The organism is Paenibacillus sp. 7516 (assembly GCF_002272715.1).
GTDB lineage: Bacteria > Bacillota > Bacilli > Paenibacillales > Paenibacillaceae > Paenibacillus > Paenibacillus illinoisensis_A.
Map to the genome: position 1 here is coordinate 1 of NZ_NPBI01000036.1, position 57,671 is coordinate 57,671.

Below are 57,671 nucleotides of genomic sequence, written 5' to 3' on the forward strand. Positions count from 1 at the left end.
TATGATTTTAGAAGCAGCCTCTACAACATGTAGAGGCTGCTTTTTTCTATACGATAACGTTTAGGGAATTGTATAAAAAACGTAAGAAGAAGCCAAGGCCTCCATGTTAGAAGGTCTTGGCTTCTTTTGCTCTCAGTGCATTACTTAATACATCCAACGAGACAGCCTAGATGGACTTCTAAACACTTTAGTTGCGTTTAGGAACCCTTCGGATAGCTATTAGCGCTCGTGACGGTCAGAAACTTTTCTACGCATACCTGCTAAGCCAAGAAGTCCGAGCAGACCGAGCCAGCCCCAGTCCATATCATTGTCTCGGTCAGTGGCAGCATTTGCACGAACATTGTTCGTACGGTAGTCACCCGTGTTGTAGTTTGTGCTGTTCATTTGTGTTCCACGGTTTTGATCCATACCTTGGGTTGCTGAACCATTCGCAGCGGCAGGACCAGCCAATGCTGCCACCAAAAGTGTAGAAGCAATAAGGGTAGATACCTTTTTATTCATCAGATGTCGCCTCCTTTTTGTTTGAACTATATCTAATCTGCCTTTTACTAAATAAAATTATGTAATTGTTCTTGCGTTAAAATATCCCTCTGGCATAAGTGAACATGCTACATAAAAATTTGCCCACTAATATTAGTTAGGCAAGAAATTGATTCACCCTCAAACCTTTGGAAATCCAGAATAAATTTAATGAAGAATCAATTAAAATGGCTTAAAGAAACTATGTTGAGCATTGAAACGCATTTAAATACATAATCGGGTATCAATTCTGGCTTGGTTACATCACAAATCATCTTCGCTTATAGCCTCTAACTTGTCGTTTCCATAAGGGGAGGTAGCAAAAGATAATAATTTTTAAATTGATACTTTAATTTATTACATCACTGTGGTAAAGTATACAAAAGCTTGCTTTGCCGGTCATGTTTTTGCCTGGAGATTAAATTGCTAAAATCATGGAAATGATATTATACTCTTCTGTATGAGTATATTTAACGCCGCTGTATATTTATAAATGAAAACGAATATGTATAAGGTGTTTGTTTATATATAGCATGTGAAAAAGGTATCATGCGACAAGCTTTTGCCCATTAAATGAAGCAAATCAAGAAAATGAATAATAAAGTGCGTTTTTGTGCGGAAAATCGGGGATAATCCCCTTTTTTACTAATAGAAAAATAAAGATTTTCGTACCATTTTATTGTATGATGTTATGAAGGTGTCAAATTTACGTGTACGAATGTGAACGATCAGATGGGAGGATAAGCATGACTGAAACTATGGTAACCGCCAGCAAAAGCCAATCTAACAACCTGCTCCGGCGAGACGTGCGGTTCCTGGGCAATATACTCGGAGAAGTTCTTGTCCATCAAGGGGGCACGGAGCTTCTCGATATCGTTGAGAAAATTCGGGAAACGAGCAAATCGTTGCGTGCAGAATTTTTGCCTGAACTGTATACAGAGTTCAAAACGATGATCCAGGAATTAGATTCTGAAAATCGTCACCAGGTCATTCGAGCTTTTGCAATTTATTTTCAATTAGTTAATATTGCTGAACAAAACCATCGGATCCGGCGTAAACGGGATTATGAACGATCTGCAGGGGATGCAGTACAGCCTGGTTCGATCGAGAAGGCCGTACAGGATCTGAAGGAACGCGGATTGTCTCATACCGAAGTAGAGCAGATTCTGGACGAATTGTCGCTGGAACTGGTTATGACAGCTCACCCAACCGAGGCTATGCGCCGGGTTATTCTGGATATCCACAAACGGATATCTGAAGATGTCATGCTGCTCGATAATCCAACGCTGACGTTGCGTGAACGTGAACAATTGCGGGAAAAACTGCTGAACGAAGTTATTACACTCTGGCAAACAGATGAACTTCGCGACCGCAAACCGACTGTACTCGATGAGGTACGGAACGGGATGTATTATTTTCACGAAACGTTGTTCCACGTACTTCCGGATGTATATCAGGAGCTTGAACGCTGCCTGAATAAATTTTATCCTGACCACGACTGGCATGTGCCGACGTATTTGCGCTTCGGTTCCTGGATCGGTGGAGACCGGGACGGAAATCCTTCGGTAACTTCAGATGTAACGTGGCAGACGCTGTTGATGCAGCGCAAGCTCGCTTTGCGTGAATATCAGCGGATTATGATTGAACTCATGGGGCATCTCAGCTTCAGTACGAACATCATCCACGTGTCGGATGAACTGGCTCAATCCATTGAGCAGGACCGAAGCTGTGTCACTTTGAAGAAAGTAGACATTTGGCGCAATGAGAAAGAACCTTATCGGATCAAACTGGCATACATGATTGCCAAAATGAATAATGTACTTGACGAAAATAAAGTTGGACAACCGGACCGTTATGACAGTGCTCAGGAATTGATCGATGATCTAATGATTATTGACCGCAGCCTGCGCCATCATTTTGCAGATTATGTAGCGGATACGACGGTTCGCAAAATGATTCGCCAAGTGGAGCTTTTTGGATTCCACACCGCTGCGCTGGATGTTCGTCAGCATAGTCAGGAACATGAGAATGCGATGGCCGAAATTTTGGCCAAAATGAACATTGTTGAAGATTATGCTCGTCTGACGGAGGACGGTAAAATTGATTTGCTGGCTCGCCTGCTCGAGGACCCACGTCCATTGACTTCTCCATATCACCAGTATAGTGAGGGAACAAAAGAATGTCTGGATGTATTCCGTACAATCAAACGTGCACAGAGCGAGTTTGGTACAGGATGTATTACAAGTTACCTGATCAGTATGACACAGGGAGCAAGTGATCTGCTGGAAGTCATGGTATTTGCCAAGGAAGTAGGATTGTTCCGTAAAGGACAGGGTGGAGAGATTATTTCGACACTTCAGGCTGTGCCACTGTTTGAAACTATCGATGACCTTCATGCAGCTTCTGACATCATGCAAAAGCTCTTCAATCTTCCGGTATATCGCGCAAGCGTAGCTGCCCGGAATGAGCTGCATGAAATCATGCTTGGTTATTCAGACAGCAACAAGGATGGCGGAGTGGTAACGGCTAACTGGGAGCTTCGGGTAGCCATGAACGCCATTACCGCTGTCGGTAATAAGCATGGCGTCAAGCTGAAGTTCTTCCATGGCCGTGGCGGTGCATTGGGACGTGGAGGCATGCCGCTTAACCGCAGTATTCTTGCACAACCACCTCATACAATTGGTGGGGGAATCAAGATTACCGAGCAGGGCGAAGTCATCTCATCCCGCTATTCCCTTCAAGGTATTGCTTACCGCAGTCTGGAGCAAGCGACATCGGCATTGCTCACAGCTGCACTGAACGGAATGGAGCCGCAAGAATCAGTATCGGAACAACACTGGGATAGCATCATTAAGGATATTTCCGAGGTATCTCTCACGAAGTATCAAGACCTGATCTTCCGTGATCCGGACTTCTTCAACTTCTTCAAGGAATCAACACCGCTGCCGGAGGTAGGAGAGCTCAACATTGGTTCAAGACCATCCAAACGGAAAAACAGTGATAAATTTGAAGACCTGAGAGCAATCCCATGGGTATTTGCCTGGACTCAAAGCCGCTATCTTCTCCCTGCATGGTATGCAGCTGGAACAGGATTGCAAAGCTATTACCAGAATAAAGAGGAAAATTTGGCTGTTCTCAAAGACATGTATGCCAACTTCCCATTCTTCCGTACACTTATTGATACGGTACAGATGGCTATTGCCAAGGCAGATCTTGTAATTGCCAAAGAATATTCCGCGATGGCCTCCAACAAGGAAGCACGTGATCGTATCTATGGTCAGATTGAGTCTGAATTCAAGCTGACAAAAGAGCTGATTTTGAAAATTACCGGAGAAGCAGAGATTTTGGATGATGTACCGGTAATTCAGGAATCGATTCGTTTGCGTAATCCTTACGTTGATCCATTGTCCTATATGCAGGTGCAGCTGCTTAGCGAGCTGAGAGACATGCGTGAGCGCGGGGAAGATGATACCGAGTTGCTGCGTGAAGTGCTGCTGACCATTAATGGTATTGCTGCAGGACTCCGCAATACAGGCTGATGCATTACCTGGCCCATATGATTCATGTAGTGAATAGTTAATGGAATTGGACAATAAAATGCACAGTTCTCTCCGCAGTCTTGTGTGAGAGATGAAACGGGACTCCAGTAGGAGTTCCCGTTTTTACTGTTTTTGGTGGATATTTTCCGGCACAGTCTTGATTTTTGACCAAAGTTGATTTACGATTTGATTGGTGAATTACAAGTGTGGACGGGTATCAGAAGGCGGAAGACCCATCAGCATGTCTGGGGGAATAAAGGTGGACAATTTGGAGAACAGGCTGGTTAAGCTGGTCCTAAAGGGTGATCAGCGGGCCTTTGCAGAAATCGTAGAACTATACAAAGACAAGCTATTTCATTTGGCATACCGGATGCTGAACAATCGTCATGAAGCTGAAGACGTTGTACAGGAGACGTTTTTGCGTGTGTTTCGTAATATGGAGAAATATGATCCGAACCAGAAGTTTTCAACCTGGATTTACCGCATTGCAACCAACTTGTGTATCGACCGTTTACGGAGGAAGAAACCATCTTACTCTTTGGATGCCGAGTTGAATGATCAGGAAGGATCCGATGGTTATGCCATGCTTCCGAGTGATGATCGTACACCAGAGAGCGAAGCACTATTGTCAGAAACACAGACGCTGATTCGTGAGGCTATTGACAGTCTGCCGGCCAAGTATAAGTCCGTCATGATTTTGAGATATTTACAGGACTTGTCGCTGCAGGAAATCAGTGATGTCACAGGCATGCCCGTAACAACGATCAAAACACGTGTGCACCGGGGCCGTGACTTTTTGCGTAAAAAACTGGAATATAAGCTGTAAATCAATTTAGATTTGTTTAGGCGAAATTATTTGAAACATATCTGAAACGGATGCGTATGTAATGTATGCAAGTCTTATGCGTTGTATTTGAAGATGCATGGACTAAGTGATCTAAGAAAGGATTGGCTCTCATATGGATTGCAACTCGGCCGTCTCTTTAATGCATGAATGTTTGGATGAGTCGTTGTCCCCGGCCCAGAAGGTAGAACTGAAAGGTCACCTTGTTACCTGTCCGGAGTGTCGCATGCGCTTTAAAGAGTTGGAACAGACGGAAATGCTGCTCTTTGCCATGAAACATTATTCACCGTCTGCCTCGGATGAGCTGACCAATCGTATTATGAATGCTCTGCCCCAGCCCAAGAGACAACAGATATGGCTCAAATGGGTCAAAGGACATCCCGCGCTGACGGCGGCAGCCTTCTTTTTGGTCGTGATGCTCTTTAGCGCTTGGAGCTTCTGGGATCAGAATAACGAAATGGTCGTTAAGGGGAATAATCTGGACCAGATCGTCATTGAAGGAAACACGGTTATTGTTCCTCAAGGCAAGTCAATTGCGGGCGATCTTACGATAGAGAATGGTACCGCCCAGGTATATGGTGATGTAGATGGCAATCTGACGGTGATCGACGGACAACTGTATCAAGCTTCGACGGCGCATATTTCCGGTCAGGTAAAAAGCATTGATCAGGCGCTGGACTGGTTCTGGTACAAAATAACCAATATGGTGAATGAAGTGGCTTACCGCTAGCACAGGGTGAATTCTTCACTGGTATATACCAAGCAGGGTACCTCCAGTTTGCATGGGGTACTCTTTTTTTATTGGCGACATTGTAATTTATGGTAATTGTGTTGTTTCTGCACAGTTTGTGACTGCCGTAACTTGCAACCTGATCGTTATCGTTATAACCTAGATACTAAAGAGAACATACTACTACATATAGAAAAGCATTTTGCATCTATCCAAAGACCGTCTTCCAAGCGGCAAGATATAGAATGAAATGGTTATATTCGTCTATACATTGTTGTACCGGGGAACACTCTTCCCCTCCAACTTATACGGCCGGAAGCTTGTCTGTGTCGGATGTGCAAGAGCTAAGACCATGGATTATATAAAATCCTAATGGGTTAATATGAGATCAGGGTTTACTCATCAATGGGGATAGCGGGGGCTGGCTTATGAACTATTTTGCTGACTTAACGTGGAAAGAGTCCATTAAGGACGTTATCGATATATTGATTGTTACCTATATTATGTACAAACTGATTTTGCTTGTACGGGGTACACGTGCAGTCCAGCTGCTTAAGGGCATTCTGTTCCTTGTGGTGATCTGGGCATTAAGCACGTGGCTAAACCTGTATACGCTCAAATGGCTCATGAACCAGATGTTTACATTTGGTGTGGTAGCCGTCTTTATTATATTTCAACCGGAACTGCGCCGCGGTCTGGAGCAGCTGGGACGTGGTAAATTGTTCGGACGCTCCACAGCAGCCAGCGATGAAGAATTAACGGTGTTAATTGGCGAGATTATTAAGTCTGTGAATTATTTGTCCCGTCGTAAAATTGGTGCACTTGTTGTCTTCGAACGGGAAACCGGCCTGAACGATTACACGGAATCCGGAATTCAGATGCAATCGTTGGTTAGCTCGGAACTGATGATCAATATCTTTATCCCAAATACACCGCTCCATGATGGGGCTGTTATTATCCAAGGCAAACAGATTTCTGCAGCAGCATGTTATTTGCCTTTATCCGAGAATCCATTTATTAGCAAGGAACTTGGAACACGCCACCGTGCCGCAATTGGTATTACGGAGGTAGCCGATGCGATCTGTCTGGTTGTCTCGGAGGAGACTGGACAAGTATCGCTCGCGATGAATGGACAGGTCGTTCGTGACATTAAGGAAGAGTCGCTGATCGCCAAGCTATATGAAGAGCTTCGTCCAACATCCAATCTAAACAAAAAGAATAATTGGACTTCTTTCTGGAAACGGAAGGGGGGAACGAAGTAATGGATAAATGGTTCAACAATAATAACTTTGCCAAGGTCCTTGCGCTTGCAGTCAGTTTGCTGCTCTGGTTTATGATTCATCTGGATGAAGTTCCTACCACGCCAACGATTGCTACTGGAACAACCAACAAGGTGGTAGAGCGTACCGTACCCGTTCAGCCTTATGGCCTTGACAGCAGCTCGTATGTGCTCACTTCATTAAGTACGGATGAGGTACGACTAGAGATCAAAGGACAGCGTTCTATGTTAACTTCCATATTTACAAATGATGATTATAAGGTACTCGTTGACCTGAGCCAGGTCAAAGATGGCTCCAATACGCTACCGCTCGTTCCCGATCTGCCTTCTGGCGTCGAGGTGGTTAGCATGGAGCCTTCCATGGTTACAGTCAATGTTGAAAAATTGGGCACCAAATCCTTCAATGTGAATATTGTACCCGAAGGAGATCCATCCGCTGGTTACAGCCTTGGGACGCCTGTCGTTGAGCCAACGGGTCCGGTTAAGGTAACTCTTCCCGAAGGGCAGTTGGACGCCGTAGCGAAGGTACAGGGCAGTGTGAGTGTGAAGGATGCAAAGGATGATGTAACGCAGAAAAGGGTCAAACTGCAGGCATATGATGCTGAAGGCAAAGTACTTGAAAATGCAGTCATTACGCCGCAGACCGTTGAAGTTCGCATTCCGGTTAATCAGCCCTATAAATCAGTACCCTTAAGAATCAAATATTCAGGACAGCTGCCCGAGGGATTGGTACTGTCCAGTGTGGAACCAAACGTGAAAGAAGTCTCGGTTTACGGTACGGATGAGGCGCTTGCGGGTATACAGGCCTACGACCAAGTTACCCTGGACCTGACACAATTTGAAGAGGCAGGGACATCGACAGTTAACGTGGACTTGACGCCGCCTCCGGGTTTTGAGAAAATCGAGCCTAGTTCGATTCAGATCAAGGTTACTGTGTCACCTTATGATGAGACAGAGGAGACAACAAAGGTCTTTCCCAATGTCCCCATAACCCTTACGGGTGTGGGGAACGGTTTGGAAGCTGCACTGGTCACGCCAAAGAGCGGCGGTGTAAATCTTACACTGAAGGGTTCTCCGAGTATGCTTGAAGGTCTGAGTGGTGAGGATATCAAGCTGACGGCAGATCTTCATGGGCTTACCGCCGGGACACATGATGTGCAGCTGGATGCTGAATTGCCCCGATTTGCTGAGCTGGATGGTACCTCTACTCCATTGAGCGCTACAGTCAAGATCAGTGAAAAAGCAGAGGATACGACAGTTCCCCCAAGTGAAGAGCCCACGGATGAAGGCAATGCCGGACCGGAGCCTTCGCCTGCAGAAGTGGAGAACGGGGAAACGGATCCAGCACCTGATGAAGGGGAAACGACAGAATCGAATACGGATAATCAGGAGCAGCAAACCCAGCAAGGCAATGCAACGAATAAAGGGAACTCGGGTAACAGCAGCGGTAGCAGCGGCACCAATGGCTCAAATCCGTAATGATTCAGTTTGATTTGATAAAATAAATATTTGATGCTCTTATATGATGCGAATAAAAGGAGTTAGATCATGGGGAAATATTTTGGTACAGACGGTGTAAGAGGTGTTGCCAATAAAGAATTAACGGCGGAGCTGGCTTACAGCATCGGTCGATGTGGTGGTTACGTGCTTGCTGGCGGCGTAGAGAGACCCAAAGTGGTTATCGGTATGGATACCCGGATCTCGGGACTGATGCTGGAATCTGCGCTGGTTGCAGGTCTACTGTCCATCGGTGCAGATGTCATCCGTCTGGGTGTTGTATCCACTCCGGGAGTGGCCTATATTACACGTCTGCTTAAAGCCGACGCAGGAGTCATGATTTCGGCTTCCCATAATCCGGTAGAAGATAACGGAATCAAGTTTTTTGGCGGGGACGGTTTCAAATTATCTGACGAGACGGAGAACCGGATCGAAGAACTGATGGATGCTGAAACGGATCAATTGCCACGTCCTGTTGGCGGCGCATTGGGTACCGTAACGGTAGATGAGCAATCGCGTTACAGTTATCTCGAATACTTGAAAACAACCGTAACCGAGTCGTTCTCTGGACTTAAAATTGTACTCGATTGTGCAAACGGAGCAGCTTATGAGCTGGCACCTAAACTGTTTGCAGAGCTTGGGGCGGAAGTCATTGAAATTGGTGCTGAGCCTAACGGCCTGAATATCAATGAGCAATGTGGTTCCACACACCCGGAGCATCTGAAACAAGAAGTGCTTAAACATAAAGCGGATCTGGGTCTTGCTTTTGATGGAGATGCGGATCGTCTGATTGCCATTGATGAAACGGGCGCAGAGGTCGATGGGGACTTCATTCTGTGCATCTGTGGTGATGCGATGAATCGTGCGGGCAAGCTAAAAGACAGTACAGTGGTATCCACCGTCATGAGTAATATCGGATTTTATAAAGCGACAGAGAAGCTTGCACTGAAAACAGCTAAAACGGCTGTGGGCGACCGCTATGTGATGGAGGAGATGCGCCGCGGTGGGTATAATCTGGGTGGTGAGCAGTCCGGCCATGTTATCTTCCTGGATTACAATACAACCGGAGATGGTATGCTGACAGCTATTCAACTCGTGGATACCCTCAAAGCATCGGGCAAGAAGCTGAGTGATCTGAAATCACTAATGACTCAATACCCACAGGTTCTGGTCAACGTACGTGTGGAAGACAAGAGCAAATACGAAGGTAATGCTGCAATCGAGCAGGCTATTGCTACAGTAGAACAACAGCTTGGTGATAATGGACGTGTTCTTGTTCGTGCGTCTGGTACAGAATCTCTGATTCGTGTTATGGCAGAAGGACCAGATAAAGGTGAACTGGAGCAGTTTGTATCCCAGATTGCAGACGTAGTGCAAAAGGAACTGGTTTAACACCTTAGATATACATTTTGTGTACACATTCCCACTGTGGGATTGCCATCATAGAATGTTATAATAAAGGGTATATGCTTGAAGCAAGAACAGAAATCCCGCGTCCCGACTGGCAAGGCCTAAGGTCTGATAATCCGGTCGGGATTGTGGGTAAATATGCTGATTTGGTCACAGGTACTTTGCTCCATTGCAAAATGAACCTGACGTGCATATAATGAGTGGAGTCGTCATTCAGACACAGAAAGTGAGGATCGTAAGGTATTAGTTACACAAGCGCCAGAGCTTGAAGTTGCGCGGGAAGGATTCTGAAGCGGTATGGATCTCGGGACTCGAGATTCACTGATCAGGATCGACGGCAATCAAGCTGACGAGGTGGAGGTGTTCGGATTGTTCGGCGGGGACCTCCCGGTGATGCACCATAGCCGTAAACCGGATTGCGGAAAATGGACGGGTGACTGTCCACACAACGCGCCGGTAGGTGCAAGAATAAACTAAAATTCAAATGAATGTGCGCGAAGAGCAAAATAGGTGCGCGGACGGAAAAATGATGTACATTCATGATTGCATTCATAACATCTTATGATGACTGAAGAGCGGCAAGAGGCCGGTCTGATCATTGATAATTGAATAGGTAACAGGTATTCATGATACATTTAGGCAATCATTCATTTTTTCGATATGCCGCGACAGCCGTTTCTCTTCGTGACACAGTATTCATATACAAACGGAGGAACTAAACTATGTGCGGTATTGTTGGATATATTGGTAATAAGAACACTCAATCGGTATTGGTCGAAGGATTGAAAAAGCTCGAGTATCGTGGTTATGATTCTGCAGGTATCGCGGTATTCACACCGGAAGGTCTGCAAATCACGAAAGCTCTAGGTCGTCTTGCGAACCTTGAAGCCAAGCTGGATGGTGCACCACTGGTAGGTAATGCCGGAATCGGACACACACGTTGGGCAACTCATGGTAAACCATCGGATGAGAACTCCCATCCACACACGGATGGAAGCCAGAAATTCTCTGTGGTTCACAACGGTATCATCGAGAACTATCTGGAACTGAAGGACGAATTGATGGCTCAAGGTCATACGTTCACTTCCGAGACGGATACTGAAGTTATCTCTCACTTGATTGCACGTGAATACAATGGTGATATCGTTAAAACAGTGCAAAAAGTGACCACGTTGTTGCGTGGTGCATTCGCACTGGGTGTATTGACAGAGCATGAGCCGGAGAAACTCGTAGCTGTGCGTCAAGCGAGCCCATTGATTATTGGTATTGGTGAAGGCGAGAACTTCATTGGTTCCGACATCCCGGCAATTCTGGAACATACACGTAACGTGTACATTCTGAATGATGGTGAAATGGCTGTATTGACACATGATGCTGTCGAATTGATGACGATTGAAGGCAACTTTATTTCTCGGGAAATGATTCGTGTCGATTGGGATGCTGTAACTGCAGAAAAAGGCGGATTCGAGCACTTCATGTTGAAAGAAATTCATGAGCAACCAAAAGCATACCGTGATACTATGCTGGGTCGCATCGACAATGAAAGCAAAAAGGTTCAACTTCCTGAGTTGAAAATGACAGAAGAACAAATTAAAAATATTCGTAACGTTCAAATCATTGCATGTGGTACTGCGTACCATGCAGGTCTCGTTGGACGTACAGTAATTGAGCAATTGGTACGTATTCCGGTTGAAACGGATGTTGCTTCCGAGTACCGCTATCGTTCCCCAATCGTGGGCAAAGATACACTCGTTATCGTTGTAAGCCAATCTGGTGAAACTGCGGATACGCTTGCTGCACTGCGCGAAGCACAATCCAATGGTGCACACGTCCTGGCCATTACTAACGTAGTGGGCAGCTCCATTGCACGTGATGCAGACGATGTGATTGCAACACTGGCAGGACCTGAAATCGCGGTTGCTTCCACCAAAGCATACACTTCCCAGTTGATTGCATTCAATCTGCTTGGTCTGTACCTTGCACAAGTTCGTGGTACACAAACAGCAGAAGAGATTGCACACACTTTGGCAGCAATGCAGGCATTGCCAGAGCAAGTGGAGTCCATGCTGGAGCAAGCGGATGCGATCAAAGGATATGCAGAGCAAATCTCCAAACATCAACATCTCTTCTTCATTGGCCGTGGTCTCGATTATGCGGTAGCTCAAGAAGGATCGTTGAAACTGAAAGAGATCTCTTACATCCACTCTGAGGCATATGCTGCAGGTGAGTTGAAACACGGTACACTGGCATTGATCGAAGACGGTATTCCTGTTATTGCCTTGGCAACACAAGAGAACGTTCTTGAGAAAACAGTGAGCAACATTAAGGAAGTAAAAGCACGTGGCGCGGATGTACTGGCAATTACGTACGAAGAGCACGTAGCAAGCTTGTTGAAATCCGTAGACCAAGCGTTTGCGATTCCTAAGACACTGCCACTGCTCAGCCCGGCGTTGTCCGTAGTTGCTCTGCAATTGCTGGCGTACTACGCTTCCCTGGCACTGGGTCACGATGTGGATAAACCACGTAACCTGGCAAAAAGCGTAACGGTTGAGTAAGAGGTAAATCGTTCGTTTCGATAATGGATAAAAGTAGTGAACGGTATTCATGAAATCATAAACTAATGTAATAGTTAGTAAAAAAGATGATATGACTTGGTCATATCATCTTTTTTTGTTATCCAGTATACTGAACATAAGTTTTTTCATCATCCGATCAATTTAAATAAACATATTCCAAGATGAAAGAGGTAAAATGATGGCGACTTGTGCAGATGTGTTGATCGTGATCGATCTACAAAATGGCGTATGTTACAGTGGTGAAAATCAATTATATGAGTTGCCGAATTTACTCGATAGAGTCAATCGGAGAATTGCTATGTATAGAGAATTAGATAAACCCATCATTTTTGTTCAGCACGGTGATGAAGAATTAGTGCCTGGAGAGGAACCATGGGCTATTCATTCCGACCTGGATGTTCAAGAACAAGACGTTCTTGTGCGAAAAATTCATGCGAATTCATTTTATAACACCAACCTGAAAAGCCTTTTGGACCAATTCGCTGTACATCGTATCGAGTTTTGCGGAGCGCAAACCGAATATTGTATGGATGCTACGATTAAATTTGCTCATGGGTTGGGATACGAAAACTACATGATACGTAATGCAACCTCTACTTTAGATAATCGATGGATGTCTGCAAAAGAGACCATTTCCTTTTATGAACACATATGGGGAGATCGATTTTTGAATTGGATAGATGGTGAATTGTAGAAGTTGGATAGATGGAGAATCCTAGATAAACGCCCCATATATAATCACTACATGAGCATTGCTCAGTCAGGTCTAAAACATCTGTATTCTTAATAGCAATAATTCAAAGTAATTGTAATGTAGTAAAGGGTCCTAATGACATTAAATACTGTCAGGAAGGACCCTTTTTGTTATCCAACAATAAGCCGTTTTTCTCTGTTTGAATATCAGTACATGCTGTTTAAGTCTTTAAGGTTTGGCAGGTCAGTTAAAGCTCCTAATATAGCTTTGAGACAAACGTCACTATCTTACAGAGGCCATCCTCCTGTCTCTCTTGTGAACAGCTTTTGATTATGCCCAAGTGGTAATCGTATCAACCGGGAGGCGATAGGAAGGATGTCCATCTTTGACAGCTTTGCCTATGGAAATTAGCATCACGGGTTGAAAACGCTCTTTGTCCAGGCCAAATACTTCGGCAATTCGGTCTTTATCATAACCGGCCATGGGATTGGTATCATATCCGTGGGCACGAGCAACGAGCATGAGCTGCATACTAATAAGGCCAGAGTCAATGAGATTCATGTCACGCAGCTCGGATGGGCTCATGTTGGCATAATAAGGTTTTGCCTGCTGCATCTGCATTTCCTTGATGTCCTGCGGCATGTATCCCAATTCGACTGATTTACTGAAAATCTCGTCCATATACGCTATGTTCTCTGCATCGTAAAATACAGCAATAACTGCTGATGAGGTAAGAGCCTGTGTTTGGTTGAAAGAGGCCAGTGGGGCAAGCTTCTCTTTTCCTTCAGCACTGTCAATAACAAGGAAACGCCAGGGTTGCATGTTAATGGCAGAGGGAGCCCGGGAAGCCTTCGCCAATATATCACTTAATTCCTCACGGCTGATTTTCACCTCGGGGTTGTAAACTTTAACGGAACGACGTTCCAGGACGATGTTATCGAAATCATTTGTTCTGTTAGATTGGCCAGTGGTTGTATCCATGTCGTTATCTCTCCTCGATCATATTTATGTGATTGGATTCAGGCTTTCATCCGACTCACTATGAGGAGTGTAAACTATGAAGTATACTTTATAGCAAGAGCACGAAGAGGGGCGATCCATATGAAAATTAGTGAAGTAGCAAAACAAGTAAACCTTCCTATATCAACGATCCGTTACTATGAAAAGATGGGGATTATCACGGATGAGCATGTTCTGAGAGACCAGAATAACTACCGGGTATATGATTCAGGCATCGTACAGCATCTGGATGTGGTGAAGCAAAGCTTGGCTGTTGGCTTTACGATTCAGGACATTCAATCCATGATCTCCAAATCCGGATTTTCACGAAATGAACAGAGAAGTATTATTCAGGATAAGATATCCGAAATTGAAGAAGTACAGATGAAGCTGGAACAAGCTAAACAAAATCTGTACGACATCCTTGAGACGGATATTACCTGTGAGGATGGATTCGGAAAGTATTAGATCACATCAAATCAAACATGCTCCAGTAAATCCAGATAATACTGTCTCAGTGCTTCCTTCAAGCTGGCTGGCTTCAAGATCTGAATGGATTTGCCATAGCCCGCAAGATAACGAATGATAAATTCAAGCTCATGAGGTTCATACGAACCAACAAGATAGGTCTGTTCCGCATACACTTCGAGTTTCATGGATGGGAAGTGTTCCTGCTGAAATAGCTCCATTCCCGCTTCATTGATTCGGCATTGAAAGGGGATGGCTTGTTCTGATGGCTTCCAGAGCGAATGGGCATCCTGGAGCGAAAGCTCCTTGATCTGGTCCAAGGGCTCGATATCTGTTAGTTGGGGTGATGATATTCGGTCACATCGGAATACGCGGTACGCCTGCTTGTGCAGGTCATATGCCTGGCAATACCAGTAGCCTCTCATCGCATAAAGGGCAATGGGCTGGATGGTGCGGACAGTGGAGGTGGTTACGTTTGAAGACGAGTCCTCGGTATGTCTGCTCGTGCGAACATTTTGATAAACAATCTGTATCACTGTATTCTGTACGGCGGACATCAATAGAAACTCCAGGTTCTCACTATCCTTAATTTGCTCCGTATGTTTGAACGAAACCCGATGCTGTATGTTCTGGATTTCCAGACGCTGCTTATCGGATAACGCGCTTATGAATTTCTCATGAATCGAACGGAAGGTAGCCTGAAAGGGCAGGTTAGAGAAACTCCGAAGGGCCTGCATGGCAAAATAAAGGGCATGAAGCTCTCCCGTATTAAACGATATGGGGGGCAGTTGCATCTGTTGAAGCAGACGATACCCGCCGTACCTCCCGTACTCGGCATAGATGGGTGCACCGAGTTCTTCCAATGAGGCGATATCTCTGATCGCGGTTCGCTTGGAGATCTGAAACTCCTGCATGAGGTCCTGCAGGGTAAACTGTTGTTTTTGATTGATAAAGCGCAGCATCTGGTTCATGCGTTCTGATTTTTTCATCACAAAGAAACCTTTCAATGGTGCCATGTATTGGCACCTTTTGTTGTTATGATCATAAGTGTAATCCAATCGAACCAAGGAGGCAAACGATAATGAATGTTGAAGTGATCCCATTTTTGTCGATGAACGGAGATGCGGCAGCAGCCATCGCATTTTACGAGAAGGTTCTGGGGGCCAAAGTGCTGTTTAAGAAAAGTTATAAAGAGATGAAGGAAATGAATCCAGGCTTCGAATACCCTGCTGGCCAAGATGAGTATATTACACATTCGGTGCTGGAAATTGGGGTGAACAAGATCATGATTGCAGAGGAGGCAATGGATCCGGAGAGACCTTGGCAGCTCGGAAACAGTACATCGCTATGTATTCAATCCAAGGATAAAACTACGATGGATCAGCTGTATACCTCTCTTGTACAACATGAGGACGTGAAAGTGCTCGTGCCTTACGAACAAAACGAATTTAGCCCAGGTTATGGCATTGTGCGTGATCCGTTCGGAATTGCGATTCAGCTCTGTGTGACGGTGCACGATTTCTAACATAAAATTAAGGACAGGGGCTACTCGCCCGGTTCAATAGAATATCATCAAAAGCGTCAAAAAAAGAAGAACCATTGATAACCATACCAATGTGCTCTTCTTTCTTTGTTTTTCCGAATAGGAATGTTCCGCAATCTGAAGATGGCCTGATCACACGGGATACAGGAGTCTATCCTTCTTTTTACTTATTTACCTTGTAACTGTAACGCTTGAGCTTCATCATTTTTTTCACTGAAAATCAAAGCTAGTGCAGCGAGCATCAAGACGAGAGAGACAGCCCGCTGCCAGGAGAACTCGATGAGCTCACTGCCAAACAGTCCCGTTGCATCGATAATAAAACCGGCAACAATCTGACCTACGATTGCCGTAAGGTTGGCAGGTGTTACCCCCAGTTTATTCACAGCAAAAGTGGATAGAAACAGATATCCAAAACCCATGAACACAGCAGAGAGCTGCAACTTAGGTGCATGAAGCAAGTCGAGCAGGTGCCCACTGCCAAAAAAGTTAATCAGTACGGCGAGAATCAGTGTACCTGATGCAAAAGTGAAAAATACGGTCTCCAGCAGGCCGATATTACGGCTAATGGTACCATTAATGGAGGACTGTGCACTAAGCACTGCTCCACCGATCAAAGTAACGATAACAATCAATAAACCTATGCCCATGGTGATCCTCCCTAGAATAAAGTTAGAGCCAGCGCGCCCAGCATCAATACCAAGGCGGCAATTCGTTTACTCCCAACCGGTTTGCGGTTGCTCCCCAGCCATCCGTAATGGTCAATCAGAATGCTGGTCACCATCTGTCCGACAACAATGGCAATCATGGAGATTCCTACGCCCACAATTGGAACACCAATGACCAAGGTCAGCAGGTAGATCACCCCGAGCAAACCACCAAGGAGGTTCCATTTCGGAAATTTGGTGATGGCAGAGAGGTTTCCTTTGCCGAAGAAAATCAACAAAATCAGTGAGATGATCGCACCCATGAAGAAATTATAAAAATCAGCTTCCAGCGTGCCGACTTGTTCCCCGAGTTTGCCGTACAGTGCTCCCTCAAAACTTAGAAGAGCTCCTGTCGCAATGGCGATGATATAAAAAATCAGCTTTTTCAATTGATCTCGACTCCTTGAAATGTGATTAATTTGCAGGTGCATGACCCATCATAAGGAATTGTAGAGGCGAAGACAATGAAAGATCTTGCTTTGTTTTTCTGAAAAATTATAGATCTTGCTGTGGCAAACAGGGTATAGTATTACAGCTAGAGAGTGATCAAGCATGGATACAGGAGGAGACAGCAATGAACGAGACAAGAAAAGAAACGTCCTCCCGATTGCTGTACATAGGCAGAGTCAACGGTAATCCCAATTGGAATTTCCCAAGCCACATGCATGAGGATATCAGTGAAATTGTCTATGTGTCTGATGGGGAAGGCATTATTAAAATTAACGAACATCCCTATGCCGTGCAAAAAGGCGATTTGTTAATTTATAATCAAGGTATCATTCATGAGCAATGTACCTCTCCGGTCTGTCCACTCAGCCTTTATTATTGTGGAATAGCCAATATCTATTCAGACGGGTCAAGGCGAGAACACATCATTTCCGAAAACGCCTCTCCGTATATTAAAACGGGAGCGTACGCTGGCAGAATCAACGAGCTGCTTGACTTCATGTATGAGGAATCGTCCAATCAACAGGCAGGTTATGAGAAAATCTGTGAAGGATTGCTGGGTGCACTGCTTGCCTTAGTACAGCGGTTGGTTCAACCGAATGTTTCACGAAAGCAAGATTCGGATCATCTGGCTGTGCGGATCAAGGAATATCTTGATGAGAACTACCTGCAGCACTTGAAACTGCAGGATATCGCTGCGCATTTTCATATGAACCCTTACTACTTATCCCATGTGTTTAAGCACAAGTATGATGATTCCCCAATCCGTTACATTGTCCACAGAAGAATGGGAGAAGCGAAGTGCTTGCTGACCAAGACAGATATGAAGGTGAGTGAGATCGCACATGTTTTGGGCTATCAGAATGCAAATTATTTCACCATTCTGTTCACCAAGACTATGGGCGAATCGCCTACCCAATACAAGAAAAATGAGCGTTCAGAACGCGTGGATCTAACGGAAACGTAAACCTGATGCTATAAGCATAGGGGGAGTAAACACCTTGCTCTACTTCATTAACTCATAGCGGTCATGTTATGTATAATTAGAGGAAGGCCTGACGTCAGAGGCAGGCAAGTGTAAGTAGCGAGGGGGCAGAGGACTGGATTGCGAAAACAAGGGGTTATCGGGAAAGAGAGCAGACTGCGACTACTCGAAGCTGCGACGCAGGAATTCGCGTTAAATGGATTCTATCAGACGAAAATAAGCTCCATCGTTGCCCGTGCAGGAGTAACGCAGCCTGCATTTTATCTTTATTTTGAGAGCAAGGAAGCAGCTTTTGCAGAGCTGATCGATAGTTTTCGAAATGGACTAATTCAGGTCGTCCGGGATAGTCATATCGAGGCAGGGAAGAATAGGGACGATCTCAAGGAAGCTGTCGTGGAATCATTGGGGCAGATTTACCGTTATCTCGGAGAGAATCCGGCGCTGACCCGGATCGGGCTGTATCAGTCCGCGGAGTCGGTGAGAATTAAAGCCGAGATTGCGGGTCTGATGGAACAAAATCTGATTGCAGAACAACAAGCCGGATATTACAGGCATGATCTGGATACGGTTTTCTTCGCTGAAGCTTTGCTGGCCATCGTGGAGCGGTTAACACTGATCAAGCTGCTGCCGGGGCACGAAACGCCGTCCAAGCTTGCGCGGATCACGCAGGATCTGTTTTTCTACGGAATTTTGGACACGAAGCATCGGGATTAAAATCCTATTCAATGCGCTATGCAGTTGAATCAGGCTTTTGATTGGGGTATGGTTTTGGATTTGAATGCTAACCTAATACGAGAACAATAAGAGCCAGACTCAGAATTATCGAAGTCTGGCTCTATTCGAGTTATGATTAGACTGCGCTCGCAGCATAAAAACCAGAGCGCACGGCAGTACCTACTTTACCAATTTGGACGCAATCGCCGATAAGGCTGGTTTTGGCTTCGAACTTGGCTCGAATCTGCTCCGCTACGGTTGTATTTTTTCTCATCCCAAAAGCATTAATCATCGTATCTGCCTCAATAAACACCTTGGTACCCTCCGCATTCTCCGCATATAAACCATTGGCTTCAAAGGAAAGGACTTTGTGCCCTCCGAGTATGGTCACCCCGTGACTTTCCAGCATGGGCATCAGAGCTGCCCGATTAATGTACATCACATCCTGTCCCGCTTCCGGACGCATCTCCACAATCGTCACTTTTTTACCTTCCATAGCCAGCTCAAGTCCCAGGTCACATCCTGTTAAACCACCGCCCGTGATGACAATCTGTTCGCCGCGAACAAGTTCCTTCTGCAAATGCGCCTCAATTGCCCCAATGACATGCTCACTATGAATACCGGGGATTGGGGGGATGAGAGGTACGGCCCCTGCCCCAATAAAAATGTGATCGGCTGACTGAAGCGCTGGATCTTCCGGTGTGATCTCATGGTTCAGATGCATTTGCACGTGTAGCTGCTCTAACTGCCGTTCATACCAGCCAATCAAGGCGCGCAGCTGACCTTTGAATTCCGGAGTAGCCGCACTGGTTACCTGTCCGCCAATCGCTGCCTCTTTCTCATACAAAGTAACCTCATGACCTTTGAGAGCAGCTACACGGGCTGCTTCTAAACCGGATGGCCCCCCGCCTACAACGACAATTTTCATCTGTGTCTCCGCAGGCTCGATGGTAAATCGCTTTTCATTCGCGGCCTGAATATTAACCGCACAGCTGATTTTGGTGTTGCGCTCAATGATGCGACCGATGCACTCCTCGTTACAACGAATACACGGACGGATATCTTCGCGCATATTATTGCGCAGCTTGTTCGGAAGCTCGGCATCGGCGATGAGCGCACGGCCGAACATGACAAAGTCGGCGTCGCCGGACGCTATTAACCGTACTGCGCTCTCGGGAGTATGGCTGCCCGAGTTCAGGATGGGAATGTTCACTGCTTGCCGGGCAGGTGCACACATGTAGTCCATACAGGCATCACCCAGATAGGCTGGTGGGAAAATGTAATCGATTCTCTCGTAGGAGCCTGCATCGATATCAATGGCGTCCACGCCAGCACGTTCCAGAATCTGAAGCATCTCCAGACTATCCTCAACCGTACGGCCGCCTTCAAAGCGATGATCCAGCGCGATTCGGAACAAGATAGGCATGTTAGGACCTACTGCCTTGCGAATCGCCTGAACAATCTCAACCGCAAATCGCATACGTTTCTCGGTACTGCCTCCATATTCATCTTCACGTTTGTTCCAGATCGGGGACATGAATTGGTCTATCAGATAACCGGCATGGGCATGAATCTCGATCCCATCAAAGCCTGCACGTTTCAGCCTGGCAGCCGAATCGGTAAATTGATCCATGATCGTCTGAATTTCCTCCACGGTGAGTGGATGACATAGAACTTCCGGATTATAGATCGCAGGGATGGCCGAGGCAGATACCGGGGGCTTGCCTGAACGATCTGGCAGTGCATTACGCCCGGTCCCGCAGCTTAACTGAGCGATAATCCGGGTACCGTAACGCTGCACCGCATCCACAAGATCGGTAAGCATTGGCACGACATAATCCTTTTCAACGATGCCTTCCAATACACCCTGCGCCAAATCTTCGGTCAGAAATTGTGCACCCAGGATGATCATGCCTGCGCCACCTTTGGCACGCTCTTCATAGTAATCAATCTCTTCGAGTGAGATTCGGCCATCGGGACCGGCAGAGTTGGTCCCCATGGGGGACATGACGATTCGATTTTTCACGTCCATACTTCCAATGTGGAAGGGGGTGAACAGCTTTTCATAAGGATGACTCATTGTGGATATACCTCCTGTTGTTCTGGCTCGTGGACTTGATCAATAAATGATTCTAGAAATTTTGATTTCGCTAAGATAGGTTACTGGTGAGTAATATAATGAATAAGCTCATGGTAAGCCTTTTGCATGATATTAAAAGTGAAAAAAATCACAAATGTAACCATTATCTTATGATAGTGTCAACCAGTCAGTGCTGCTAGCCGCACTAATCTTAGCTGAACTAGAGGGAAGAGGGTAGCTGGTCTCAAGTGACGGTGGATAAAAAAGGCCCGCAGGAATGTTACCTGCAGGCCCAATGTATTAATCCAAGCGATTAAACCCCCTGCAAGGTGGCAGCTTCCAGCTTGGCAAGACGTTTCATGACTTTCTTCAGCATCACCGAGGCTTTGACGCGAAGAGGAAGATCGGGAGAAATTTCAATGGTGTAGTGCCCGGTAGCGATAAGCTCTTTCAGTTCGGCAACAGAGGCACAAGGACGGTCCAATACATTAAACACACTGCCGTATTGCAGACATTGGTGCGTATCACTTCCGGCTGTTACGGGTTTGCCCAAGGACTGGGCGAACGTTTCAACCTGACTGCGGCAGGTATGGATACCGGTTTTGTACATATCTTTGGCGTTCAGGTCGAAGGCATCCAGACGTCCAAGCAGACCTGGGTCCAGCTCATACAGAGGGGTCGATTCCCGGAAAGGATGTGCACCAATTTTGAACAGGGGCCAGGCTTCGGCCAGATCAAGCAGGTCGGCAAAGGGAATGAAGGACCCCTTGGCAGTATAATTTTCCAGGCCGGCACGAACGGCAAGGATATGCTCTTTTTGACCAATGAGCAAAATATGTCCGGTCTCCTGAATGTCCACTTCCATCCCGGGAAAAATGCGAAGTCCGTCTGCGTCATAATATTCTCCGTTGTAGGGATAGAGTCGATCCAGCGTCTCATAAACATCGTAGAAGTGGCGAGTGTTGAAATGTTCGGTAAGCGCGAGGGCGTCCAGTCCGCTGGCCTTGGCCTCGGCGACCATTTCAGTGAAGTAGTCGACGGAGAAATCAGAGTTTTTGGATAATTTGCCGTGAGTATGAAGATCAATACGCATGTCGAGACACTCCTTTTATTCCATGAATGGTTAAGTATATGAATTACAAAATCTCGTAATGTGCGCCGAGCCAGAACAGGAGGACAACATAGATGGCTGACCCGACAAGAAAACCGATATCGCGTGGGGTAATCTTCAGATGGGCCAGCTTCAGCCGTTTCGAATCCGGATTCTTCATTCCGTAAGAGAAACCACGGGTTTCGAGTGCTTCCACAGTGGTACGGGAACGTTTGGCGGTTGCGAGCATTAACGGGAAAAAGGATACAACAAACAGTTTCATGTAGTAAACAACAAGCCGCCAGTAGAACCAGCCATGGCTGGATGGGACCTGACCCCGCAATCTGTACGACAGCATAATGTTGCGGAACTCACCAAACAACACGGGCAAAATGCGGTACGCATACGAGAGGCTGAACGAGAATGCTGCGGGCATTCCGAGTGCCAGCAAGCCATCTCCGATTCGTTCCGGGTCCATTCCTGAAAAGACAGTGATGCTTGCCAGGGATACGATCGACAGCTTCAGGGTTAGGAGTAATAACGGAAATGCGGATTCCAGATTTCCCCCGAAGAACAGCGAGATAATAAACATCCAGCCTACCTGACCGATCAGCCCCAGACATAGAATGATGATGATGAAAGGAGCAGCGCGGGACAGAATGGTCGTAATGACCATGAGAATAAACATGCCGAGCAGCACCGTGCCGTTATGAACGAACCAGGGAACGATGGCAAAGAAGAGATACCAGATGAGCATGACACGCGGATCAATTCGGGACAGACTTGCATGACCGCTGCCATATACGGTATTCATCAGCTCCAGCTGAATGCGTTCAATGGATATTTTGTCAAACCAGTTGCGGACAAGCTGCATCAATGTCTTCCTCCTTGGTAAACGAATGATTCAAAAGGTTCTCCACAAAAGTCTCAGGAGTCGGACAGAGTGCAGATAGACCCAACCGATGAGATAGTTCCATCATCTGAGTAAGCGCAAGTCCGGAACGACGCAGAAGCGGCTCGTCGGCAAACACCTCGGCAGGTGTCCCATCTGCTTCAACACGTCCATCATGCAGCACGATGACACGACTGGCCCATTGGGTAACCAGCTGCATATCATGAGTTGCAATCACCGTTGTCCGCACATGCTGATCCAGTTCATCCAATACGCCAATCAGTTCCTCTCGCGTAGCCAGATCCAGGTTGGCGGTAGGCTCATCAAGCAGCATAAGAGAAGGTTTCATGGCTGCGCCAATCGCAAGGGTAACGCGTCGCTGTTGTCCACCGCTGAGGAGACGGGCATCCCGCTCCTGTAACGGGGTGAGTCGAAAGCGATCGAGTACATGTGCGATTTGTTCGTCGGCTCCCTGGATACGGCGGTTTCTCAAGAAATACGAAACCTCTTTGCGCACACTGTCTTCGATAAACATCTCGGCAGATTGTTGGAAAATATAAGCGACTCGGCCAGCCAACTGTTCCAACGATGAACGATGTGTGATATCCCCGAGTACGCGGACACTGCCTTCCTGAGGCAGATTAATGCCGGCCATGAGCCGGAGTAGTGAAGACTTACCTGCGCCGTTGTTGCCCACCAGGGCGATCCGTTCTCCTTCATGGAGTGAAAAGTTAACACCACGAATAATTTCATGTTCTTTTTTGCCAAGCCCTCTATACCGCAGACGAGTATCCTTGAATTGAACAATCGGCAGAGAAGCAGTATGTGCATGTTCTTCAGAATGGAACGGTACCTTGCTCTCCGCAGGATGGGACTGTTTGCCCAGATTGGCCAGTAGTGCGGATATTGCAGCAGTGTGCTGTTTATGAAAATAAACCGCGGCTTCCTCCACCGTGATTGGAAAGAGCTGATGATGCAGCTGCTCGGGTTGGGTTACCTGATCTCGTTTCAATAATGGAACAGCCTGAATGGCTGCACGGGTCACTTCAGGAGGCTGAATGCCCAGACGCTCCAGGTCTGCGATACGATTTAAACTTTCCTTAACTGGCAGATTCCATAGAACACGTCCTTTATCCATCAGGACTACATCCGCACAGAAGTCAGCGATAAATTCGGTATGATGCTCGATGACAATAATGGTCTTGCCGTGCTCTGTATTTAACCGATATAGGCATTCATAGATGAGTCTGGCATGCTGTGGATCCAGCTGGGAGACGGGTTCATCCACGATGAGAATGTCCGGGTCCATGGATAGTGCCCCAGCGAGTGCAAGCAGGTGCTTCTGTCCGCCGCTCAATTCCCAGATGTACCGATTGTGGATGGAGTCCAGACCGCACATCGTCAGCGCACGTTCACCCAGCTCCTTATAGTTGGCCAGTCCGTAATTCAGTGGAGCGAAGCAAGCTTCATCGAGCACGGTTGGGCGTACCAGCTGATTATCAAAATCCTGATAGACATACCCAATTTTTCTGGACAGATCTGCAACACTTTGCCCAGCCGCTGAGACTCCCAGTACATGAACTTCACCCGTAAAGTCACCCGTATAGAACTGGGGAATCAGGCCGTTAAACAATTTGCACATCGTTGACTTGCCACATCCGTTGCCTCCGATAATCGCAGTGAAGCTTCCGCGGGAGAGCTCCAGGGAGGCTCCGTTCAGAACAGGTTCTTCCGAACCCGGATAGGTGAAGGTAACATCATGAATAGCAATAGCGGTATCAGGTGAAGAAGCAGGATGGGAAGAATGTGTATTAGGCATATGGGCGATTCTCCGTACCTGAAATAGCTTTGCTTTTACTTCGTTTCGCACGCATGATCCATAGAGTAACGACCGCGATGAATGCAGCAGCACCGATACTGATCCAGATCGAGGCTGAGCCGTATTGATCGGCATAGTCCGTTTCCCACACGGCGAAGTTGATGTCCATCTCGGACAGGGATTCCGCGCCAAAAGCGATTGCGAGCAGCAGCAGGCCGATCAGGAACAGCTTCGGACGGAAGAAACCGACACCTTCATATTTCATGCCAGGATTACGAGGTTTAATGCCGAGCAGTGGTTCGATTTTGCCATAGAGAAGAGGAACAAGGTACAGCGTGGGCAGCAGAGCGAACAGGATGCCCGAGAATAATACGTCGTTCAGGAACCCAACGCCTTCAATCAGCACAACACTCTCGGCAAGTCCGGGAACGGCTTCGAGTTCTTCCACGCCAATCCAGACTTTGCCGATATCGACCAATGAACTGAGAAATTGATGAATGATGACTCCGGTCATGGCAGCGACACCAACTTGTCTGCGATTGCGGGGATCACTGACCATGCGGCCGGCGACATACATCGCGAAGGAAAAGGTAATGAATTTCTCCAGTTCGCCGAGTCCGCCGAATTGCCCCAGCATCAGTTCACCGAAGATGACTTCACCAAGAGCAGCACCGAGAGCGGCAATCATGGGATGGAACAGGATGCAGAGCGTCAGTGGAATAAAAGCAAAATATTCAACGGACAATTCAATCGGTCCAAGCTGCAGCTTGGGAATGAGCTCTGTAAACATGTTGGATAAGCCGTACAGTGACATGGAAAGCACAAACACCATCATTTTCTGTGAAGACGTCAGCGTATAACGTTCAGTCATCTTCTTCATCGATACATACCTCCCTGAATGTTGTTGATCATAGCCACAGTCTAGGGGCAGAGTATTAACGCAAAGGGAGACATTTGTAAATCGATTGTAATATTTATTACAAGATTAAAAATAAATGAAAAAATTATTACATAGACAAACCACGTGATCACAGGCCAGCTGGTATACTGAATGGCAGAGCGAGAAAAGGAGTGAATCCGTAATGAATTTATTTGCCCAAAAAGAACAGCTATCACCTGGTCATCTGAAGATTGCCGATTTTGTTGAGCGCAACCCCGAAGAGATATTATTCATGACGGAGCAGGAAATTGCCGACAAGCTCGGAGTAAGTATAGCCACCGTTTCGCGCTTCTGGCGGGCTGTTGGATATGACAATGCCAAAGCATTTAAAATCCGGCTGCGCACCTCCGAGGACACGACACCTGCACTCAAATTAAATAAAACAATCTCCCGCATGGACACGAGCAGCTTGCCTGTGCAATTGCTGGAAGCCTCGGTATCCCATTTGCAGGAGACGTTATCACATATGAAGCAGGGAGATCTGGAGCATGCTGCTTCCATCCTTTCTGAAGCCAGAAGAGTATATATCTATGCTCCCGGACCTTCTGCAGGTTTGGCAGAGCTGCTGTCATTCCGGTTATCGCGATTTGGATTGACGGTCATTCATTTGGCCGGAAGCGGACATGAATTGCTTGAGTCGCTGATGCACATGCAGCAGGAGGATATGGTCTTGCTGATGAGCTTTACCCGTCTGCTGCCTGAAGCAGAGGTCATTCTGGATTATGCCAAGGAAGTAAACAGCAAGGCCGTACTTGTGACAGACCGGGAGGATCTGTTATACGGATTGGCAACGGAATTGTCTTTCTATGTAAGTCGCGGTGAGCTGGGGGAATTCCACTCCATGGTTACTCCACTTCTTCTTATGGAGCAGCTGGTGCTCGCTGTTGGTTTATTGCAGAAGGAGCTGGCTATGTCCAAGCTGGAGAGGCTTGCTGAACTGCGCAGCAAATATGCGGATAAGCTGCCTCGTGGATAACTCATGGTATAGCAGTGGGTAATCTGACTTTGTTATATCGGTCCTCTTATGGTGTAAAAACATAAATAAGAGCAATTATTGTTGCTCACCAGCATGTTGAATTACATTTGGAATGAGGGGATCGTATGACAACAAGAGGAATCGACCATATAGGAATTACTGTGCCGGATGTGGAACAAGCGACTGTTTTTCTGCAGCAGGCATTCGGCGCAAGGCTTGTATATGACAACATTACGCCTCAGGATCCCCCGCAGGAAGGTCCTGAAGCAGAACGGAAGCTGGGGCTTCGACCTGGAGCCAAGGCCACTCATATTCGAATGTTATCTGTCGGAGAGAGCGCCAGTATTGAACTATTTCAGTTTGGAAATACGGAGCAGAATGATCCCGCCAGGGCATCAGACTTCGGTGTGCAGCATGTAGCCTTATATGTGGATCAGATGGAGAACGCGGTGAAACGATTCACAGAGGCAGGAGGAGAGCTTCTCTCCGAGCCCAGTGCATTGTCCGGCCCAATCGAAGGCGGGGAAGGCAATCAATTTGTATATGGGCGTGCACCGTGGGGCATGTTGATTGAGCTAATCTCCTACCCGGCCGGCATCGATTATCCCCAGCATAGTGAGGATCAACGTTGGACACCTAAGGCAGGAAGGACTGATTAGATACTGGGAAGGCCAACTTATGTGATGTGCTGGGCGTAATCCTTGTGAGGACCGTTTCGGATGAAACGGTCTTTTTTTTGTCCATTTACGTGTTGACACCTTGATAATAAAATGAGGCTTAGTCCAATAAGTTTACCAAAATAAGATTATGCAAAATTTTTTTTGGGGAAATCAAAAATAAGTGATCCAAATGTCCTGAATTGGGGTATCAAATAGTAGAAGCGTTCAGAACGTTCACGTGAATACATAAAAATTGGAGAAGACCGATTTCCATTTTTGAATTTTGCACAGGGATAGTCTACGAAAAAATAAGCGATAAGCATGAGATTATGGGGGAAATGAAGTGCCTATAGTAGAGTTGGACATGAAAAAAGACGTTGTCACGGATGCGCTGGTCGTTAAGGCGATGGAAAAAAGTCTGGCGATCATTCGTTTTGATCTGGATCGGCGGGTGACTTATGTCAATGAGACATTTGCTCGTACGATGGGATATCAGGTAGATGAAATGTACGGGATGCATCATCGGCAATTATGTTTTGCTGATTTCGCAAACAGCATGGATTATGAGTTGTTCTGGAACAGTATCTTTAACGGCGTAAGCTTCCAGGACAAGATCGAGCGTAAGGATGCCAGTGGCAACTCTGTCTGGCTTGAGGCAACATATATGCCTGTCTATGATGAGTCTAATGAGAGAATTCTGGGTGTCTCCAAAATTGCAACCAACATTACAAACCGTCAGAAAAACATCTCGGCCGTGGTCCATGAGTTGAAAACGATGTCACATGAGATGAACGAGCATGCGGATATTGGAATTGAGCGCAGTCGTGAGCTGCTGTCCGGTATCACAGAAATTGCAGAGGTTTCGGCTCATAACCGGACGACATTGACTGATTTGCAGGAGCAAGCAGGCTCGATCCAAGGTGTTGTCAAAACCATTCAGCAGATTGCATCGCAGACACAGCTGCTCGCACTGAATGCTGCCATCGAAGCTGCACATGCAGGTGAGTACGGGCGTGGGTTCGATGTAGTAGCCAAGGAAGTCAGAAAGTTGTCTGCCATGGTTGGGGATTCGATTAATGAAATCCGCGATAGTGTAAAAGGCATAACCAAAGAGATTAAGAACATTTCCAGCGGAACCCAGAAAGTTGAAGCGTACGCCCAGCAAAGCCAGCAGAAAATCGCGGTAGCGTTGAAGGATTTTACAACCATTGCGGAATCTGCACAGCTGCTCGATGCCAAGGCGCAGCAAGTCACCAAGATCGTCTAAGATGTATCTCTCTTCTATAAATAAACTTAAATAATGATAATAACGTGGCAGGTCTCCGACACAGGGGCCTGCTTTTTTATTACGCAAAAAAAACGGGAATTATTGTGAGCCTTCGGGGAAAGAATACTCAGAAATACATGTAGGTTCAGGTTCACAGCTTAGAGAAATGTTGGGGTGAGGGTGATGTGGTCGAAAATATTATCGTTTGTACCTGAATGGTCGATATGGATGCAGGCATTTCTGGTGTTTTTGATTCCACTCTTCATATTAAAAACAGCTCGATGGATTAGCTCTTCTATTAGAAGAGGTGCATTTACGAATCCCAGTTCACAGCAAAAACAAAACTCAGGAGACTCCTCTTCGAATGGTACTGACCAGGCACAAGGAACTGAATCCGGCACATATGCAAACATCAAGCTGACGGGACACTATACCACAGATCTGATCAGTTCAAGAGAAACCTTTGGCCAGAATGCCGACGTACATATACGGGAGTTTTTCATCTATGGTACGGACACACCTGCGGCTGTCATGTATGTCGATGGTCTGGTAGATCAGGAGTTGGTCGACGACCATTTGATCACGCCTCTTATGTTAAGAGGGGTGCCGGAACTGAAACAGGATGCCTTCATCCATCCGGAAAATGCTCACCTGCTTAAGGGATATCTGAAAAATCATTTACTGCCTGTTAGTCAGGTAGAGGAAACCGAGTCATTACAGGAACTTGCTTTGGGTGTGCTGTCTGGGAAAAATGCTCTCATTATTGATGGTATGCCTGGTGCTCTTCTCATTGGATCAGCCAAAGGAAAAACACGCAGTATTGAAGAGCCGTTGTCTGAAGCCCTGCTCCGTGGGCCACGCATTGGTTTTACGGAAAGTCTCAGTGATAACACGGGGGTACTAAGGCGGTATGGGAGTAACCAGAGCCTGTTCATACAGAAATATGAAGTAGGTACACGGCTCAAAAAAGATCTGGTTATTGCGTATATTCAAGATATTGCCAACCCCGAGATTGTAGCTGAAGTCCAAAAGCGAATCGAACAGCTGGATGTAGACGCCATGCTGGAATCCGGGTATGTAGAGCAACTCATTGAGGATGATCAGCTGAGTCCTTTTCAACAGGTGCAGAATACGGAAAGACCGGATCGGGTGATCAGTGCTTTGCTTGAAGGACGTGTTGCCATATTGCTGGACGGTACACCTTTCGCATTGATTGTGCCGACGACCTTCAGCATGCTGCTGCAATCACCTGAAGACTACTACGAGCGATGGATTCCAGGTACCTTTCTCCGCATGCTTCGTTTTCTGGCAGCCATGATTGCTCTTCTTGCACCTGCCTTGTATATCTCGTTTATTTCCTTTCATCCGGGTCTGATTCCAACCAAACTGGCATTGACCATTATCGAGACGCGAAAAGGAGTACCTTTTCCCTCCATTATCGAAGCACTCATCATGGAGACGGCGATTGAGATATTGCGCGAAGCCGGCATACGTCTGCCGAAACCGATTGGACCCGCGATGGGAATCGTCGGCGGTCTCATTATCGGGGATGCCGCCGTACAGGCAGGGATCGTCAGTCCGTTTCTTGTTATTGTCGTTGCTGTTACGGCAATCTCGTCATTTTCCATTCCGACGTACAGCGCTGGGATAACGCTGCGGATTCTGCGTTTTATAGGCATGTTTAGTGCAGCAGTACTTGGCTTGTACGGAGTGGTTCTGTTTATCCTGTTGCTCTGCAGTCATCTTGCACGGTTACAGAGCTTTGGCGTTCCATATGTCAGCCCGAGTGTTCCATATCGATTGTCTGACTGGAAGGACTTTCTGATTAGGGCCCCGATGAGCATGATGAGAAAACGCCCTTACATGATGAAACCCAAAGATCAGGACCGCAAGAAATGAGGACAAGGCTATGAAACTGATGAAGAGGTGAAACCAATGAAGCCTTCCTACACGCCCCTAACAACCGCTCAGGCTGCGATCATGATCATTAACTACATGCTGGGAGCAGGTATCCTGACCTTGCCGCGAACAACGGTAGAAGCCGTAGATACACCGGATGTGTGGATTTCCATTATCATCTCGGGTGTAATTATTACGCTCATTGGTTTCATCATGGTTACGCTGTGTCGGAGATTCCCAGGAAAAACGGTGTTTCAGTTTGTCCCGGAGATTACCGGCAGGTGGATTGCTATGGTAATCAGTATGGCAATCATCCTGTATTTTGTCATTATCTCTGCATTTGAAGTCAGGGTGCTGGCGGAAGTGACCAATTTATATCTTCTTGAGCGTACGCCGACCTGGGCCATCGTGATGGGGTTTATGTGGATCGGGATCTATCTGATAACAGGCGGTTTGAATGCAATCGTGCGATTGTTCGAGATTGTTTTACCTATCACTATTGTTATCTTTATCATAGCCATCCTGCTTAGCAGCAAAGTCTTTGAAATTAATAATCTGAGACCGGTACTAGGTGAGGGGTTTATGCCGGTCATAAAAGGATTGAAGCCGTCGCTCTTGGCCTATACAGGATATGAAATCATGTTTGTCGTGATGGCCTATATGAAGAGTCCAGAGAAAGGATTTAAGTCCGTTATTTGGGGGACAGCTATTCCCACACTGATCTATCTGGTTACAGTCATTATGGTGGTGGGCAGCTTGTCCATTAATGGCATGAAGACCCGAACCTGGCCAACACTTGATTTGATGCGTAGTTTTGAGATTCAGGGATTGATATTTGAACGCTTCGAATCGTTACTTCTGGTCATCTGGATTATGCAGATCTTTTCCACCTTCACCGTCACACTGTATGGTGCTTCCATAGGATGTGCTCAATTGTTCAAACGAAAGGAAATACTGGGAGCCATGTTTATCTTAGTTTCCATTATTTATTTTATTGCCTTTCTTCCAAACGACGTCAATCAGACTTTCGCACTGGGGGACTTTGTGGGGAAAGTTTCTGTTTTTCTGTTTGCCATCCTTCCAGCACTGTTGTTGCTGTTAAGTTTTGTTCGCAAAAAAGGAGGACAGAGGAAATGAAGCTGCCTTGGAAGAAGCTGATATTGTTTTCTGTATCGCTATGCATGTTATTGACGCAAACAGGCTGCTGGAGCAGCAAAGAGATTGAGGAATTGGGTGTCTATGTGGCTCTGGGAATTGATGTGCCTGAGCAAACGGAATTTGAAAAGGACGTCAACGCTCATGGTGGTCATTATCCCAAAGAAAACAACATAACCGCCACAGTGCAGATTGTACCTAAGGATGCTTCCAAATCCAATAGCCAGCAAGCTTCTCCAGCAGCAGGTAAATCCTATTTTAATGAACAATTAACGGGAGATTCTCTATTAGAAATATTCCGTCAGTTTGCACTCAGAAGAGATCGTCCCCTTATCGGACATCATTTGAAAGTGATCGTGGTTTCGCAAGAAATTTCACGGAAATACAGCTTGGAACAATTGCTTGACTTTGTGTTGCGTGATAACGATATCCGTCCAAGTTGTCTGATTGTGGTGAGTGATGAAAAAGCCATTGATGCATTGCACTCCAATGATCCCAGTGAAATCCCGGCATTTTACCTGACAGGTCTTGTTGACAATTCATACTTGTCGAATAAAATCATGCCCGCTGTGTCATTAGCCAAGTTGGACGCAACCATGCAGTCTGGCAGAAGCTTTCTCCTTCAAAATGTCATCTCCTATAAAGGCGAACATAAATTTTCGGGTGCAGGCATATTTGACTCCAAGACAAAACGTCTTATTGGAACCTTAAGCCAAGTCGATCTCGAAGGATTGTCGTGGATTCAGGAAAGGCCTAAGGGAGGCGTAATAAAAACATATGAAGAACGAACCGGGAGTACGGTCGTTTATGAGATTAAGCATACGAAAGGGAAAATTATCCCTACAGTCCATGGGGACGATATCTCGTTCCATGTTAAGGTGGAATCGGAAGGTTGGTTCATGGAAGATTGGACGGTTCCCGAAGTAGAAGGAGACGAAGAATATCTTCACAAATTGGAGAACGATTTTAAGAAAATCGCTGAACAGCAGGTGAAACAGGTCCTCGATAAAATGCAGCATAAGTATAAGGTGGATGTTGGTGGATTTGGCGAGAAACTGCGTATTAAATATCCGAAAGTATGGAAGAAGGTTAAACCGGATTGGGATAAGACATTCAGTGAAATTCCAATTACCTATGACATCAAAATTAAAATCAAAAATCAGGGATCTTCGACGGAGTAATATCTGAAGGAGTAATCTGGACAAGCCATACAGCCTTTTCAAATCCGCGAAGGATCTGAGAAGGCTGTTTCATATGTCCTTGCCAAAGTTATTCAATAACCAGCATACGTGGTGATGTTTCCTGAATTACACGGGAGGAGAACCAGGAGCCGAGAGCTGCTGCAATCATGCTGATACAAGCGAATAGAACAATTCCAACCCCATTCAGAATCAGAGGAAGATGTACTATACCATAGTCAGCAAGGATCAATTCAAGAAGAATAGGCAGCACATACACGCCAACCAGGATTCCCATCAGGGCGCCTATAGTGGATAGGAGCGATATCCCCATGGCAATAGACAGCCGAATGCGGCGCGAGGTTAATCCAAGCGATTTGTAAATACCATACGTTCTGCTTTCTTTGCGGATACTAATCCGGCAGGTACTGAAAATAATAATAAATGTAACCAGGATAAACAGCAGCCCAATCAGGCTCATGGGGTAAATTAGAATGTCTGCCGCTTCGGCGTAGACCGAATCGAGCAGGGTCTGCTGGGTTACAACTGAAGCGGAATCTTTAAATTGATGATTCATTTCCCTGGCAACAAGCTCCGCTTCCAGCGGATCATTCAAATTAATGAATACAGCATCAAAATCACTGTAATTCGGGCGAATCGTATTCATGGCCTCCATCGTAATGCGTCCCGAGATGGACATATTGGCAATAGCTTGATAAATTCCTGTGATGAGAAATGTGCGCTTCTCCCCTTCAATATAAAGTTCCAGGAATTCACCCGGCTTTTTGTTTAAGGACTCAGCTACACCCACGCCGATGGCAATTTCATTCTCCTGCTGCGGGTTATTCCCCTCTAATGTCTCAAATCCAAGATCCTGATAACTTCCTTCCAGTACACTCAGAGCTACACTGGTAGATTGCCGTTCATCATCCCCTGAAGAGCCTGGGCTAACTACGCCAGTAATGTTCCCTTGCCAGCCTGCATTTTTGATTCTTGCATCCTCTTGTATCCATTGATTGAAATCCTCTTTGGGAAAAGTACTTTTATTCACAACGACAGCAGCAATGTTGGCATTGTCATAACCCCACTGGGCAGCGGTCTGAGCAATTCCGGTGATACTGCTTAACAGAACATACCCCAAAACTAGTACGGAAGAGGCTGTAGTTGTCAGCAAGAGCATCAGAATAGAACTTTTAATGTTTTTGGTGACATGGCGAACTCCGATAACTGCACCTACAGGCAGGCGAGTGAACCTGAACAGACTGTATAGCGGGGAGTTCATTCTCCGTGCCATCCGGCTGTTGTCCAGCTCCGACATTCCATAACGGATGGCCTGCACCGGCTGAATACTCCGTGCTTTTTTGGCATACATCATAACGAACAAAAGGATCATGGCGAACAGGAATAGGCCCACAAGCATGGCTGAACCTATCCCCTCGACCGAGATGTCACGATTTCCCACGCGAAGAGAAGACACGGAGATATTGATGATGAATTTGGATATCCATATACTGAGCCCAAGTCCTGGAAGGATGGCTATACCGGAAAGCATGGAATACTGCATGACATACGTGCCGATGGTTTTTGCCGAGGTCATGCCAAGTGATTTCAGAATGCCGATCGTTTTATAGTTGGCCAGAATGGCATCCGAAATCGTAAATCCTATCGTAATCAAAGCGATGGCAAGCATGACAACCCCTAGGAAAATCATGATGAATCCGATGATTTGATTAATGATCAGATAGAAAGAAGAGATGCCCTCAAACTCCATCTTGGTTTCTAGAAACGGACTGCCTGCCTCAAGCGAGTACCGTTCCCAATAGCTTGAATTGGCACTGTAATCGTCGAAATGGATACCCAGCATGTAATTATCGTTTCCCGGTAGGGACTGAACATGCTTCGAATAATCCGAAGGGTTCATCCAGACTCGTGCTGTATTGGTGAAAGGTGCCCCATAGGGGACATCAACTACAATGCCGGATACGTTCAATTCGATGGTAGTGCTCCCCGTTTTGAAGCCAATAGTATCTCCGGCTGAGACACCGTACGCATTGGCCATGGAAGTGGGAATCCAGACCGAACCTGGCTCAGGAACCACTTCTGGTGTTCCACTAGAAAAAATAAGCTCATCCACAACCCGCGGAGTTGAAGGGGTATTCATCATGTAAAGGTAAATATTAGGGATATCCGTGCCATGAAACGAGATACCCGATAACGATCGATACGTGAGCAATTCAGACACTTCAACGCCGTCCTGGTAAGCCCACCAGGTGTGAACAGCCTTTGGATCATTCAGGCCTTTATCAAAAGTCAAAATCTGATGTGATCCATTAGTGCGGGTATGCATCTCTCTAAACTGATTACCTGTGTTGGCCAGAATCATGACAGATGTAGACAGCAGCAGCGTGGATAGAAGAATGAGCAGCGCGATAAACGAGTTTTGTATTTTGCTTCTGCCCAGATAGGAGAGGCTAAGTTTCAACATGACAGCCATCGTTATTCCTTCCCCGATACAAAGGCAAATATCATGTCCTCACGGTCATGAACCTGATGCTCGTTATAGGGTTTGAATTCGAGAATGCCACCAACCTTGCCGTCCCGGATTAATATCAGACGATCAGCACGGCAGGCAGCCTTGATATCGTGCGTGACCATGACAACGGACTGCCCTTTTCGATGAATGTCTGTCAGGATGTCGAGTACAGCCTTACCGTGTTCCACATTCAGACTTCCAGTTGGTTCATCGGCGAAAAGGACGTCAGGAGTATTGATCAAAGCCCGCGCAATGGCGGCTCGCTGCTGCTGGCCTCCTGAAGTCTGGGAGGGAAGACGGCTGCTCAGACTGTCAATATCCAAGGATTTCATCAATTGGGCTGCCCGCAGCTGAATTTCATTCTTTTTGGTCCCGGCGATGTAACCCGGCAGTGCAATATTCTCTCGAATGGAGAGATCCGGCACCAGATTAATATTCTGATAGATATAACCAATCCGGCGAGTGCGAAAATCAGACATTTCCCGTTCGCTGTAAGCATCGATGCGTTGTTCCTGAAAATAGACTTCACCAGCAGTCACATGATCCAGACCACTCAGCAGATAGAGCAGGGTGGATTTGCCCGAACCCGAGTTACCCATAATGACGGTAAAATCCCCTTGGTATATATCCAGATCAACATTGCGAATGGCATGGTATTGTTCCGGGCCTGTGCTGTATGTTTTGCATAGGTTATGCGCACGAATAATCGTTGTTTTGCTCAAGAAAATCACTCCCCAAGGCGGTATACGTTTTATTTTAGAGGGGGGATGTTGAGGAAGTCTTATCAAATTATGAATAAAGTCTTACAGGCTGGATGCCAGCCTGAATGGATTGTGACGAGTCAGCAGACCGGCAGACTAAATTGAAAGCTGGTTCCTTGCCCCTCTTTGCTTGAAAAGGATATACGTCCCCCGTGTGCTTCAACGATATTTTTGCATATGGATAAGCCAAGGCCTGTACCCTCTTGCACGTGTCTGGATACAGGAGACGCCTGCCCCCGGAAATAACGCTCAAATACAAAAGGCATATCCTGTGCCCGTATTCCCGGACCATTGTCTATGATTGTTACAATGAACTGATTGGCTTCCACCTCAGTATGAACTCGGATGGCATCCCCGCGATGGGTGTGCTTCAGTGCATTGGATATGAGATTGGCCAGCACTTGTTCGATCCTTGGGGTGTCCATGCGGATTAACACATTCGGAACGGATTCGGGCGTTTCATACGTTAGACCTTTCATGCGCACAGCATGTCCGAATGATCCAAGCATGGCCTCGAAAGAGGGACCACTATAAACTTCACGCGGCTCTACGGATATTTGACCCAGTTCCTGCAGCGCATGAAGCAATAGATCTTCAACCAATTGGGCTGTTTTGTCCGTGTGGGTCTGCATGATTCGCATATACTCCATCAGGGTTTCCTCATCTGCACACATTCCTTCCATAATGGCCTCAATATACGCTTTAACCGTAGTAATGGGTGTTTTGATATCATGCGAAATATTGGTGATGAGTTCCTTTTGCGCCTGTTCTTGCTTCGTACGTTGTTCACTCAAATATTTGATTTCGGTGCGCATCAGATCGAACATGGCATATAATTCGCCTATTTCGTCTGCATGTTTATAATGAATTGGCTTATCGTACTTCCCCTTAAGAATAGATTCAGCATGCTGCTGAAGCATATGTACCGGTGACAGTAATCGTTTATGTATTTTGCGATGCATGGTTAACAGAAGAATGCCGAGAATAAGGGCGATTATGATGGATATGCCTGCAACCAGATAAGGCAGGATGGATGAAGGCTGGACAGTAACCATGGCTTTGGGGATGGTAAAGATGGCGTTTCCGATCTGAATTCCATCCGCAGCATGGAGGACAGGGAAAGCCATGTCCACCACATCCTCTCCATGGTTGGCATGCCCGGCATGGCTCAGATCATAATGCAAGGCGGATGCCAGATGGATATGTTCTCCTTGAGAGGATGGATCGGAAGAGAATAGAATCGTACCGTCCAGGCCGACATAGGATAACTGGATGCCTTGCTCTTCGGCGAGGGCACGAACGTTTTCCTGAACCTCCGGGCTGGTGAGTTGATGAAGATTCTGCTCCAAAGCAAGCATCACCGGGTTGATGCTGAGCCGGACCAGATGAATGGACAAGTTCTCCTCGGTATGATCATCTAACCGATCCACGGCAAGTGTCAGGCTGCATCCAAGGAGAAAAATAAGCAATATGAGTACGGTGATCAGCCAGCGTTTGGACCATTGGAGTAACGACATCGAGATTGTGATCTCCCATCTATCTTAGTGGTTGAATTTGTAGCCGACTCCCCAGACTGTCTTCAGAACAACGGGTTCGGAGGGGGTGGCTTCAATTTTCTCTCTTAACCTTCGGATATATACAGTGACCGTATTTTCATCTCCGTAAGCATCATATCCCCAAACAGCATCCAGCAATTGTAACTTGGAGAATACCTGATTCTTGTGGCTCGCCAGGTAGTACAGCAGTTCGAATTCCTTCGCAGAAAGTGAAACTTCATCTCCGCTTACCGTAACCTTGTACGCTTTCTTGTCGATCACCAGGTTGGACAGACGAAGAAGATGTCCCTCCTCACGCTCGGCTGCAAGACTGTCATACCGCCTGAAATGGGCATTGATTCGCGCAAGCAGCTCACTCAGGGAGAAGGGTTTGGTCATATAATCATCTGCCCCGAAGCCCAAACCAAGCACCTTGTCGGTATCACTTCCTCTTGCACTTAGAATGAGGATCGGTATATTGTTTCTTCGTCTTATTTCACGGCATACCTCAATACCATCCATATCCGGAAGCATGATGTCCAGGATAATATAGTCCGGCTGCAGCATGTCCATCAGTTGCAATCCATCTTGTCCAGTGACTGCGACTGCAGCGTCATATTGGTTTTTGTTCAGATAGTCTCTTACAATGCGTGAAATGTCCTGCTCGTCTTCAATAATGAGTATTCTACGTGAATGAGGCATAGGTATCGCTCCAATAAAGGGTAATGGAAATTTCTTTAATGATGGTTGAATCTGTAAATGATTATGATTTTAACTATACAGGGTTATGTGGGAGGAGTCATGAATAAATTTGGAGCAGCAAAAAGTTCAAAGAACCCATAAACGTGACCTGTTTAGAGGTCGTCATGGGTTCGAGATTCCAGATGATGTTATACATGCTCCATATCGAAAGACGGGTGGGAGTGCGATTTCAAGTATTCCAGTGGAGACATTCCGAAGTGGGCGCGGAACACCCGGTGGAAATAGGAATAACTGGCGAATCCACACGTCTCCGCAATATGCTCCAGTGTCATCTCACTGTACTTCATGCGTTCCAGTGCGACATTCAGGCGAATTTCAATAGCGTACTGGATCATGGTTTTGCCGTAGTGTTCCTTGAACAGCCGGACTGCGCGTGACAGACTTAGACCTGCGTAACGGGCAGCCTCCTCAAGTTTGAACGTAACGGTAGCATGTTCCTCTATGAAGCGCTTTAGCTTCAGGGTGGAGGACACGCTTCGATCCGTCTGGAGACTCTCGCTAATCGCACGGTCGATGTACAGACAGAGTCCGCGTAATAGGGCGTCTTTTAACTCCTCATTTTCTTCAAGAGGTCCCCGGCGCTGCTCCAGCAAAATATTGCGCCACAGGCTGACCAGTTTGTCATCCAGTCCAATTCGGTTTACGGTAGGGCGCTGAGCTCGCTTCCACCACTGATCAATCCAGGAACCTTCACAGAACAAATAATAATCCCCGCTGGACAATCGTCCTTCCTTATGCGGTTCTGCGACCACGAGATGATAGTCATCTCCTGGTTTCAACAGCAGCAAATCCCCGCTGGTCATCGTAAATTCTTCATCCTGCACATATACCTTGCAAGAGCCTTCAGTTTGCAGACGGAACAGGTAGGTCTGAAGCTCGCCCTTCATGTTGTGGTTAAATGCCTTGTAGTGATAAGAGTAGTCACAGATCAGTACTGAAGTCTTCAACGGTTCCAAAGATGCAATCCTCCAATATAGGTATCCTGCATGCACTTTTATAGGTGAAATTATTGTGATGCAAAATACTGGAATAAAAAATCAGTCAAATAGTTCATGTTCTGACGATATTGTATATGTTCATTCTAGCCTGTTTTGAGGTAGGATGATACCAGATAGAGCAATGAAAGCAAATTTGAGAGCAGAGGTGTATCATTCATGAAAAAACTTAATATTGGTTTGCAATTGTTCACCCTCCGTGATGAAACTGCAGCAGATTTTCGTGGCACATTGCGCAAGGTAGCAGAGCTTGGTTATGAAGGTGTGGAATTCGCTGGTTATGGTGACATTCCTGCCGAAGAGATGAAAGCATTGCTGGATGAGCTGGGCCTCAAAGGATTCAGCAGCCACGTTTCCTTGCACGCGATGCGCGAAGATTTGCAAAAACAAATTGATTACCTCAAAACGATTGGGGCTCAATATATGATCTGTCCTTACCTCATGCCTGAAGATCGTCCTGACAATGCTGAAGGCTGGACCAAGTTGTTCGCTGAACTGCAGCAATATGGTGCAGAAGCAGCGAAACAAGGCTTGATCTTTGGTTATCACAACCATGACTTCGAATTCCATGGCCAAGTTGGCGACAAAAATGCCTTTGATGCCATGTTCGCTGAAACGACGCCTGAGGCTGTACAAGTGGAAATGGACGTATGTTGGGTTCAATTTGCCGGACAAAATCCGATCGAGTATATTAATCAATATGCGGGCCGTCTGCCGCTTCTCCATCTGAAGGACTTCAGCAAAGACGAACAGGGTCAGATGAAAACATTGGAACTGGGACAAGGTTCGGTTGACCTGCCAGCAGTTATTGAAGCATCAACGAGCGCAGGTGTGGAATGGCTGATCGTGGAACAGGATGTATGTCAGAATCCTCCACTTGAAAGCGTAGCCAACAGTTATAACTGGCTGAAACAGAACTACCTGAACCAATTTTAATCTAGCAATTCGAATCATTGAATGAAGCAAATGCTGAATCTACTTGTCAAAGGGGACATTAATCCATGAGTAAAATTAAAGTTGCTGTATTCGGCTGTGGAGCCATTGCTGAACGCAGACATATTCCAGAATACGCTGCCAATGAAAACGTAGAGCTTGTCGCTTTTGCTGATCCAATTGTGGAGCGTGCAGAGAAAATGGCCGAAACATACGGCGGCAAAGCATACTCCAGCTACGAAGAACTGCTTGCAAACGAAACAGTTGATGCGGTTAGCGTATGCACACCTAACTATCTGCATGCTTCCATGGCCATTGCTGCTGCGAATGCAGGCAAGCATGTGCTGGTTGAGAAGCCGATGGCTGTTACAACCGAAGAAGGCGAGCAAATGATTGAAGCTGCCAAGAAAAACGGTGTGTATCTGATGGTTGGACACAACCAACGCCTGATGCCTCCACACGTCAAAGCAAAAGAAATCCTGGATTCCGGCAAACTGGGTAAAGTGCTGAACTTCCGTACTTCCTTTGGTCATCCAGGACCGGAAGCATGGAGTGTGGACGGAGCAGAGAGCTGGTTCTTCCGTAAGGAAGAAGCAATTATGGGCGCCATGGGTGACCTCGGCGTGCACAAGTCTGACTTCATTCGCTATCTGCTGAACGATGAAGTGTCCGAAGTGGCTGGGTTCATCAGCACCCTTCACAAAGAAGGCACGCAAGTGGATGACAATGCGACATGCTTGCTTCGCATGAAGAGTGGTGCCATTGGTACACTCGTTGCCAGCTGGACTCAATACAGAGCAGGAGACAACAGTACGGTTCTGTGGTGCGAGAATGGCGTCATGAAAATCGGAACGGTCGAAGGCGACGAAGTAATCGTCGAACTGACGAATGGTACGGTTGAAACGTACAAAGTTGGTGCGATGGCAACAAATGAGAAGCAGGTACCAAGCGGCGTTATCGACGCATTTGTGGAATCCATTGTGACTCAAACGCCTCCAAGCATCTCCGGTGAAGAAGGCCTTCGTTCCCTGCAGGTCATTCTGGCAGCATTCGAATCCGAGAAGACAGGTCAGATCGTTAAACTGTAAGACGGACCCGTTCAAGGTCATTATATATGTTCATGTGAGGGTACCTCCAGCGTTTCTCTGGTTGGTGCCCTCTTTATTTATTTTAGTAAGGAAAAGAGACGGCCTCCCGCATCGAAAGTGGGGAGGGCCGTCTCTTGAACTGTACTACGTTTGAAGCGTTTCCGATCCTGATCAGTTCTTGCGGTTACACAACTGGTTTGACGTCGCTCGCAAGATCAAGCCAGGCAATCTCGTCACCAGTCAGAGTCAGGCGTGAGCCTTCGTCACAGGATAACAGCTCATCGCGATTCTGTGCTCCGATCAATGCGCAGGTCGGGAAGGACTGATTCAATACATAAGCTAATGCAATCTGAATTGCCGTCGTATTTTTCGTTTCGGCCAATTCCCCGGCACGGCGTAGTCTTTCCCAGTTGCCGTCACTGTAGAAGACACGAACCAGATCGGCATTGTCACGTACCTCAGGTGTGAAACGACCGGTGAAGAAGCCGCGTGCCTGCGAGGACCAGGACAGCAGGGGAAGCTGTGTCTGTTCATGCCATGCCAGCGTCTCTGCATCTGCTGATACACAGCCAGCCCAGAACGGCTCGTTCGCCTTGGCCAGGCTGAGATTCGGGCTGCTGAATGTGAAGCCCTTCAGACCATGTGCAGCCGCATACGTGTTGGCTTCCTCCAAACGCTGCCAAGTCCAGTTGGAGGCACCGATCGCTCCAATTTTACCTGACTCAATGTGCTCATTCAGTGCTTCAAGAATGGCACCAACAGGAATGTTCGGATCGTCCCGGTGTAATGCATACAATTCGACATGATCAGTCTGCAGACGTTCCAGGCTGGTAAGCAGATCGCTGCGAATGGCATCGGCATTGACACGGGGGCCGTTCATATCATGGTGGGCACCCTTTGTGAGAATGACGACCTGATCGCGATTACCGCGCTCTTGCATATAACGTCCGAGCACTTCTTCACTCTGTCCGCCGCAATAGATGTGAGCCGTATCCACGGTATTTCCGCCAATCGCCAGAAAAGCATCCATATTCGTGGCAGCTTTTTCGTAAGCATCATGCACAAAATAATCCGTACCTTTGATCAACCGGGAAATCGGTTTTCCTGCACCATTAATTGTAATGAATTCCATTGTACACACCATCCTCGCTTATAGTGTAATTCGTGTACGTTCCTCTGCAGAACGAAGGCAAGCCTCAAGTACTTTCATATTGGCCACCGCATCGGAAGAAGCAAAACGCAAATCTTTACCTTGAAGCACGGCACGTGCCATATCATCCCCCTGCAGGGAGTAATGATTGACCTGAGGGACCTCAACTTCCCTGCGTTCACCGCCCGCAGTAACGTAGAAGTTCGAGCTGCGGTCCGGATTGCTGATAAATGCGGACGGAACCTCGATTATGCCATCCGATCCCAGCACCTCCAGCGTATTGCGGAATGCTGCCCACATGCTGCTGTCAAACGTGACGCCGACGTGATTATTGAATTCAAGTAATCCCGAGGCCATCATGTCGACATGGTCGTGTTCAGGGGAGAACATGCCAATGACCGTTACCGCTGATGGTTCCTGGCCGAGCAGCAGTCGTGCTGCACTAATGGAATAACAGCCAATATCATAGAGAGCACCGCCGCCCCATTCACGTTTGAACCGGACATTACCTGCGGAACCGGAATTGTTGAACGAAAATGTACTATGAATACCGCGAATTTCTCCAATTTCACCACTGGCAATGACGTCTCTGATCTGGTCGTAACGGGGATGATGCCGATACATAAATGCTTCGGCGAGCAGTACTCCGGCATCATCACAGGCTTGCGCCATTTCACGTGCCTCCTGCTCGGTTAACGCGAGTGGTTTCTCGCACAGAATATGTTTGCCCGCCTCAGCTGCGCGGATCGCCCACTCCCGGTGAAGATGGTTTGGAAGGGGAATATATACAGCGTCAATGGAGTCATCCTCTAGCAGTGCTTCATAGCTGTCGTAAGCCTGGGGGATTCCAAGCTGATCAGCGGTTTGTTTCGCCTTTTCCTCGTCCCGGCTTGCGATCGCCGCCACTTCATTCAACTCCGATTGCTGCAAACCAGGAATGACAGAACCTTTGGCAATGCTAGCGCTACCAAGAATGCCCCAGCGTAATTTACGATCTGAATTCATGAGTTGTTTCCTCCTGTGGATGAATGTATATTGTGATTATAAGGAATAGATCGATGAATGAAAATGATAATATATTGAGATCTATTAACACAATATTGCTTGCCAAGGAGAAATATTCATGATGAGACAGACTGTATTGCTAACCCTTCAGGATATTCCATATTTTTGTTATCCCGAGTCCGTTGGCCATTATGTGGACCATCCGGAGCATTCCGTTTTGCGGGAGGCCGGTGTACTTAATAACTTCAATATTCACTATGTAGCTTCAGGTAAGGGATATGTGGAAGTGGACGGGATTATCCATGAACTTCGGGCGGGTCAGGCGGTACTCTATTTCCCGCAGCAGCGCCAGCATTATTACAGCAGTGAGGATGATCCGTGGGATGTGCGCTGGGTTCATTTTTACGGTGAACGTCTCCATGACTACATGATTGAACGGGGGCTGCATCGCAATCTGCTGTGGACGCTGCGGCAGCAAGCCCCTTGGGAAGAGGCTCATCTGGCCTTGCTGCACGAGGCTGAACAGAACCGGATGCTGCGTCCGGCACAGCTGTCCACGTTGACGTATGCTGTACTGGCCGAGTTTGTCCAGCATGCGGTGCCTCTGAAAAATACACGTACCAGCCAAGCGGAGAACCGCATTCTCGGATTGCTCCCGCAGATGCAGCAGGAGGCATGTCAGCCGTTTTTGCTTCAGGATTGGGCGGATCTGGCGGGTGTCAGCTCGTATTACTTTTGTAAATTGTTCAAGAGTGCCGTCGAGATGACGCCAATGGAATTCGTAACCCGTTCCCGGCTGCAGATGGCGAAGCAGTGGCTGCTCGAACGTCCAACGGCCAACATTGGCCAGATTGCCGAGGAGGCGGGATACCCGAACGCCAGTTATTTCAACCGCCAGTTCATGGCGCACGAAGGCATGACACCTACGGAGTACCGAGGACTTTATCACAATTAATAACTACTATCTATAGAGGTTCCAAGTAACCGCGAAATCTCAGATCCCCTGGGGTTTGACAGCGAGCTCAATCAAGTCTATTATGGATAAATTAAATCCGTATACAATGAGGTGCCCTCATGAAATATTCAAAAGCAACCAACTATGCCTTGCATACCATGCTTCACCTTGTGATTACAGAACCGGAGCAGCTGGTTAGTGTTCATCAACTGGCTGATTTGCAGAAAGTATCCCCAACCTATCTGTCCAAAATATTGACCAAGCTGGTTAAGGCGGGCATGATTGAATCCACTTCTGGAGCCAACGGTGGCTATCGTCTGAGTCGCAAAAATCCGGACCCTTCATTTCTGGAGATTATTCACGCCATTGAAGGGCAGGCTTCCCTGTTCGAATGCTCTCAGAACCATAACGAGGGCTGTTTGATTCAGCAGGTCATGATTCATGCCGAGGAACAGATGGAGAACTATCTAAGCAATAAGAAGATGTCCGAGCTGGCTGCCCAAATGAAGGCATATCAGAGGTAACCATTGGGGGAAGAGCGAATCAGCTTCTTGCTGAGTGTGGCAACCCACTTTACTTTCGTATATAGATGCGAATAAGTCCAAAAGTCCGAGAGCAGCATGAAGCAGCATGCCTAGCTTTCGGACTTTTTTCGTAGTAATAGCCAAGCATTAATATGCCGTTGTGCCTAATACAAGCGTAATGGTACAATAAGGAAGATTAATAGATACATATCTTTTAAACCTATTACATCTCTGGAGGGACAACAGATGAGCCAATCAACCATCACAGGACTGGAACAATTGCTTGCACTCGAAAATATCCGTAACACGAAGGCACGCTATTGCCGCTTTATTGATACGAAGCAGTGGGACGCACTGGGCGATGTGTTTGCTCCGGATGCAGTAGCTGATTTCAGTACGGAAGGTAACCCCATTCCGGTATTAACGGGCCGTGACACCATCGTGCAAGTATTCCGTGACCTGGTGGATGTTGCTGTAACCGTGCATCACGTACACAGCGCCGAGGTTGAATTTGTATCCGCGAACGAAGCCAAGGTTATTTCTCCGATGGAGGATTGGGTAACATTCCCCGAAGGCAATGAGAACAAATCCTTCCACGGATTTGGACACTACCATGAGACGTTTGTTCAGATCGACGGTCAATGGTATATCAAGCATACAAGCCTGAAGCGTTTGCGTTTGGATCTGTTTGAATAGTAATCATGAGAGATATAAAGTAAATCAAAACAGCAAAAGCCCCAAGAACATGTTCCCTTGGGGCTTATTTTATATTGAGAAGCCTAACCTAGTCTGTCACTCCTTAAGAGCTTGGATTAGGACGAAGCGGAAGAAGCTTTTTTGCGGGACTGCATGGACAGATACACCCAAGAGAACATCACGGATGCCAGAGCAACCACAGTCATGCCCCAGAAAATATTCGTGTAGGCTGATGACAAGGACAGCTGCTGCATTGCAGTCAGAGCCACGCCGGTTACGGCAACACTGAATGCACCGCTGAAGAACTGGCTAAGTTGGAACAGGCCCATGCCTGCACCCACCTGATCCATGGTCAGGTTATTGGACAGTTCGTTGGAAACGCTCGTTGTGAGAGCGGAGAAACCTACACTCAGCAGGATATAAATGATCATAATGGCATAGATGCTGTTATCTGCAAACAGAGCGAACAATCCCGCGGCAGCGAGCAGCAGCCATGGTGCAAACCTAAGCAGCTGTGTATTGCCATGTCTGTCAATCATTCGGCCAATCCGGTTGGACAGCAGCATGGAGACAACTGCACCAGGGAAGATAACCAGTCCGGATTGGGCTGGTGTCAAGGCATACAGATGGGCCAGTATTTGCGGCAAAAGAAACAGGGTCGCAAAGTTGTTAATGTAGGATACGATCCCTAGCGAGCTGAGCATCATATATTTTTTGTTTTTGAAAAGGGCTGGCTGAACAAATGGATCGGCCGCACGGCGAATCCGTAACCAGAACAATAGAAGTGCTACGGCACCAACGACAAGAGTGATCCACTCACGTGAAGTGAGGAACAGAAGAACGCCAGTTGTTCCGATCGCAAGAAGCAGTGCACCCAGCAAGTCGAACGAGCCCTTTTGCGGCATTTCACTCGGAAGCAGTTTGAAGAACACAGGGATCAGGAATAACGTTAAACCCGTAACGATAAAGAGATCGTGCCATCCAAGAAATTGAGTAATGCTGCCGCCGATGACTGGACCGAGTCCAAGACCAAGAGAGCTGGCAGACATAATCACAGCCATGGATTTACCCCGGCGGTCACTCGGAACGTAACGCGTGATGAGCACGATGGCAAGTCCTGGCACGGATGCGGCACCTGCTGCCTGAATCAGGCGTGCACAGAGCAGGATAATGAAGTGATTGCTGAAGAATCCCAGAACGGATGCTGCACCAAGTAAAGTGAGACCAGTTGTAAACAAGGTTCGAATCGGTACAAAGTCCGACAGGCGTGAAAAGGTAATCGACGATATGGCAAAAACGATGGAATAACCTGTTACAATCCAGGAAGAAGCAACAGATGAGAGCTGGAATTCAGCTGCAATTTTGGGCAGCGCCAGATTGAACATCATCGTATTCATGACGACGAGAACTACGGTGAAACCGAGCAAACTTACAATTAACCCTTCCTGTAGTCCGGTCGTTCGTTCTCCGGATGATGCGGTTGCGGTGTTATTCATGAAAACCTCCTTGAACTAATGTGTAATTTCGCAATATTTCAGAAACGGTATGTAACATTTGCAAAATGAGATATACAGTGAATCCCATGCCTCACAGCAGGGGTTACATTGACGAAATTATAGTTAAAGTTCGATTGGTATCGAACATTAGAAATATATCATGGAATTGTGCTAAAATACAATGGATAGTCTGAAAAAAGGAGACTACATTATGAAAATTTTACATCATCCTCAATTGGAGGATATTGAACTTTCTTCCGTGTTGTACGCGTTAAGCGATCCGACCCGCCTTGGCATTGTTGCGGAAGCAGCCAAGAGTGGAGAGCAGCCCTGCAGTCATTTTAATGCACCTGTTGTGAAGTCCACGATGTCCCATCATATTCGCACGCTGCGGGAAGCTGGCGTCATTCGAGTGAGGGTGCAGGGTACCCAGCATTTCCTTACATTGAGGTTGGAAGATCTGGAAACACGATTCCCTGGCCTTATGCAGCCTTTGTTGCAGGCCGCTGCCCAGGCGTCCACCCATCAGTCCTAAAACTTGTCCTTTCTTCAAGCTGAAGAGGGGGCATTTTTTTATTCCTACTTGGGGGAGGCTTCTTTAATGCACCTACTTATTTCAGCCTGTACAAGAAAAAATATACAAATTTTAATTTTGGGGTAATCCGCAGCCCTCCATGTTCCGAATATTATAATAGATGGTCTTTTTTGGGTGATGGATATTGAAGGACAACAGGGGGCGGGAGTATGGTGCATAATCCGGAAACCATTCAGGAATGTATCGAAAAGGCACGGCAAAGACTTTACCAGATCGCAAATTCACACACGGAATTAATGCATCCGGAGGTCATTCGTCAATCGATGATTCTGGATGAGTTAATTAATGAATATAACAAAGCCATTCGTCTAAACGGAAAAACACCCCGAGACAAAAGCCCCGGGATGAGATGATGCGACAATAATTCGCGTTCGTTCTATTCTTTTACCGCCCCAAGTACAATCCCCTTGACGAAGAAACGCTGCAGGAACGGATACACGAGCAGGATCGGCAGCGCGCCAATGAAAATCTGAGCCGCATTGACCGTACGTTGAGACATGTTCTGAAGCTGCGTGGCATCCACATTCATGTTGGAGAAGTCCTGCTGTACGATAATGGTCTGCATCAACGTAGCCAGCGGATATTTGGAAGCATCGTTCATATAGATGAGCCCGTCAAACCAGGAGTTCCATTGGCCCACCATGGTGAATAGCGAGATCGTCGCAATCGCGGGCATGGACACCGGCAGATAGATCCGAAACAAGGTTGTAATATGGTTAGCTCCATCAATAAAAGCCGCCTCTTCCAGCTCTTTCGGAACATTACGGAAGAAGTTCATCATCAGAATCAGGTTCCAGACTGCAACCGCTCCTGGCAAAATCAGTGCCCACAGCGTGTTGATTAGCCCCAGCTTTTGAATCAAAATGTAAGACGGGATCAGCCCGCCGCTGAACAGCATCGTGAAGATGAAAAACCAAGCATACATCGAGCGTCCTTTGAAATGAAGACTTTCTTTGGATAATGGATACGCCGTCAGAATGACCAGCACCATACTGAGCAGCGTGCCAAGAACGGTACGCTGAACCGAGATCCAGAGCGCACTGAGAAAGTTGCTGTTACCAAACGTTTTGGTATAGGCGTCTACCGTAAAATCAATCGGCCAGAGTGTGACCAGATTGGCGGAGGCTGCCGCCTTGCCGCTGAAAGAGACCGCCAGAATATGAACGAGCGGCAGCACACACAGCAGTGAAACGGCCGCAATGAAGAACAGGTTGAAGCCATTGAATATCCGGTATCCGGTCGTTTTGTGATACACCTTGATTCCCCCTTAATGCAGTATGCTAAACCCCTTAGAAAATGCGGTAATTGGCGATTTTGTATGCCATCCGGTAGGCAGTAATGACCAGGAACATCGCGACGAAGGACTTGAATAGTCCAACCGCTGTTGCGAAGCTCATTTTGCCATTGAGGATCCCCATCCGGTACACAAACGTGTCGATAATATCACCTTTCTCATACACGAGCGGGTTATACAGATTGAAAATCTGGTCAAATCCTGCATTCAGAATATTGCCAAGGGACAGCGTTCCCACCACAATAATCATCGGCACCAGGGCAGGCAGCGTAATGTGCAGCGTCTGCTTGAGCCGTGTTGCCCCATCCACCTCGGAAGCTTCATAGAGAGCCGGATTAATCCCCGCAAGCGCAGCCAGAAATACGATTGTGCCAAATCCGAATTCCTTCCATACATCACTGATGACAACCGTTACCCGAAACCAGTCACCATCTCCGAGAAAGAAAATCGGTTCAATTCCTGCAGCTGCCAGCACCTGATTCACCAGTCCACCCTCTGGGGACAGCATGTCGAGCAGAATGCCGCCTAGTACTACCCAGGACAGGAAGTGGGGCAGGTACACGAGTGTCTGTGAGAACCGTTTGAACGTAGAGTTTCGTACCTCATTCAGCAAAATGGCGAATACCACCGGGGCCAACAGGCCGGCCACAATTTTCATGGAAGCAATCAGCACGGTGTTCCAGATCACCTGTACACTGTCCGGATACTCGAACATGAACCGGAAGTTATCCCATCCCACCCATTTGGAGCCCGTGAATCCCAGCCACGGTTTGAAATCCTGAAAAGCAATAATAATGCCGCCCATGGGTACATAGGCGAACAGCAATGTGAGCAGTACAGCAGGCAGCAGCATCAGGTGCAGCGGCCATGTGCGTTTGAAGTTCCAGCGGGTACGTTTGCGTGGATTGCGTATCGCCTGCCGTACCGGTTTGTTGGTTGTTAATGGTTGTTCCATAGCCATCAGTGTCCCTCCTTATGTATCGTCCAGCCTCCGCATGGTGAGGCTTTTCGGCCTCTTGCAAAAAGTGGAGCAACTGAATTATAGCAACGGAAAAGGGAGGGCTATAGACCAACATTTCAATGCGAATGTTGATTTGTTAACCTGTTGAGTCTATCTACCCTTTCAAAATCAATATAGATATGAAAGGGTTTTCAATATAAAATAGGACTTCGAATACGTTCGATTATATCTCGAGACAGGGTGAAACGATGAAATTCACAGTATTTGCAAAAACGGTCATTCTGCTGATCTGCCTGCTGGTGCCCATCTTGCTGCTCTATACCTATGCCAACCAGGCGAACGTGGACATGGTTGTGGAGGAGAAACAGCAATCGAGCTTAAACCAATTCAACTATTTCAGCTCCCAGGTAGATAAAAATATTGAGCAGCTCTCGCTCTATGGGCTTACCCTTCTGAGGGACCCCAGCATACTGCATTACCGTTACATGACGGAAACGACCAGCCAGTATGAGAAGAACAGCATTTATCTCGACATTCTCGACAAATTATCGTTGTACCAGTCCACCAGCCGCTGGAAAAATGACATTACAATTCTGCTCCCGCAGGCAGAACTGGTGTTATCCACCAAGGCAAGCCGAACCGTCTTCAATGAGAACATGCTGAAGTTTCCCCAGCCTGGCCAGTGGCAATTGGATGATGGGGGGTTCACGTATTTCTTCACGGACAATTACGAGTGGAATGCCAAGCCAGCGACGACGGGAGTTCGTACCGTGATGGAGATTAATTTTGATCCGATGAATATTGTCGCCATGCTGGACGACTTCAAGGAGGCGCAGGGAGGGGACCCTTTTCTGTACGTGCCAGGCAATGACCCCTTATTAAACCGCAGTGCAGACCCTGATCTGGTGCAGGCCATTATGGAAAATATGCCGTTGAACGGGCTGGACAGCGAGGGGAATCATCAGCTGGAGGCCGGTGGCAAGCAGTATCTGGTGAGTTATGTTCGTTCTAAACAGCTTCATGGCGTCTATGTGAATCCCGTTGTACTGGATGATCTGCTCACCCCGATGGATAAGAGCCGGAACATGTTTGTTACATCCATACTCCTGCTGCTGGCCTTGAGCATCGGGGCGGCATTATTGCTCTACCGCAAGGTACAGATTCCCATCTATCGTCTGATGCAGGGGCTGCAGCAGATTCGCAAAGGCCAGCTGTCGACCCGAATCCCGGTGGATCATTCACGCGATGAATTTGCGTACCTGACTCAGAGCTTCAATCATATGGCGGAACAAATTCAGGAATTGATCGAAAAGGTGTACGAGGAACGCATTCGTTCAAGAGAAGCTACACTCAAGCATTTGCAGTCACAGATCAATCCGCACTTCCTGTACAACTGCCTGTTCTATATTAAAAATATGACCCAGCTCGGTCATTCGGAAGCCGTTATTGCGATGTCACTGAGTTTGGGAGATTACTACCGGTACATCACCCGGGATGAGAATGACATGACAACGGTGGAGGAGGAAATTCGGCTGCTCGACAATTATTTGTCCATACAGCAGATGCGGACCAATCGTTTATCCTACGAAATTGCTGTACCTCAGGAGCTGATGCAGCAGCAGATTCCAAGGCTGCTCATTCAGCCGATTGTGGAGAATGCTGTCATTCATGGCATCGAACCAAGCGAAGGCAGTGGCCATATCGTGGTGACCGGAATGTCAGTCAAAGAGCAAATCAAAGGGAAATCCTTCATTCGCTACAGTTTGTTCGTGGATAACGATGGGGTTACGTTGACATCCGAAGAGATTGAAGAGTTGGAACGGGAAGTGAACGAGCCGATGGGTGAGGAGATCGGTACCGGCACCTGGAACGTGCACCAGCGTCTGGTTACGCGATATGGGCATTCATCCGGGCTTCATTTTGCAGCGATTCCTTACGGGGGACTTAGTGTGGAAATACGATGGTTTGAGGAGGAGGAACAATCTCATGATGAATCTAATGGTCGTGGATGACGAACACTCAGCGGTGGAATCCATCGCTTCCTCTATCGCATGGAGGGAATATGGCATCGGTCAGGTATATAAGGCATATTCGGTCAAGGAAGCGTTGCAGCAGATGGCTGCCCATCAGGTTCATATCATCATTACAGATATCCGTATGCCGGGCCTGTCGGGACTGGATCTCGTTAGTCATATTCGGCAAAAGTGGGAGCAGACCAAATGCATTATTTTATCAGGACATGCGTCTTTTGATTATGCCAAACAGGCCCTTAAACATGGAACGGTAAGTTATCTGCTTAAACCGGTGCGCGATGAAGAACTGATCGAAGCCGTGCAGCAGGCCTCCGTGCAAATCCGGCTGGAAGGAGAGAAACAGCAGCTGCATCAGCGTGCCATGTATTCGGTTAGGGAGCATTTGCCGGAGAAAAGGGCAGAGTTAATGAAGGATGTGCTGCTCGGGCGCAAGTTTGCCGGAGATGAACTCGTAGGTAAGCTGGAACAATTGGAGATTGGCTTCCGGCCCCAGGATAAAATGCAACTGCTGCTGATCCGCTATGATGACCCACAGCCAACACACAAGGCATTTCGATTAATGAAATACGCCATATCCAATGTGGTGGAGGAAATCTTCAGCAGCAGCTACCATCTCTGCCATACCGATGATGCGTATGATGATCTGGTGTTCATGGCCAGTCCGAAACAGGTACAGTCTGAACCGGAACTGCTGATGGGACGGCTGGGCGATCGACTGATTCACAGTGTGAAGCAGTATTTGAATGCAACAATCTCGCTATCGGTCAGCAAAACAGGCCGTTTCCCGCATCAGGTACCGCAGCTGTATCATCAGGCGGTAAGTGCCTTGCGGAAGCAGGGTGAAGCAGGGAAAGGATTGCATCTGAATGCCGCAACCAGCTCACACGGTGCTTCTTTGAAATCACTTACTGCGCTCTATGAACCACCTGGTCTGACAACGCTGCTGGAAGCCGGGAGAATGGATGATGCACATCGCAAGATCGATCAGATCTTTGCCGAGCTATCAGGCAGTGTATTTCCGGAGCATGTCTACGTTGCCTTTCATTATCTGGCGGCCGCTTTCTCTTATATGGCTCACCGGGAAGGCAAACAGTTATCCGATGTGCTTGGAGAACAATATCAGCAGCTGCTGAAGGATGGTTATGGCGTATCGCTGCGGAGCCTGGAGGCATGGACCCGTAACGTCTTGCAGCAATGGACAGAGCGTACTCAAGATTCGGGTCAAGAAAGCGGGTCCACCCTGATTCGGCAGGTACAGCACTGGATTGACCATCATCTGGGAGAAGATCTGTCCCTGCAGGTCATTGCGGGAGAGGTACACCTGCATCCGGTGTATTTGTCCAAAATGTACAAACAGTCCACTGGCGAAGGCATCAGTGATTATATTATTCGCTCCAGAATGGAACGCGCCGTGCACCTGCTGAAGCATACCGGGATGAAGATATACGAAGTCGGCCAGGAAGTGGGCTATAACAATACCCCTTACTTCATTCAAGTGTTTCGCAAGCATTATGGCCTGACACCACAGGATTTTCGGAACGGTTAACAAATCAATATGAACATTGAAATTGTGATATATGTTTGCCTCCCCGGCTGCACTATCCTTTTCATGTAAGGTGCATGAAGCTTGATGGATGATGCGAGATGCACAAAGGGTATCCAAAGTTACCTGAGGAGGGGTTAGTTCATGTATAAAAAGATGATGACGGCAGTGCTTGCATTAACGATGGTTGCTGTAACAGCATGCAGTTCGGGGGCCAAAGAGGAACCTGCGAAGGAAGCGGCTGCGCCGCTTGCGATGCAAAACGGGAAGTACGAACCAGCGGTGCAGATGAGCTACTTGCGGGCTTGGAACGATGACACGAAGTTTAAGAACGGGGAAACGGCACAGAGCAATGTGCATACCAAATGGGCCAAGGAACGTCTCGGCATAGAGCTGACCACACCATGGGCTGTATCAGTGACTAATGACGCCTTTTATACGAAGCTCCGCCTGTCTCTGTCTGCCAACGAGGAGCTGCCGGATATCGTCTCCATCCGTGGGGACTATAACCTGGTGCGTGAGTTGATTGAGTCCGGCAAGTTCGCTGATGCAGGTGCACTGTTTGACAAATATGCATCTGACACGTGGAAACAGGCGTCCGAATCGGCACCGGAGGAATGGTATCCTTACATGTATGAGGGTCAGCGTTACGGCATTCCGATCTTCGACTATGCCTACAACGGCGATCCGGTGATGTTTATCCGGGAAGACTGGCTGAAGAAGCTGGGACTGGAAGAACCAAAAACGATCGATGAGCTGGTTGCGGTCATGGATGCATTTACGAATCAGGATCCGGATGGTAATGGCAAGAAGGATACGTATGGTTTGACCGTCGGCATGAAGAATGCGCTAAATACATGGATGACGGAATCTGGCTGGATCTTCGGCATGTATAACACGATGCCAGGTCAATGGAACGAGGCTGAAGACGGAACGCTGCAATACGGCTCGGTGCAGCCAGGAGTGAAGGAAGGTCTTGCTACAATGAAAGATTGGCTCTCCAAAGGTTATCTGCCCAAGGAAGCTGGTGTTTATGATGAGATCAAGGCAGCTGAACTGTTTACAGCAGGTAAGGCCGGGATCATCGTGGGTCCGCACTGGATGCCTAACTGGCCAATTGATGACGTGAAGAAAAATGTGGACGGTGCCACCTATAAAGCCATCGCTCTGCCAACCGGCCCGACGGGTGAGAGTCATCATCATGGTTCCGGGGCCAGCAACGGGGTTGTGTTGATCAACAAGGATATGGCTAACCCGGAAGTGTTCTTCACCTATCAGAATTATCTGTTCGATAACTTCGCCAATCCGGAGGTGGGCAGCGAGTTCGAGCATGGGTTTGCCCAAGGATATGATTATGACATCGTGGACGGCAAAGTCGTGGGTGAAGCTGAAGTGAAAGATGGCGTATCACCGCTGAAATACACGATTACCTATGACGGTGCACGGATTCCGAACCTGATGATGGATACGCTCGCAGAACTCGCGACAGGCAAGGAACCGGAGACGCCTTTTGAGAAAAATACGAGCATTGCCAACAAACCGGAAGTATTTGCTGCAGCTCAAGTTGTCGTTGCACATAAGGATGATGCGATCAAGAACAAGTTCACGGGTGCGCCAACCGATACAATGAAGATGAAGAAGGATGCGCTCGACAAACTGGAGAAAGATACGTTCAGCAAAATCATCTATGGGCAGGTTGGCATTGAGGAATTCGATGCGTTTGTAACGAAGTGGAAGTCGATGGGTGGCGACGAGATTACCGCCGAAGTAAACGAATGGTTTAAGACTGTGAATTAATACGGTAACTGATTCAACAGGAGAGGGAGGTTACACTTTGCCACTCCGATTGCAGTACCATCTTTCGATCGCTGTTATCCCCAGATTTTTTGATTCCTCTATTTAGAGGATAAAATCCGGTGATAAAGGCGAGCGCTTCGCTTCTCCAGATTGGTTCTGCACTCTCCGTTTTCGTGTAATCTTAACTGTCTGAATGGAATCGTACTAAAGTATTAAAAGAAGAGTGAAGGTTTCGTGAATACACCGGATTTAGGCGTAAAGTCGCCTGACTCCGGTGTTTTTTTGGTATGAGTACAGTAATGCACAGACAGGTGCAGAGGAAGAGATCATCCATTTTCTTAGCCAACAACCGTGCATAAGTCTTATTGTTCCAGGTGTGCATGAGAGAGTAAAATAATAGGTGTTATGCGAACGTCAATACGTATTTTCACTTGCAAGATTTATGGAGCGATCCTCAAGAAATAGAACATGAGCTGTTATTCGATAGAGTTTAATTACGAAAGGCAGGAAATTTGATGAGTACACTATATGATCAGGCCATGGAAGAGATGATTGGCGCCATTCATGAATGGTTTGATGAACAGGAGAAGCGAAGCGACTTGGACAAGGTAGTGAAGCGAACCACGCTGCAGATGGGGATCCTGGGTGATGTTTTACTGGATTACAGACCTGGACGTACGACGGTTGACAGCCTGGATCTCGGTTTGGATGATGGCTTGAACTCCAGGAACGCAGGTTCATTTACGGAAGAGCAGGTGCGAAGCGAAATTCAGCCTCAGCTTGCTGAAGTGATCCGGAGAAGATTGGATGAGCTGGGAGATACACCGCTGATCGACTATCATTTCACCTTTCGCGGGAAATTTCCAACGACCGAAGGGAAGCTGCAATTGACGCTATTTGAATATATCAACGAAGAGAAGAAGAAGCAGCTGCTGGAACGCATTCATACCTATGTGGAGCAAAAGCTGGAGAACAGTACATATCCAACGAAACCGCTGGAGTCCTTTTTTTTGACGCGTCATTTGCTTGATCCAGAGCTGTTTCCGAGTCCAAATATTGCCTGGATTATAGCTCAATATGACCGCATTCAGGAATTGAATAAAGGGCGTCAGGATGCCCTGGCGGAGCATCGCGGCAATATCATTCGTGCATTGAAGGATTGGGCAGAGAATCAATTTTTGCCACAGTATTATGATATTCAGTTATCGGAGTATAGGTCGAATGAATATGCACTCAAGCCAGGCGCCGTTCTGGAACAGAATGAGTCTCATGGAGAAGTTGAGAACCATGGGCAGCAAGAGGCCCAGCCGATCGATCTGCTGCTGTACGCAGCGGTCATGATTCTGCGTTTTGAGCCCAGCTACAGTAAACCGACAGGCCTTACCTTCCTGGAACTGGCGAAACAGCTGGGGAGCGACCGTGCAGTTCGAATGATGGCGGAAGGCAGCGGGGCTTATGCCAAGGAAGACATTCATGTAAAAAATGAACAGGTGGAATGCACAGCCAATGATGTGTTCTCTGTCATTACAATCGTTATTCGTCAGGAAAAATCATCTGCCTATGAGCATGCACTGGCATTCATTATTCGGTTACTGAAGAAAGGCTTCCCTAAGAGCTATAAGATCAAGCTCAAATCCAAGGCGAAACAATATTTGCCTATAAAGGGACTGGCCAAGTCGGATACCCACCGGTTCTTCGCGAGTGCACTGGAGTATCCGAATTTGCACCCACTTCTTGAAGAGTACGCTCGGGAAGCCATTGAAGAATTCGAATGGTACGGAGACACAGAGGGAGAGAAGAACTGTATGCCAGGCAGCTATGCCACGTATGGACTGGGGCTCGCAGACGAGGCGTATTTTCCTTTGGTTGAATTTTATATGGGAGAAGTGGACGATGAACACCAATTGGTGCAGGATAAATTCACTGCTGCCTTTGCCGAAAAGCACGGTATAACAGCCAGCTCTGCACCTGCATTGGTTGCCTGCCTACGACGTTCGACGGATGGCTTGAAGCTGAAGATCCAGCCCGAACTGGAAAGTGAAGAGAAGCTTGCTCTTATGGTGCAGCAGATCAACGGACTGGAAACGTATGAAGTGGAGCGTGTGATATATC

General features: G+C 47.1%; 49 protein-coding genes (1 of these 49 running past the window's edge). 29 read left to right on the forward strand and 20 right to left on the reverse strand.

What is annotated here, in order from left to right; translation table 11 throughout:
• Window positions 1–219: 219 nt before the first annotated feature.
• The gene (locus tag CHI14_RS24905; protein WP_095292233.1) at window positions 220–501 is read right to left on the reverse strand and encodes a WGxxGxxG family protein; all 282 of its coding nucleotides are present in this window, start codon (window positions 499–501) and stop codon (window positions 220–222) included.
• Between the two features lie 764 nt (window positions 502–1,265).
• Here CHI14_RS24905 and ppc point away from each other — a divergent pair.
• The 8 genes from ppc to CHI14_RS24945 all read left to right on the forward strand — a co-directional run bounded on the left by ppc (window position 1,266) and on the right by CHI14_RS24945 (window position 13,088).
• Window positions 1,266–4,058, forward strand: coding sequence for a phosphoenolpyruvate carboxylase (ppc, locus tag CHI14_RS24910; protein WP_095292235.1), 2,793 nt, complete (start codon window positions 1,266–1,268; stop codon window positions 4,056–4,058).
• 259 nt (window positions 4,059–4,317) lie between these two features.
• Window positions 4,318–4,884 carry an RNA polymerase sigma factor SigW gene (gene sigW / locus CHI14_RS24915; protein WP_017692117.1) on the forward strand — a complete coding sequence of 189 codons (567 nt, stop codon included), beginning with the start codon at window positions 4,318–4,320 and terminating at the stop codon, window positions 4,882–4,884.
• Window positions 4,885–5,017: 133 nt separating this feature from the next.
• A complete protein-coding gene (locus CHI14_RS24920) occupies window positions 5,018–5,632 on the forward strand; it encodes a zf-HC2 domain-containing protein (protein WP_095292236.1) in 615 nt (204 codons plus the stop codon).
• Between the two features lie 428 nt (window positions 5,633–6,060).
• Window positions 6,061–6,894 (forward strand): diadenylate cyclase CdaA, encoded by an 834-nt coding sequence (gene cdaA, locus CHI14_RS24925; protein ID WP_095292238.1) that lies wholly within the window; start codon window positions 6,061–6,063, stop codon window positions 6,892–6,894.
• A complete protein-coding gene (locus tag CHI14_RS24930) occupies window positions 6,894–8,390 on the forward strand; it encodes a CdaR family protein (RefSeq protein WP_095292239.1) in 1,497 nt (498 codons plus the stop codon). Before cdaA ends, CHI14_RS24930 begins: the two co-directional genes overlap by 1 nt.
• Window positions 8,391–8,459: 69 nt before the next feature.
• Window positions 8,460–9,800, forward strand: a complete 1,341-nt coding sequence (gene glmM / locus CHI14_RS24935; RefSeq protein ID WP_095292240.1) for a phosphoglucosamine mutase — start codon at window positions 8,460–8,462, stop codon at window positions 9,798–9,800.
• A 740-nt stretch (window positions 9,801–10,540) separates the two neighbouring features.
• Window positions 10,541–12,373 carry a glutamine--fructose-6-phosphate transaminase (isomerizing) gene (gene glmS / locus CHI14_RS24940; RefSeq protein ID WP_095292242.1) on the forward strand — a complete coding sequence of 611 codons (1,833 nt, stop codon included), beginning with the start codon at window positions 10,541–10,543 and terminating at the stop codon, window positions 12,371–12,373.
• A 199-nt stretch (window positions 12,374–12,572) separates the two neighbouring features.
• A complete protein-coding gene (locus tag CHI14_RS24945) occupies window positions 12,573–13,088 on the forward strand; it encodes a cysteine hydrolase family protein (RefSeq protein ID WP_095292244.1) in 516 nt (171 codons plus the stop codon).
• Window positions 13,089–13,418: 330 nt separating this feature from the next.
• Here CHI14_RS24945 and CHI14_RS24950 read toward each other — a convergent pair whose 3' ends face one another.
• Window positions 13,419–14,069, reverse strand: a complete 651-nt coding sequence (locus CHI14_RS24950; RefSeq protein WP_095292245.1) for a nitroreductase family protein — start codon at window positions 14,067–14,069, stop codon at window positions 13,419–13,421.
• A 120-nt stretch (window positions 14,070–14,189) separates the two neighbouring features.
• On the opposite strand from CHI14_RS24950, the gene CHI14_RS24955 reads away from it, so the two are divergent.
• Window positions 14,190–14,555, forward strand: a complete 366-nt coding sequence (locus CHI14_RS24955) for a MerR family transcriptional regulator (RefSeq protein WP_170948267.1) — start codon at window positions 14,190–14,192, stop codon at window positions 14,553–14,555.
• A gap of 11 nt (window positions 14,556–14,566) precedes the next feature.
• Here the strand turns inward: CHI14_RS24955 and CHI14_RS24960 are convergent, their stop codons facing one another.
• A complete protein-coding gene (locus tag CHI14_RS24960) occupies window positions 14,567–15,544 on the reverse strand; it encodes a helix-turn-helix transcriptional regulator (protein WP_095292361.1) in 978 nt (325 codons plus the stop codon).
• Window positions 15,545–15,636: 92 nt separating this feature from the next.
• Here CHI14_RS24960 and CHI14_RS24965 point away from each other — a divergent pair, with 92 nt between their 5' ends.
• Window positions 15,637–16,080: a VOC family protein gene (locus tag CHI14_RS24965; protein ID WP_095292246.1), complete on the forward strand. Its 444-nt coding sequence runs from the start codon at window positions 15,637–15,639 to the stop codon at window positions 16,078–16,080.
• 185 nt (window positions 16,081–16,265) lie between these two features.
• Here the strand turns inward: CHI14_RS24965 and CHI14_RS24970 are convergent, their stop codons facing one another.
• Together CHI14_RS24970 and CHI14_RS24975 are read right to left on the reverse strand one after the other, a co-directional pair.
• Entirely contained in the window at window positions 16,266–16,745 is a 480-nt protein-coding gene (locus CHI14_RS24970; RefSeq protein ID WP_349290400.1) for a DMT family transporter, read from the reverse strand.
• Window positions 16,746–16,756: 11 nt separating this feature from the next.
• Entirely contained in the window at window positions 16,757–17,191 is a 435-nt protein-coding gene (locus CHI14_RS24975) for a DMT family transporter (protein ID WP_227779964.1), read from the reverse strand.
• A 185-nt stretch (window positions 17,192–17,376) separates the two neighbouring features.
• Between CHI14_RS24975 and CHI14_RS24980 the strand changes: the two genes are divergently transcribed.
• Both CHI14_RS24980 and CHI14_RS24985 read left to right on the forward strand, forming a co-directional pair.
• Window positions 17,377–18,216, forward strand: a complete 840-nt coding sequence (locus CHI14_RS24980) for an AraC family transcriptional regulator (protein ID WP_095292249.1) — start codon at window positions 17,377–17,379, stop codon at window positions 18,214–18,216.
• A 138-nt stretch (window positions 18,217–18,354) separates the two neighbouring features.
• Window positions 18,355–18,948: a TetR/AcrR family transcriptional regulator gene (locus CHI14_RS24985; RefSeq protein WP_095292251.1), complete on the forward strand. Its 594-nt coding sequence runs from the start codon at window positions 18,355–18,357 to the stop codon at window positions 18,946–18,948.
• Window positions 18,949–19,084: 136 nt separating this feature from the next.
• On the opposite strand, the gene CHI14_RS24990 is transcribed toward CHI14_RS24985, so the two are convergent.
• The 5 genes from CHI14_RS24990 to CHI14_RS25010 form a co-directional block, all read right to left on the reverse strand.
• A complete protein-coding gene (locus CHI14_RS24990; RefSeq protein WP_095292252.1) occupies window positions 19,085–21,028 on the reverse strand; it encodes an NAD(P)/FAD-dependent oxidoreductase in 1,944 nt (647 codons plus the stop codon).
• A 313-nt stretch (window positions 21,029–21,341) separates the two neighbouring features.
• Complete coding sequence (locus tag CHI14_RS24995; RefSeq protein WP_095292253.1) at window positions 21,342–22,121, reverse strand: PHP domain-containing protein; 780 nt, start codon at window positions 22,119–22,121, stop codon at window positions 21,342–21,344.
• A gap of 43 nt (window positions 22,122–22,164) precedes the next feature.
• Window positions 22,165–22,992, reverse strand: coding sequence for an energy-coupling factor transporter transmembrane component T family protein (locus CHI14_RS25000; RefSeq protein ID WP_095292255.1), 828 nt, complete (start codon window positions 22,990–22,992; stop codon window positions 22,165–22,167).
• On the reverse strand, window positions 22,967–24,829 hold the full coding sequence (locus CHI14_RS25005; RefSeq protein ID WP_095292257.1) for an ABC transporter ATP-binding protein: 1,863 nt from the start codon (window positions 24,827–24,829) through the stop codon (window positions 22,967–22,969). The genes CHI14_RS25000 and CHI14_RS25005 overlap by 26 nt, the downstream gene beginning before the upstream one ends.
• Complete coding sequence (locus CHI14_RS25010) at window positions 24,822–25,709, reverse strand: DUF8171 family membrane protein (protein ID WP_095292258.1); 888 nt, start codon at window positions 25,707–25,709, stop codon at window positions 24,822–24,824. The genes CHI14_RS25005 and CHI14_RS25010 overlap by 8 nt, the downstream gene beginning before the upstream one ends.
• Before the next feature lie 202 nt (window positions 25,710–25,911).
• Between CHI14_RS25010 and CHI14_RS25015 the strand changes: the two genes are divergently transcribed.
• From CHI14_RS25015 to CHI14_RS25040, 6 genes are all read left to right on the forward strand, one after another.
• The gene (locus tag CHI14_RS25015; protein WP_095292259.1) at window positions 25,912–26,745 is read left to right on the forward strand and encodes a MurR/RpiR family transcriptional regulator; all 834 of its coding nucleotides are present in this window, start codon (window positions 25,912–25,914) and stop codon (window positions 26,743–26,745) included.
• Window positions 26,746–26,870: 125 nt separating this feature from the next.
• Complete coding sequence (locus CHI14_RS25020) at window positions 26,871–27,404, forward strand: VOC family protein (protein WP_095292261.1); 534 nt, start codon at window positions 26,871–26,873, stop codon at window positions 27,402–27,404.
• A gap of 364 nt (window positions 27,405–27,768) precedes the next feature.
• Window positions 27,769–28,671 (forward strand): methyl-accepting chemotaxis protein, encoded by a 903-nt coding sequence (locus tag CHI14_RS25025; RefSeq protein WP_095292262.1) that lies wholly within the window; start codon window positions 27,769–27,771, stop codon window positions 28,669–28,671.
• Window positions 28,672–28,854: 183 nt separating this feature from the next.
• The gene (locus CHI14_RS25030) at window positions 28,855–30,570 is read left to right on the forward strand and encodes a spore germination protein (RefSeq protein WP_095292264.1); all 1,716 of its coding nucleotides are present in this window, start codon (window positions 28,855–28,857) and stop codon (window positions 30,568–30,570) included.
• Window positions 30,571–30,606: 36 nt separating this feature from the next.
• Window positions 30,607–31,707, forward strand: coding sequence for a GerAB/ArcD/ProY family transporter (locus CHI14_RS25035; RefSeq protein ID WP_095292265.1), 1,101 nt, complete (start codon window positions 30,607–30,609; stop codon window positions 31,705–31,707).
• Window positions 31,704–32,906, forward strand: coding sequence for a Ger(x)C family spore germination protein (locus tag CHI14_RS25040; protein ID WP_095292267.1), 1,203 nt, complete (start codon window positions 31,704–31,706; stop codon window positions 32,904–32,906). Before CHI14_RS25035 ends, CHI14_RS25040 begins: the two co-directional genes overlap by 4 nt.
• An 88-nt stretch (window positions 32,907–32,994) precedes the next feature.
• Here CHI14_RS25040 and CHI14_RS25045 read toward each other — a convergent pair whose 3' ends face one another.
• From CHI14_RS25045 to CHI14_RS25065, 5 genes are all read right to left on the reverse strand, one after another.
• Window positions 32,995–35,397: an ABC transporter permease gene (locus tag CHI14_RS25045; RefSeq protein WP_095292268.1), complete on the reverse strand. Its 2,403-nt coding sequence runs from the start codon at window positions 35,395–35,397 to the stop codon at window positions 32,995–32,997.
• Between the two features lie 2 nt (window positions 35,398–35,399).
• Window positions 35,400–36,158, reverse strand: a complete 759-nt coding sequence (locus CHI14_RS25050; protein ID WP_170948268.1) for an ABC transporter ATP-binding protein — start codon at window positions 36,156–36,158, stop codon at window positions 35,400–35,402.
• A 119-nt stretch (window positions 36,159–36,277) separates the two neighbouring features.
• Window positions 36,278–37,714, reverse strand: coding sequence for a sensor histidine kinase (locus CHI14_RS25055; protein ID WP_095292270.1), 1,437 nt, complete (start codon window positions 37,712–37,714; stop codon window positions 36,278–36,280).
• Window positions 37,715–37,738: 24 nt separating this feature from the next.
• A complete protein-coding gene (locus CHI14_RS25060; RefSeq protein ID WP_095292271.1) occupies window positions 37,739–38,434 on the reverse strand; it encodes a response regulator transcription factor in 696 nt (231 codons plus the stop codon).
• A 188-nt stretch (window positions 38,435–38,622) separates the two neighbouring features.
• Window positions 38,623–39,441 (reverse strand): AraC family transcriptional regulator, encoded by an 819-nt coding sequence (locus CHI14_RS25065; RefSeq protein ID WP_095292365.1) that lies wholly within the window; start codon window positions 39,439–39,441, stop codon window positions 38,623–38,625.
• Window positions 39,442–39,648: 207 nt separating this feature from the next.
• Between CHI14_RS25065 and CHI14_RS25070 the strand changes: the two genes are divergently transcribed.
• Window positions 39,649–40,425, forward strand: a complete 777-nt coding sequence (locus tag CHI14_RS25070) for a sugar phosphate isomerase/epimerase family protein (RefSeq protein WP_095292272.1) — start codon at window positions 39,649–39,651, stop codon at window positions 40,423–40,425.
• A gap of 65 nt (window positions 40,426–40,490) precedes the next feature.
• Window positions 40,491–41,510, forward strand: a complete 1,020-nt coding sequence (locus CHI14_RS25075; protein WP_095292274.1) for a Gfo/Idh/MocA family protein — start codon at window positions 40,491–40,493, stop codon at window positions 41,508–41,510.
• A gap of 184 nt (window positions 41,511–41,694) precedes the next feature.
• Here the strand turns inward: CHI14_RS25075 and CHI14_RS25080 are convergent, their stop codons facing one another.
• Together CHI14_RS25080 and CHI14_RS25085 are read right to left on the reverse strand one after the other, a co-directional pair.
• Window positions 41,695–42,642: an aldo/keto reductase gene (locus CHI14_RS25080; protein ID WP_095292275.1), complete on the reverse strand. Its 948-nt coding sequence runs from the start codon at window positions 42,640–42,642 to the stop codon at window positions 41,695–41,697.
• Window positions 42,643–42,660: 18 nt separating this feature from the next.
• Window positions 42,661–43,665: a Gfo/Idh/MocA family protein gene (locus CHI14_RS25085; RefSeq protein ID WP_095292276.1), complete on the reverse strand. Its 1,005-nt coding sequence runs from the start codon at window positions 43,663–43,665 to the stop codon at window positions 42,661–42,663.
• A gap of 118 nt (window positions 43,666–43,783) precedes the next feature.
• Between CHI14_RS25085 and CHI14_RS25090 the strand changes: the two genes are divergently transcribed.
• From CHI14_RS25090 to CHI14_RS25100, 3 genes are all read left to right on the forward strand, one after another.
• Window positions 43,784–44,620, forward strand: a complete 837-nt coding sequence (locus CHI14_RS25090; protein ID WP_095292278.1) for an AraC family transcriptional regulator — start codon at window positions 43,784–43,786, stop codon at window positions 44,618–44,620.
• A gap of 119 nt (window positions 44,621–44,739) precedes the next feature.
• Complete coding sequence (locus CHI14_RS25095) at window positions 44,740–45,144, forward strand: Rrf2 family transcriptional regulator (protein WP_095292279.1); 405 nt, start codon at window positions 44,740–44,742, stop codon at window positions 45,142–45,144.
• Window positions 45,145–45,390: 246 nt separating this feature from the next.
• Window positions 45,391–45,840: a nuclear transport factor 2 family protein gene (locus tag CHI14_RS25100; protein WP_095292280.1), complete on the forward strand. Its 450-nt coding sequence runs from the start codon at window positions 45,391–45,393 to the stop codon at window positions 45,838–45,840.
• A gap of 116 nt (window positions 45,841–45,956) precedes the next feature.
• Here CHI14_RS25100 and CHI14_RS25105 read toward each other — a convergent pair whose 3' ends face one another.
• A complete protein-coding gene (locus CHI14_RS25105) occupies window positions 45,957–47,336 on the reverse strand; it encodes an MFS transporter (RefSeq protein WP_095292282.1) in 1,380 nt (459 codons plus the stop codon).
• Between the two features lie 211 nt (window positions 47,337–47,547).
• Between CHI14_RS25105 and CHI14_RS25110 the strand changes: the two genes are divergently transcribed.
• Both CHI14_RS25110 and CHI14_RS25115 read left to right on the forward strand, forming a co-directional pair.
• Window positions 47,548–47,871: an ArsR/SmtB family transcription factor gene (locus CHI14_RS25110; protein ID WP_095292283.1), complete on the forward strand. Its 324-nt coding sequence runs from the start codon at window positions 47,548–47,550 to the stop codon at window positions 47,869–47,871.
• Window positions 47,872–48,080: 209 nt separating this feature from the next.
• Window positions 48,081–48,284, forward strand: a complete 204-nt coding sequence (locus tag CHI14_RS25115) for an aspartyl-phosphate phosphatase Spo0E family protein (protein WP_095292285.1) — start codon at window positions 48,081–48,083, stop codon at window positions 48,282–48,284.
• 23 nt (window positions 48,285–48,307) lie between these two features.
• Here the strand turns inward: CHI14_RS25115 and CHI14_RS25120 are convergent, their stop codons facing one another.
• Together CHI14_RS25120 and CHI14_RS25125 are read right to left on the reverse strand one after the other, a co-directional pair.
• Window positions 48,308–49,186 (reverse strand): carbohydrate ABC transporter permease, encoded by an 879-nt coding sequence (locus CHI14_RS25120; RefSeq protein ID WP_095292286.1) that lies wholly within the window; start codon window positions 49,184–49,186, stop codon window positions 48,308–48,310.
• Window positions 49,187–49,220: 34 nt separating this feature from the next.
• Complete coding sequence (locus tag CHI14_RS25125; protein WP_481856453.1) at window positions 49,221–50,180, reverse strand: ABC transporter permease; 960 nt, start codon at window positions 50,178–50,180, stop codon at window positions 49,221–49,223.
• 254 nt (window positions 50,181–50,434) lie between these two features.
• Between CHI14_RS25125 and CHI14_RS25130 the strand changes: the two genes are divergently transcribed.
• The 4 genes from CHI14_RS25130 to CHI14_RS25145 all read left to right on the forward strand — a co-directional run.
• Entirely contained in the window at window positions 50,435–52,198 is a 1,764-nt protein-coding gene (locus tag CHI14_RS25130) for a sensor histidine kinase (protein ID WP_095292289.1), read from the forward strand.
• Window positions 52,173–53,765: a response regulator transcription factor gene (locus CHI14_RS25135; RefSeq protein WP_170948269.1), complete on the forward strand. Its 1,593-nt coding sequence runs from the start codon at window positions 52,173–52,175 to the stop codon at window positions 53,763–53,765. The genes CHI14_RS25130 and CHI14_RS25135 overlap by 26 nt, the downstream gene beginning before the upstream one ends.
• Window positions 53,766–53,906: 141 nt before the next feature.
• On the forward strand, window positions 53,907–55,559 hold the full coding sequence (locus tag CHI14_RS25140; protein ID WP_095292291.1) for an extracellular solute-binding protein: 1,653 nt from the start codon (window positions 53,907–53,909) through the stop codon (window positions 55,557–55,559).
• A gap of 515 nt (window positions 55,560–56,074) precedes the next feature.
• On the forward strand, window positions 56,075–57,671 hold the 5' portion of the coding sequence (locus CHI14_RS25145; RefSeq protein WP_095292293.1) for a DUF6138 family protein. 101 nt of this gene lie beyond the right edge of the window; 1,597 of the gene's 1,698 nt are visible here — the first part of the coding sequence; it begins with the start codon at window positions 56,075–56,077; the stop codon falls past the right edge of the window.

Excerpts from the sequence above, each read along its gene's own strand:
- CHI14_RS24905 (WP_095292233.1), bottom strand. The coding sequence starts at position 501 with ATGAATAAAAAGGTATCTACCCTTATTGCTTCTACACTTTTGGTGGCA.
- ppc (WP_095292235.1), top strand. The coding sequence starts at position 1,266 with ATGACTGAAACTATGGTAACCGCCAGCAAAAGCCAATCTAACAACCTG.
- CHI14_RS24920 (WP_095292236.1), top strand. The coding sequence starts at position 5,018 with ATGGATTGCAACTCGGCCGTCTCTTTAATGCATGAATGTTTGGATGAG.
- cdaA (WP_095292238.1), top strand. The coding sequence starts at position 6,061 with ATGAACTATTTTGCTGACTTAACGTGGAAAGAGTCCATTAAGGACGTT.
- CHI14_RS24930 (WP_095292239.1), top strand. The coding sequence starts at position 6,894 with ATGGATAAATGGTTCAACAATAATAACTTTGCCAAGGTCCTTGCGCTT.
- glmM (WP_095292240.1), top strand. The coding sequence starts at position 8,460 with ATGGGGAAATATTTTGGTACAGACGGTGTAAGAGGTGTTGCCAATAAA.
- glmS (WP_095292242.1), top strand. The coding sequence starts at position 10,541 with ATGTGCGGTATTGTTGGATATATTGGTAATAAGAACACTCAATCGGTA.
- CHI14_RS24945 (WP_095292244.1), top strand. The coding sequence starts at position 12,573 with ATGGCGACTTGTGCAGATGTGTTGATCGTGATCGATCTACAAAATGGC.
- CHI14_RS24950 (WP_095292245.1), bottom strand. The coding sequence starts at position 14,069 with ATGGATACAACCACTGGCCAATCTAACAGAACAAATGATTTCGATAAC.
- CHI14_RS24955 (WP_170948267.1), top strand. The coding sequence starts at position 14,190 with ATGAAAATTAGTGAAGTAGCAAAACAAGTAAACCTTCCTATATCAACG.
- CHI14_RS24960 (WP_095292361.1), bottom strand. The coding sequence starts at position 15,544 with ATGAAAAAATCAGAACGCATGAACCAGATGCTGCGCTTTATCAATCAA.
- CHI14_RS24965 (WP_095292246.1), top strand. The coding sequence starts at position 15,637 with ATGAATGTTGAAGTGATCCCATTTTTGTCGATGAACGGAGATGCGGCA.
- CHI14_RS24970 (WP_349290400.1), bottom strand. The coding sequence starts at position 16,745 with ATGGGCATAGGTTTATTGATTGTTATCGTTACTTTGATCGGTGGAGCA.
- CHI14_RS24980 (WP_095292249.1), top strand. The coding sequence starts at position 17,377 with ATGAACGAGACAAGAAAAGAAACGTCCTCCCGATTGCTGTACATAGGC.
- CHI14_RS24990 (WP_095292252.1), bottom strand. The coding sequence starts at position 21,028 with ATGAGTCATCCTTATGAAAAGCTGTTCACCCCCTTCCACATTGGAAGT.
- CHI14_RS24995 (WP_095292253.1), bottom strand. The coding sequence starts at position 22,121 with ATGCGTATTGATCTTCATACTCACGGCAAATTATCCAAAAACTCTGAT.
- CHI14_RS25000 (WP_095292255.1), bottom strand. The coding sequence starts at position 22,992 with ATGCAGCTTGTCCGCAACTGGTTTGACAAAATATCCATTGAACGCATT.
- CHI14_RS25005 (WP_095292257.1), bottom strand. The coding sequence starts at position 24,829 with ATGCCTAATACACATTCTTCCCATCCTGCTTCTTCACCTGATACCGCT.
- CHI14_RS25010 (WP_095292258.1), bottom strand. The coding sequence starts at position 25,709 with ATGAAGAAGATGACTGAACGTTATACGCTGACGTCTTCACAGAAAATG.
- CHI14_RS25015 (WP_095292259.1), top strand. The coding sequence starts at position 25,912 with ATGAATTTATTTGCCCAAAAAGAACAGCTATCACCTGGTCATCTGAAG.
- CHI14_RS25020 (WP_095292261.1), top strand. The coding sequence starts at position 26,871 with ATGACAACAAGAGGAATCGACCATATAGGAATTACTGTGCCGGATGTG.
- CHI14_RS25025 (WP_095292262.1), top strand. The coding sequence starts at position 27,769 with ATGAAAAAAGACGTTGTCACGGATGCGCTGGTCGTTAAGGCGATGGAA.
- CHI14_RS25030 (WP_095292264.1), top strand. The coding sequence starts at position 28,855 with ATGTGGTCGAAAATATTATCGTTTGTACCTGAATGGTCGATATGGATG.
- CHI14_RS25035 (WP_095292265.1), top strand. The coding sequence starts at position 30,607 with ATGAAGCCTTCCTACACGCCCCTAACAACCGCTCAGGCTGCGATCATG.
- CHI14_RS25040 (WP_095292267.1), top strand. The coding sequence starts at position 31,704 with ATGAAGCTGCCTTGGAAGAAGCTGATATTGTTTTCTGTATCGCTATGC.
- CHI14_RS25045 (WP_095292268.1), bottom strand. The coding sequence starts at position 35,397 with ATGGCTGTCATGTTGAAACTTAGCCTCTCCTATCTGGGCAGAAGCAAA.
- CHI14_RS25055 (WP_095292270.1), bottom strand. The coding sequence starts at position 37,714 with ATGTCGTTACTCCAATGGTCCAAACGCTGGCTGATCACCGTACTCATA.
- CHI14_RS25060 (WP_095292271.1), bottom strand. The coding sequence starts at position 38,434 with ATGCCTCATTCACGTAGAATACTCATTATTGAAGACGAGCAGGACATT.
- CHI14_RS25070 (WP_095292272.1), top strand. The coding sequence starts at position 39,649 with ATGAAAAAACTTAATATTGGTTTGCAATTGTTCACCCTCCGTGATGAA.
- CHI14_RS25075 (WP_095292274.1), top strand. The coding sequence starts at position 40,491 with ATGAGTAAAATTAAAGTTGCTGTATTCGGCTGTGGAGCCATTGCTGAA.
- CHI14_RS25080 (WP_095292275.1), bottom strand. The coding sequence starts at position 42,642 with ATGGAATTCATTACAATTAATGGTGCAGGAAAACCGATTTCCCGGTTG.
- CHI14_RS25085 (WP_095292276.1), bottom strand. The coding sequence starts at position 43,665 with ATGAATTCAGATCGTAAATTACGCTGGGGCATTCTTGGTAGCGCTAGC.
- CHI14_RS25090 (WP_095292278.1), top strand. The coding sequence starts at position 43,784 with ATGATGAGACAGACTGTATTGCTAACCCTTCAGGATATTCCATATTTT.
- CHI14_RS25095 (WP_095292279.1), top strand. The coding sequence starts at position 44,740 with ATGAAATATTCAAAAGCAACCAACTATGCCTTGCATACCATGCTTCAC.
- CHI14_RS25100 (WP_095292280.1), top strand. The coding sequence starts at position 45,391 with ATGAGCCAATCAACCATCACAGGACTGGAACAATTGCTTGCACTCGAA.
- CHI14_RS25105 (WP_095292282.1), bottom strand. The coding sequence starts at position 47,336 with ATGAATAACACCGCAACCGCATCATCCGGAGAACGAACGACCGGACTA.
- CHI14_RS25110 (WP_095292283.1), top strand. The coding sequence starts at position 47,548 with ATGAAAATTTTACATCATCCTCAATTGGAGGATATTGAACTTTCTTCC.
- CHI14_RS25115 (WP_095292285.1), top strand. The coding sequence starts at position 48,081 with ATGGTGCATAATCCGGAAACCATTCAGGAATGTATCGAAAAGGCACGG.
- CHI14_RS25125 (WP_481856453.1), bottom strand. The coding sequence starts at position 50,180 with ATGGAACAACCATTAACAACCAACAAACCGGTACGGCAGGCGATACGC.
- CHI14_RS25130 (WP_095292289.1), top strand. The coding sequence starts at position 50,435 with ATGAAATTCACAGTATTTGCAAAAACGGTCATTCTGCTGATCTGCCTG.
- CHI14_RS25135 (WP_170948269.1), top strand. The coding sequence starts at position 52,173 with ATGATGAATCTAATGGTCGTGGATGACGAACACTCAGCGGTGGAATCC.
- CHI14_RS25140 (WP_095292291.1), top strand. The coding sequence starts at position 53,907 with ATGTATAAAAAGATGATGACGGCAGTGCTTGCATTAACGATGGTTGCT.